Below are 57,671 nucleotides of genomic sequence, written 5' to 3' on the forward strand. Positions count from 1 at the left end.
GTTGCCCGCAGCGTCTTCAGTCTCAACCTTGGCATGTACGTTCGAATCTTGGGCCAGTTCGGTACCAGGAACGTCCACGTTCCAGGTCTTGCCATCGGCGTTAACGGTGGTGGTGTAGTCCTTACCGTTCACGGTCACAGTCACCGTGTCGCCAGCCTTCACATCCTTGCCAACCGTACCAGTGATGGTCACGTCAGACTCGGACTCGGCCTTGTTGACCACGTCGTCACCGGCAATGGTGTCGATCGTGATCGAAGCTTCGGGCAGGTCGGTGTCGACACCGTAGCCACGGTCGGCTTCAGCCGAAGCGGGGTTGCCTGCTTCGTCCTCAGTCGTAACCTTAGCGTCAACTTTAGCGTGACCCAGCAGGTCCACGCCTGGAACATTCACGTTCCACGTCTTGCCATCGGCATTAACCGTTGTAGTGAACTCTTTACCACCGATAGTGATAGTGACGGTGTCGCCGGCCTTGACGTCCTTGCCAACCGTACCGGAGATGGTCACGTCGGATTCGGACTCGGCCTTGTTAATGACGTCATCTTCAGCGATGACATTAATAGCGATCTCGGCTTCAGGAGGCGTAACGTCGACGTCGTAAGGCTTCTCGTCGGTCGCAGTCGTGGTGTTGCCGGCGTCGTCGGTCGTGGTGACTTTGGCTTCAACCTTGTCGTTGTTGACCAGCTCGGAACCAGGAACGTCCACGCTCCAGGTCTTGCCGTCCGGATTGACGGTGGTTTCGTATTCTTTACCGCCGACAGTCACAGTGACCTTGTCGCCAGGTTTGACGTCTTTACCAACCGTACCGGTGATCGTAACGTCGCCGCCCGACTCTTCCTTGTTGATCACGTCGTCGCCTGTGATCGGATCGATTTCGATCTCGGCTTCAGGAGGCGTAACGTCGACATCGTAAGGCTTCTCGTCGGTCGCCGTCGTGGTGTTGCCAGCGTCGTCAGTCGTGGTGACTTTGGCTTCAACCTTGTCGTTGTTGACCAGCTCGGAACCAGGAACGTCCACGCTCCAGGTCTTGCCGTCCGGGTTGACGGTGGTTTCGTATTCTTTACCGCCGACGGTCACAGTGACCTTGTCGCCAGGTTTGACGTCTTTACCAACCGTACCAGTAATAGTTACATCACCTTCGGACTCTTCCTTATTGATGACGCCGTCTTCAGTAATGGAATCGATGGTGATTTCAGCTTCTGGAGGCAGCGTGTCGACCGTGGTCGTGTCTTCGCCGCCGTTACCTGGGGTACCAACTTCGTTGGTGTAGCTACCGTCAGGCACTTTAACGGTGATTTCACCTTCGTAGTTCGGTGGGGGAACCAGCGTACCGGTCCAGGTCTTGGGATCTTTGTTGTCTGGTGTCAGACCTTCGATGCGACCGCCGCCGGTGACCACGATATCTTCGATATCAAAGCCAAATGGCACTTCAGTAAATGTGAAGGTAACGGTGCCGTCGTCATTGATCTTGACAGTAACGGAGGGGGGAACCAGAGGGCCGGCTTCTTCTTCGCCAGTACCGCTGTAGCCACCCAGGCGCACGTTTTCAACGGTGGGCACGCCAGGACGTGGGTATTCCAGGGCCAGAGGGCGTGTGGTTTCCACAATGCTGACCAGGCGGGTGAAGCTGCTGCCACCGCCTTCGCCACCACCGGTCAATACGGCAGCGGTTGGATCAAGTTGGGAGAATGGGTCATCACCAGCTTCAAGTGCGGCCAACACAGCCGTAATGGCTGGGTCGTTCGGGTTGGCCAGAGCAGCGGCTACTGGGTCCACATCGGTTTCTGCGATATCGCCGCTCACCAGAAAGGAGCGATTATCGGAAATGGTCATCGATGGGCTGCCAGGGATCTCAAGCTCGACGCTGGCGCCGGTCTCGGTGATGATCTCGGCATTAACAGGGACGCGCATCCCTTCTTTGACAGCTACTTTGGAGCCATCGGCGGTACGGATCCATGCCGTACCTTCAACTCGTGTCACTAAAACAGTATCCAGTGCCATGACTGTCTGATTCCTAAAAAAAGACTGCCGCCAAGCAGCAGTCAGAAATGGACTTTCTTTGATCAGAGAATAGCGAGTTGGTCCGCTAGTCGATATTGGCGTCGCCGCCAGTTCGCTGTTTTATTTATTGTTATTGACCTTACTTAACAATACGAACGGGACGGCGAGCAGGGGTTCAGGCTATGCCGTGTACTTTTAGCGCCAACATCAAACGATCTGTTACATCCAGCTTTTCAAAAACAGCCTGAAGATGGGCGCGAACCGTTCTCTCGGTGATGCCCAGGTCTTTTGCAATCAGCTGATTGGAGTGGCCCAGCGAGGCGCGTTGCGCAACCTCGACTTCACGGCTGGTCAGGGTGCTTTCCCAGCCCGCCTTGGGTTCCAGGCGACGGGTAACGTCGCTGAGCAAACGGCTCAGCAAGGACTCCCCAACCCAAACCTGCCCGCTAGCCACGTGGTCCAGCGCCTGCACCAGCAAAGGCGACGAGCTGTAGGCGTGAATGTAACCGCGAGCCCCCAGGGCCAGTACGGCCTGACCTTCGCTATCCAAAGGACGTGGGCTGGCGACAATAATCTTCATGCCCTGCACAGCCTTGGACCATTGGGGATGATTCCACAAAGCCAGGGCACTATCGACCACCACCAGATCACGCTGCTGTTGTTTCCAACGCAATAAATCGTCCATGCCCTGCCCTCTGGCGGGCAGCCAGGTGACCGAATCCAGATGACGCCAATGCTGCCACAACGCCTCATCGGCAGTCAGAAATAAAACCGAATTTACTTGTCGCATACCGCTTTTCCCTTACTGGTAACACGAGCTATATGCCATCAGCTCTTGGTCTGACTCGGGTGTTACACCTCTATCGTCAGCGCTACTCCCCCAACGGACCAATCAGCCTTAACGCTCTCTGAATGCGTTGGATCTGGCCCTGAGAATAGGTTTGAGTAAGTACTGCATAACAGTCCGCTTGCCGGTCATGATGTGCACTTCGGCCACCATACCGGGCAAGATTGGACGGTTATCGTCACCGACATACACCGTGTCCGTACGTACTTTAGCTATATAGAATGAATTGCCTTTTTCATCGGTAATGGTGTCGGCACTGGTTTGTTCCAGCACGCCGGGCAAGCCGCCATAAACAGCAAAGTCATAGGCGGTGAATTTGACCTCGGCAGTCTGGCCCGAGTGCAGAAACCCGATATCGCGCGGATTAATGCGCACTTCCAACAGCAGAGTGTCGTCAGTAGGCACGATTTCCAGAATGTCTTTACCGGGCTGCACCACACCGCCGACCGTATTGGCAGACAGGGTCTTGATGGTGCCGCGCACGGGCGAGCGCACTTCAGCCAGGCGCACACGGTCGGCCAGGGCACGTTGGCCTTGCTCCAGGGAAGCCAGCTTGGCACGTGTTTCAGCCAGTTCGGTACGGGCCTGATTGCGGAAGGTAATTTCCACCTCGCCAATCCGGTTCTGGGCCTCCTGAATCGAGGCCTGAATACGGCTGATCTGTGCCGAGGCCGCTTTTTGCTCACCGCAGTAACGAGCCACATCACGCTGCAGACGCAGCAAATCCACTTCAGACACCGCCCCGCTTTTGAGCAAAGGACGTGTCATTTGCAGTTCTTGCGAGGTCAGCCCGCAACTGGACGCAGCCTGATCACGATTGGCCTGCGTCTCACGCAATTCTTGTTGACGCTGGTTCAGCTGTTCCTGAGCCACCGAAATATTAGAGCGCAGCTCTTCGGTACGAGCCTGCCAGACGCGGCGTTCCATTTCTGCCAGATCAGGGGCTTTTTCCAGCACTTCACTGGGCATATCAAAGGGCTGGTCGGCAGCAATCGCTTCCAGTCGAGCTGCCTTGGCCATCAAGGACAAGGACTCGGCTTCGTTCTCGCCCAAGGAGGACGAGGCACGAGTAGGATCGATACGCAACAGCACTTCGCCCGCTTCCACAGACTGGCCAGGACGCACCAGAATTTCTTCAACCACACCGCCGTCCAGACTTTGCACAATCTGGACCTGGCGAGATGGCACAACCTTGCCCTCGCCACGCACCACTTCATCAATGCTGGCAAAGCTGGCCCAGACAATCAGCAGGCAGATGGCCAGCAAGGTCAACCAGATCAGCAGCGTGGAACCCCGTACATCTTGGTAACGAGCCGTCCAAGATGCGTTTTTGAGCATATTGCCACCAGGAGGTGGGGAATTGGTGTCCTGGAGTTGCGCACGCACCCAATTGGCCAGGTTCTTTATTTTCATGCTGCACTCCGGGCCTTACCAATCTGCCCACTACGCAAGGCGGCAATGACCTGATCCTTAGGACCATCCGCCACAATACGCCCCATATCCATCACGATCAGGCGATCCACCAGCTCCAGCAAGGCGGTGCGGTGGGTCACCAGCACAACTGTCTTGCCCTCACATTCTTTATGCAGGCTGCGACGCAGGGCCGATTCGCTCTGGTTATCCATATTGCTGCTGGGTTCATCCAGCAACAGAATGGACGGGTTACCGATCAAGGCACGAGCCACAGCGATAGCCTGCCGCTGACCACCCGAGAGGGATTCGCCGCGCTCGCCAATCATCATGTCGTAGCCATCAGGATGGCGTCGTGCGAAATCATCCACCCCTGCCTGACGAGCCGCTGCCAACATTTGATCGTCAGTTGCATAAGGCGTGCCCATCAGCAAATTGTGTTTCAAAGTGCCATAGAACAGCGTGGGGTCCTGCGAGACATAGCCCATGGAGCGACGCACGTCTGCCGGGTCAATCTGCTGGCTATCAATTCCGTCCAGCACAACGGTGCCGCCCGTCGGTTTGTACAGCCCCAGGATCAGCTTGGACAAAGTGGTTTTGCCGGAGCCAATACGGCCGATAATCCCTATCTTCTCGCCAGCCTTCAAGGAAAAACTGACCTTATCCAGCACGTTCTGGGTTGTGCCGGGATAGCTGAAGCTGACGTTGCGGAACTCGATAGAGCCTTCCAGATAAGGACGCGGCACAAAGTGACGCTCTTCCGGATGCTCTACCGGCATATTCATGTACGAATCCACCGAACCCAAGGAGGTACGGGCATTCTGATACTGCATCATCAAGCCAGCCACTTGCCCCAAAGGAGCCAGGCAACGGCCTGCAATCATGGAGGAAGCAATAATGCCCCCCATGGACAATTTGGTTTCCTGAACCAGATACACCCCGATAATCACCACGCTGATGGTGACCATCTGCTGCAGCATCTGCACCGTATTCACGGTCAGGGTGGAAGTCATCTTGATGCGCGCACCCTGACGAGCCAGGTATTCGGTGGACTGCTCCCAGTCGCGCTGCGCATTGCTTTGCGCATTCAGGACCTTCAAGGTTTCCATACCAGCCAGGGATTCGACCAGGCCAGCGTTACGCTGGGCAGCAGCCTGGAAGGTCTGTTTGGTCAGGCGTTCCATACGTGCCTGAGCAAACCAGGAAATACCCAGGATGATCACAATGGCCACAACGGGCGGAATCAGCATCCAGGGCGAGATCCAGGCCAGCACAGCCAAAAACAGCAGCACAAATGGCAAATCGACCAGTGTCGTCAAACTGGCCGAAGCGATAAAGTCGCGCACCGATTCAAAAGAGCGCAGATTGGCAGCAAAAGAGCCCACCGACGGCGGTCGGTTCTCCATGCGCAAGTCCAGCACCCGCTCCATAATCCGCGCAGACAACTGAATATCCACCCGTTTGCTGGCAGCATCAACTACATAGGCTCGCACACTGGAGAGCACCATGTTCATGACCAGCACCAGCCCAATCCCAATCGACAGCACCCACAGGGTTTCAATCGCTTTGTTGGGAACCACCCGGTCGTACACGTTCATGGTGTAGAGCGGAATGGCCAGCGCAAACAGATTGATCAGCAAGGCAGCGCCAATGGCGTCGCGATACAGACGCCAGTTTTGCACTACGGCTGTCCAGAACCAATGCTTGCCCTTCATGGGGGCCACACCATCTTTGGCACGCGCTTCGACACGGAAATCCGGCTGTACCACAGCCAACAGCCCGGAGTACTGCGCTTGCAGATCTTCCAGGCTGATTTCGCTGGGGCTACCACTTTCCGGGAAATGCACCCGGGCACGTTCTTCTTCCAGCCCCAGCAATACACATGCCCGGTTATTGTTCAGCAACAAAATAACCGGGAACAGATTGGTGTCGAGTTCGGTAAAGGCGCGGCGCCACACTCGGGCCGTGCAATGACCACGCGCGGCCGCTCGACTGAGCAAGGCAGGCGTCAAACGCCCACGCTGCAAAGGCAAGCCTGCAGACAAGTGCTGCGGCGTGCAAGGATTACCGTGGATACGGGTAATCTCTGCCAGGCAGGTCAGAAGAGGATCATCATGCGTCAGATGAGGCGGGATACTGTATTGCCCGCTTGCTTGTGTCGTGCTGTCAGATGAGTGGTTCATCGTCATTAATCAAATCCAGCGAATCCCGCAGGCGTTGACGGGTACGTTTGCGCTCGTTCAATTTGGCCAAGGCCTGGGGAGGCAGATCAGTCATACGAAGCACACCGTTAGCAACCAGTGCGTCAATCAAATCCTCCAGCACTCGGATAAAACTGGCATCCGAGACTGAGAGCTCTTGTTTGTAGTCATCTTCGTTCTGACTCATACGTGCCTCCCTTCACTATCCAATAACGCCAAGAAGCAGCTACTTACAGCCCGGCTGGTTTCTCGCGCAGGACTGGCGGAGCCATACCGTCGCGGTAATCAACAGAAACCGGGGTCAGGTTGCTGGTATCTGGAACAGGCGTCATACATGCCTTGAATGCCTCTTCGGGGAAGTCCAGCTTGGCGGCTTCTTCAGGCTGCTCCGAGTAAGGCTGGGACAGGCCAACTGCCGACACCAGACGGTGCGACAAGGTCAACCAACGGTATTCGGCTTGTTGCAGGTCGTAAGTGGCATTGGCCAGAGCACGACGCGCATCAAACAGTTCGTTTTCCGTATCCAGCAAGTCCAGCAAGGAGCGCTGACCGATCTGGAACTGCTGCATGTAAGCAACGCGAACCTTGGACGTAGCCAGTTCGTGTTGTTTCAGGAATGGCAACTGAGCACGCAGGCGCTCGATGTTGTTCCAGGCCACGGCCAGATCCTGCTGTACGTTGCGGCAGGTGTAATCGCGCACGTCGCGGGCAGCGTATTGCTGAGCTGTGGTTTGACGGATGCGAGCAGCATCGGCACCACCACGGAACAGGTTGTACGACAGCATCAACTGCACGTTGCTGCTTTGCGAATCGCGGTAAGCGGAACCTGGCGGATCGCTTTTGTCCTTACCGGTAGCTGCACGCAGTTCAAGCGTAGGCGACATACGGCCTTGAGCCACGTGTTTGCCCGACTCAGCAGCTTGATACAAGGCCTGCTTGGCCAAAATCACAGGGCTGGTGCGCAAGGATGGCAAGAAGTCGGTGGTATTGGCAGGAATCGACTCGCTCAGGCTAGGGGCCGCCTGCATGACTTCAGGAGCAGCCACACCCACAATGCGACGGTAGCGTTGCAGCACGTCGTTCAGGTTGCCGGCCTCGGTCATCATGTTGCTTTGAGCCAGGGACTGGCGGCCATAAGCTTGTTCCAGGTCCACACCACGGCCCACGCCGGATGCCGAACGTTCCTGAATCTGGCTCAGGATGTTCATGTGCATGCCGTAGTTTTCACGGGCCAGCTTTTCCATTTCGCGGTAACGCAGCACATCGATGTGCGCGTTGGCCGCTTCCAGAGCCAGGGAATCTACCGAAGCCAGCAGCTCGTAGTAAGTAGCCAGTTTTTCGTAACCCAACTGACGAACCTGGTTGATCGAGGAGAAACCATCAAAAATCAACTGACGCAGTTGCAGGCTGTAGCCGCTGCGGGACCAGTCGGTAGACGGGGCACCCGAAGTGCTGCCACGCCACTCTTTGCCAACCCAACCCTGGGCATTGACCTCGGGCAACAAGGCGCCACGGCTAACGTTCTGACCTTCAAGCGCAGACTGGAAATCCTGGAAGCGAGCGCCAAGTTCAGGATTGGACATAATTGCCCTCTCAATACTGTCCTTGAAGCTCAGGCTGTTTTCCTGCTGGGCAAGCGCTGGTTGCGCCAGCAGTAGCGCTGTCAGCAGCGCACTTACCGTTAGAGTTTTCTTACCACGCACGTCGGCCTCCGTAAGATCTTGTGCCGCGTTCGCAACAGACGTCATTACGTCAGCGTTGCAACGCATTGCCAGATCAAATTTAAGTACAAAAATGAAAGAAGAATGGGTTCGGTGTGTCGCTCAAACAAAGCGAAAGAAACACCACCCGAGGGCCCAATACCTATGTATTGCACATGGGCTTTACATCTAAGGCTGGCAAGTACATCGCCAGCCGCAGCAGTATGTTCATAATGGACCGGGGCAAGACAAGGCGGAGCTACAGGCTTCTGACCTGTATTCTTGGAGCATAACCTTGTGTCTGATTGTGACTTTTTACGTGACGCATAGTGAAACTCATCACGTAGATCACGGGACAAATTGTATCTTAGATTACAAGGGGCTTCGTGGACGACAATGTTAAAAATGATAAATAGCCTGTGATAAAAAAAGCAACAATACACTGAAATTAAACGATTTCGGGCGATTAGGCGCTTAACCAATAACTGTTGCGCTTATCCCACGTAGCGCGATCGTTGGTAATAATCTACAAAAAACTTTCACCTTAATAAGCATTTAGGTTACATCAAGATAAAACCAGCTTATCACCAAGCGATAAAAATCTTTTCATCGTTAAAAATATAACAATCGCTCACATTACGAATGCTGCACTTGTAACGATTTCTTATTGCAGCTAGATGTCGGTTTTCATCTCTTTGTCAGGCCTTCAAAAAGAGATGTGAAATCAAAAACTTATAACGGTTTCTTGAACCCCCCCTGTTTCGCGCCCGTTTGTTGCTTCTCTGAACAATCCGTTGCCGCAATTTCCGCCGCCCACGCTTGTCCCGTTTCTGCTCGCCCGATACCATCGAACGGTACGTATTTAGTTAGCAACACAGACAACTTGGAGGCCGCTCATGTATCAACACCTGGCCCTGTATATCAATGGTCAATTTCTGGATGGACAAGGTCGCCAGACCCAAGCCGTCATCAATCCTGCCAATGGCAGCACCTTGGGCCAACTGCCGCTGGCATCCCAGGCGGATCTGGACGCGGCTCTGAACGCCGCCCAGGACGCGTTCAAAAGCTGGCGTCACAGCTCGCCCATGGATCGCAGCGCGATCCTGCGCAAGGTCGCGGAACTGTCGCGTGGACGCGCCCAGGAAATTGGCCGCAATCTGACACTGGACCAAGGCAAGCCCTTGGCCGAGGCGGTGGGCGAAATCATGTCCTGCGCGGATCATGCGGATTGGCACGCCGAGGAGTGCCGCCGTATTTATGGCCGCGTCATCCCCGCCCGCAACCCCAAAGTGCAGCAAATGGTTCTGCGTGAGCCCATCGGAGTGTGCGCGGCCTTTACGCCCTGGAACTTTCCCTACAACCAGGCCATTCGCAAAATCTGCGCGGCTATCGGTGCTGGGTGCACGATTATTCTGAAAGGCCCCGAGGACTCCCCCAGTGCGGTCATGGCTATTGCCCAAGCCTTTCATGATGCGGGCCTGCCTCCGGGTGTACTGAATATTGTCTGGGGTGTGCCACAGGAGGTGTCGGACTACCTGATCCGCTCGCCCATCGTGCGTAAAGTCTCCTTTACCGGATCTGTACCTGTAGGCAAGCAACTGGCTGCACTGGCCGGTGCCCATATGAAACGCATCACCATGGAATTGGGCGGTCACTCGCCTGTGCTGGTCCTGCCTGATGCCGATGTAGCCCGCGCTGCTCGTCAGTTGGCTCGTTTCAAAATTCGCAATGCTGGTCAGGTGTGCATTTCGCCCACGCGTTTTTATATCCACGACGATATCTACACTGCATTTGTGGACCGCTTCACCGAAGAGCTGGCCAATGTAAAAGTGGGCGATGGTCTGGACCCGGATACGCAAATGGGGCCCTTGGCTCACGAGCGCCGCCTGCCCATGATGCAAAAGTTTGTCGACAACGCCCGTTCTCTGGGTGGCAAAGTGTTGCTAGGAGGAGAACAGATCAAGCGCGATGGATTCTTTTTCTCGCCCACAGTGCTGACGGATTTGCCCGACGATGCACTGGTCATGACCGAGGAGCCATTTGGCCCCATCGCCCCCTTGACGCGCTACAGCGATCTGGACGATGCCATCGCCCGTGCCAACAGCCTGCCCTACGGTTTGTCGGCCTATGCCTTTACGCAATCCTTGCAAGCCGCGCATCGACTGGGCACCGAACTGGAATCCGGTATGGTCAATATCAATCACTTCGGCAGTTCCCTGCCCGAGACTCCGTTTGGCGGCGTCAAGGACAGCGGCATTGGCAGCGAAGGCGGTGCCGAAACCTTTGACGGATACTTAGTCACCAAATTTGTGACCCAGATCTAAGACTGGCTCCTGGCCCCGCTTTGCGGGGCTAGGGTGAACCCCTACTGTACTAACTGCGCATTCCCGTTACATTATTCAAACACTCGTTTGAAATTAGGAAATAACGGTGAAACGCTCTGATCGGACACAGTCCGCCATTCTCGATGCAGCCGAACATCTTTTCGCGCTGTATGGCCACGAAAATACCTCCATGCGCCAGATTACGGCGCAAGCCAAGGTGAACCTGTCGGCTGTCAATTATCACTTTGGCAGTAAAGACGGACTGACACAGGCCGTGTTCCAGCGCCGCCTGAACAGCATCAATCAAGAGCGCCTGGAAAAACTGGCGTTTTATCGCCAGCAAGCCGGTGAAGGTCCTTTGAAAGCATCCCAGGTGGTGGATGCCTTTTTTGGCCCACTGATCCGCCTGGCAGGTTCAGGCAACGGCGCCCCACGCTCGTTCATTCCTTTGCCGGGGCAGGACCGCCCGGCGCCGCAGGATTTCATTCAGTCCATCTGTTGGGACGAACAAGTCGCCATCTTCCTGCCCTTCAAGCAGGCTTTGCATGAAGCTCTGCCTACCGTGCCTGAAGAAGAAATCATCTGGCGATTCCATTTCATGCTGGGTGCCACCTCGTATGCCTTAATGGGCACCCAATCACTGCGTCGGGCTTTGCAATTACCCCTTAGCGACAGCCCGGAAAGTGAGCAACAACTGCAACAGCGCTTGATGAGTTTCCTGCTGGGTGGATTACGAGCTCCTTTACCCGCCAGCACCTGAGCTGAACGGCCCTGACCACCAAGCTACACCACGGTGAACCGCGCCCCTCTCTTAGGGGCAGCAAGTCGAAGGTGCAGCATGAGGGGGTTTTACCGCCGGGCCGCTCCCAAAGCTCGGCGCCCCCGGTAAAAAGTGCCCCCTCGGGGGCAACAGGCCGAAGGCGCAGCGTGGGGGCCTTCTTCTTTTTTTTCTGAGCTAGTCCGGAGTTGCTATGTTTGTGACCTTGCTATTGATAGTGCTAGTGCTTGGCTGCGTCTACGTTCTCAAAAACCGGAATCTACGCACCAAGTGGCTAAGCCGCCCAATCTACCGCGCCTTTTCCAGCGTTCTGCCTGCCATGTCCCAAACCGAGCGCGATGCGCTGGAAGCAGGTACGGTCTGGTGGGAAAGTGAGCTGTTTCGCGGCAAACCCAACTGGAATACCCTAAGCTCTTATCCGGCCTACCGGCTCACCGATGAAGAGCGCCAGTTCATGGACAATGAAGTCAATGTGGCTTGCGCCATGATTGACGACTGGCAAGTCAGCCAGGAAGACTTCGACATGCCTGCCGAGGTCTGGAACTACCTGAAAGAAAACCGCTTCTTCAGCCTGATTATTCCCAAGGAATACGGCGGTCGCGGTTTTTCGGCGCAAGCGCACTCGGCGGTTGTCGCCAAGCTCTCCACCCGTAACTCGGCCTTGTCCGTCTCGGTCATGGTGCCCAACTCGCTGGGCCCGGCAGAACTGCTGCTGCACTACGGTACCGACGAGCAGAAACAACACTATCTGCCCCGCCTGGCTGATGGCCGTGACATTCCCGCTTTCGCACTGACCAGCCCTTGGGCCGGTTCGGACGCCGCCTCCATTCCTGACGTAGGGATTGTCTGCAAGGGCGAATGGGAAGGTCAAGAAGTGCTGGGCATGCGCGTCACCTGGGACAAACGCTACATCACCCTGGCTCCGGTTTGCACCTTGTTGGGTCTGGCCTTCCGCCTATATGACCCGGACGGTTTGCTGGGTGGCGAAAAAGACATTGGCATTACCTGCGCCCTGGTTCCAAGCGACCACCCCGGCGTGGATACTGGCCGTCGTCACTTCCCCTTGAACGCCATGTTCATGAACGGCCCCACCCGTGGCAAAGACGTGTTCATGCCGCTGGAGTTCATCATTGGTGGCCCCGCCATGGCTGGCCAGGGCTGGCGCATGTTGATGGAATGTCTGGCTGCTGGCCGCTCCATCTCTCTACCCTCCTCCTTTACTGGCATGGCCAAGCTAACCAGCCGCGCCGTGGGCGGTTACTCCGCCGTCCGTACCCAATTTCGCAGCGCCATCAGCAAGTTTGAAGGCGTGGAAGAGGCTCTGGCCCGTATCGCAGGACACACCTACGCCATGGATGCGGCGCGCACCATGACGGCAGCCGCCGTGGACCTGGGCGAGAAACCTTCCGTAGTCTCGGCCATCGTCAAATACCATGTGACCGAGCGTGGTCGTATTGTGGTGAATGACGGTATGGATGTCATTGGTGGTAAAGGTATTTGCCTTGGCCCATCAAACTTCCTGGGCCGTGCTTACCAACAGATCCCCGTCGGTATTACGGTGGAAGGCGCCAATATTCTGACGCGCAGCCTGATCATCTTCGGTCAAGGCGCTATCCGTTGCCATCCTTTCATCCTTGAAGAGATGACAGCCGCCCTGAACCCTGACCGCGAAGCCGGTTTGCGTAAATTTGACCAGGCTTTCTGGGCGCACATCCGCTACACACTGGCCAATACAGGCCGCTCCTTCTGGCTGGGCCTGGGTGGCTGGCGCTTGCTAAGTGGCCCTACTGGCACCTCCAAGGCCATGCACACCTACTACAGCCAGGCCAGCCGTTACAGTGCTGCTTTCTCCCTGCTGGCCGATGCCTCCATGCTGGTTCTGGGTGGTTCCCTGAAAATGCGCGAGCGCCTGTCCTCGCGTCTGGGGGATGTGCTGTCCGAGCTGTACATGCTAAGCGCCGTGCTCAAGCGTTACCAAGACGAAGGTCGTCATCAGGAAGATGCACCTTTGGCCCACTGGGCGGCTCAAGACGCCTTGATGCGCGCTCAACACGCTCTGGACAAAGTACTGGAGAACTTCCCGAACCGTCCTTTGGCGGCCGTGCTGCGCTTCCTGGTCTTCCCTCTGGGTCTGCGCCGTCTGGGCCCTGATGACAAATTGGACCACACCGTTGCCAAACTGTTGACCAAGCCCGGCGCCACTCGTGATCGTCTGACTTACGACACCTACTTGCCTGACGACGATATGGAACCCGTCGGTGCGATTGAAGCGGCCCTGCTGGCTTCGCTGAACACCCGCGATATTGACGCCAAAATCCGTCAGTTCGAGAAAAGCGGTCAATTGCAGGACAACCCCAAAGCCAACGTACGCGATCTGGCCGAAGCCGTCTTTCAGGCCGGTGGCATCACCGCCCAGGAATACGAGCAAATCCAGGCCCGCGACATCGTGCGTGATCGCGTTATTGCCGTGGATGATTTCCCCTTCGATTTGCGTCGGGAAAATCCTGCCGCTGAAGCCGCCAGTGGGAGCCAAGCATGAGTTTTCAACCGGTCTATATTATTGACGGCGCACGCAGCCCGTTTCTGAAAGCGCGCAATGCGCCCGGCCCCTTCTCTGCTGGAGATCTGGCCGTACAAACGGGTCGCGAGCTGTTGCTGCGCCAACCCTTTGAGGCCCCGCAGCTAAGCGAGGTCATCCTGGGTTGCGCCGCCCCCTCGCCCGATGAAACCAATATCGGCCGGGTTCTGGGTCTGCGTCTGGGCACAGGTCACAAAGTGCCGGGCTGGACCGTGATGCGTAACTGCGCCTCGGGTATGCAGGCACTGGACTCGGGCGTACAGGCCATTCAAACCGGCCGCTCGGATCTGGTGCTGGCCGGTGGCGTAGATGCGCTGTCTCACGCCCCCATCCTGTTCAGCGAAGACATGGTGCGCTGGCTGGCCACCTGGGGCAAAGCGCGTAGCCTGGGCGCACGCCTGAAAGCGCTGCGCAGTCTGCGTCTGTCCTATCTGAAACCAGTCATCGGCCTGCTTAAAGGGCTGACTGATCCCGTCGTTGGCCTGTCCATGGGGCAGACCGCTGAAATTCTGGCGCACGAGTTTGGTATCAGCCGTCAGGATATGGATGAATTTGCGGCCCGCAGTCACCGTCTGGCTTTGCGTGCTCAACAAGAAAACGCTTTTGAAGAAATCGTGCCGTTAAGCGACACGCGCGGTAATAACTACCCGCAAGACGATGGCGTACGCGAAGACTCCACGCCCGAGAAGCTGGCCAAGCTGCGTCCGGTCTTTGATCCACCTTGGGGCAATATCACGGCCGGCAATAGCTCCCAGGTGACCGATGGCGCTGCCCTGCTGATTCTGGCCAGCGAAGCCGCCGTCAAGGAACATCAGCTCAAACCCATTGGCCGCATTGTAGATGCGCAATGGGCTGGCCTGGACCCAGCCACCATGGGCCTGGGCCCTGTTTTCGCCGCGACGCCTATTTTGGAGCGCAACCGTCTGGCCCTAAATGGTCCGGACTTGTGGGAAATCAACGAGGCTTTTGCAGCCCAGGTACTAGCATGTCGTGCTGCATGGGACAACCAGGAGTGGTGCCAAAAGCATCTGGGTCGTGATGCTTTGGGTCTGCTGGATATGGACAAGCTCAATGTGGACGGCGGCGCCATTGCGATCGGCCACCCGGTGGGTGCCTCCGGTGCCCGAATTGTGCTGCATTGCTTGAATGCCCTGCGTCGTCGCAACTTGCGCCTGGGCATGGCCGCTATTTGTATTGGCGGCGGACAAGGCGGCGCCATGCTGATCGAATCGCTGCAAGGAACTGAATCATGATGCCCGTCGCTACCCTGGATTTGCAAAACTTCACGCTGTACACGGACGATCAGCAAATTGCCTGGCTGAAAATCGATTGCGTGGGCAGCTCGGTCAATCGACTCTCGGCAGCCGTCCTGCAGGAGCTGAACCAGGCGCTGGACTACCTGGGCAGCCATCCTCCTAAAGCACTGATCATTTACTCCGGCAAAGCTGCCGGTTTTGTAGCCGGTGCGGACATTGACGAGTTTTCGGAACACAACAACAACCCTGAAAAGGGCTTGGCACTGGTCACACGCGGCTGGACCGTCTTCAACAAGCTGGCCAAGCAGAGCTACCCCACGTTAGCGCTGGTGCAAGGCCACTGCCTGGGCGGTGGTCTGGAGCTGGCCCTGGCATGCCGTTATTGCCTGGCCGTAGATCAGGACGATACACGCCTGGCTCTGCCTGAAGTGATGCTGGGTATTTTCCCCGGTTGGGGCGGCATGTTGCGCCTGCCTGAATATATAGGCCCTGCCGCCGCCATGGACTTGATGCTGAGCGGCAAAAGCGTGGATGCTCGCAAGGCCGCCCGTCTGGGTATGGTCGATGCCTGCGTTCCCGTCCGTCTAGCCAAGCAAGCTGCCATCAAACAGGTGCTCAGTGGCAAGAAGCCGCGGCGCGCCAAGGGTCTGCCACGCCTGATGAATACCAAGCTGCTACGCCCCCTGGTTGCTAATCAGGTACGCAAGCAGTTGGCAAAGCGCGATCCCTATCAGCACTATCAGGCGCCCCGTGCCATCCTGGAGATCTGGGAAAAGCACAACGGCAATGCCTTGAAGGCTCCCGAGCTGATCGAACAAATCACCCGCTCCAACACCGCAGCCAATCTGCTGCGTGTCTTCCATTTGCAAGAGCGTCTGAAAAGCGTAGGCAAGCATTCGTCGACTCAGGAGATCAAGCATATTCACGTGGTCGGTGCTGGTGTCATGGGGGGCGATATTGCCGCCGTATGTGCGCTGAAAGGCATGCGTGTGACGCTGCAGGATCAGGACCGCAAGCGTATCGCCCAGGCACAAGGTCGTGCCGCCAAGCTGTTCCAGCGCCGTCTCAAAGACCGCAGGCTGGTACAAGCCGCCTTGGACCGATTGATCCCGGACCCGGACGGCCACGGCATCCCGTCGGCAGATCTGGTTCTGGAGGCCATCTTCGAGAACGCCGATGCCAAGCGCAGCCTGTACGCCACCATTGAGCCCTTGCTAAAGCCCGGTGCTGTGCTGGCGACAAACACCTCCAGCCTGCCTTTATCCGAGCTCAGCCTGAACCTGATCAATCCGGAACGACTGGTAGGCATTCACTTCTTTAACCCGGTCTCTCGCATGCCCTTGGTTGAAGTGGTGGAAAGCGAACTGCTGGCCCCGGAAGTGCGCAGCGTTGCCTACGCCTTTGTGAACCAGATTGGCAAGCTGCCCTTGCCCGTTAAAGACAGCCCCGGCTTTCTGGTCAATGCCGTCCTGGCTCCCTATATGTTGGAAGCCATGCGCTGCGTGGACGAGGGGCTGGACCCGGCCACCGTGGACAAAGCCATGGTGCAGTTCGGCATGCCGATGGGACCACTGGAATTGGCCGATACCGTAGGCCTGGATATTGCGCGTGATGCAGGTGCCCAATTAAGCCAGCAAACCGCCATGCCAGCCTGCCTGAAAACCCATCTGGATCGTCAGGAACTGGGCCGTAAAACCGGCCAGGGTTTTTACACGTGGAAAGATGGCAAAGCCCAGAAATCTCCTGCGGGAACAGTCCCAAGCGGTCTGGCAGATCGCTTGATTAAACCGCTGATCGAACAGACCGAACACCAGGTTCGCATCGGTGTTGTGGAGAACGACGATCTGGCCGATGCAGGCGTGATTTTCGGTACCGGCTTTGCCCCATTCAGAGGGGGCCCTCTGCATTACAAAGCAACACAAAAACAACGCAATTAGTTCGGATTGGCACAAATACCTATACGCCGATTGGCCTAGGTCATGCACCATAGAAAACAAACAGGTGTTTTAAAACTTGTCATAAGCCTCTGTCAGACGTCGCACCTATACCTTGGAGAAGAGACATGAAAAAGACGGTTGTAGCTTTGCGTACCATCCCCGCCTTGCTGATTCCTCTGGGAATGAGCATGGGAATGGGTCAAGCCCATGCGGCTGGTTTTAACTTGCTCGAACAGAATGCGAGCGGCCTGGGCAATGCCTACGCAGGCTCGGCCGCCATTGGTGACAATGCCAGCACGATCTACTTCAACCCGGCCGGCATGACCTTGTTGCCCGAGACCAACTTCTCGGCAGGTTTTAACGCGATTAAACCTACCTTCAAGTTCTCCGATAAAGGCAGTACCGACCCCCTGGCCCTGACGGGTGGCGCCAGCCGTCCCGCTACTGGCGGCTCAGGTGGTGATGCCGGTAAAGTCGCCGCCGTTCCCAATATTTATCTGTCCCATCAGCTCTCGCCCAAGTGGTGGGTGGGCCTGGGTATTGGTGTCCCGTTTGGTCTGACAACCGAATATGACGAAGGCTGGGTTGGCCGTTACCACTCCGAAAAATTTGCCATTGAAACCATCAACGTTAACCCGTCGGTGGCCTACAAGGTCAACGACCAGTTGTCCTTCGGTGTGGGTGTGAACTGGCTGCACATTGATGCGGACTACCGTCTGGCTACTCCGGTTGGTTATCACCCGGCTTTGGGTCCACTGGACATGGACACCCGCGTCAAGATGAAGGGCGACGCCTGGGGCTGGAATGCCGGTTTGCTGTACCAAATTACCCCCAGCACTCGTTTGGGCGTTTCCTATCGCTCGCAAATCAAGGTCACGGCTGATGGCGACACCAAGCTGCGCAACCGCAACGTGCCGGCTGGCATTCCTGCCCCCAACATCAATTGGGACGCAGAAGCCACCATCAAGCTGCCTGACACCGCCATTGTCAGCTTGGTGCACGACCTGAACTCGCGCTGGCAATTGCTGGCCGATGTGTCCTGGACAGGCTGGAGCAGCATCCCGCGTCTGACCATTGAAAACAGCGGCCCCGGTGCCAAGGATTCCGGTCTGGAACTGAAATTCAAGGATGCATGGCGCGTCGCCCTGGGTGCGAACTACCACTACAACGAGCAGTGGACCTTCAAGGGTGGTATTGCCTGGGACCAATCCCCCGTTCGCGACAAGAACTACCGCCCAACCGCCCTGCCTGACAGCGACCGCTACTGGGTGTCCCTGGGTGCTCAGTATCGCGCCAGCAAGAACGCCACCTGGGATATCGGCTACACCCACTTGTTCCTGAAAAACACCGACATGAACAACAACACGGATCCCGCTGGTCGTGGTCTGACACGCGGTACTTACAAAAACAGTGGTGACATCCTGGGCGTGCAGTTCAGCTATCGCTTCTAAGGATGCACTATGGCCCGCAGTCGCCGCATGGAGCTGCTCGCACGCCTACCCCCCACATGGCGTGCGCGCTTTTTGCAGCTGGGCTTTAACTGGCACCCCGCCTTCCGGGCAACCGGCGGGCGGGTCCACAAAGTTTCAGCGAACTTGCAACACATTGTCGTACGCCTGCCATTGCGTCGTCGCACTCGCAACATCAATGGCTCTTTATTTGGCGGCTCCCTGTTTGCCATTACAGACGGCGTGCACGCCACCATGCTTCTGGCTGGGCTGCAACGCCATGTGATTGTCTGGGACAAGAATGCAGAGATTCAGTATCGCCGCCCCGGCTACCAAACTCTGTACGCCAATTTTCAAATCAATCCAGATGAACTGGACGCAATACGAGGACAGCTAGACCAATACCACGAGGCTGAAGCCACGTTTACCGTGCAGATCCAGGACCCCGAAGGCCAGATCTACACCACGGTGGAACGCACCATCTATATCGCCGACGCCCACTTCTACAAGCAGAAAACACAATCACGCTAATTTGCCGGAGGACCGCTTCATGTTTACCCCCCGCTGTGCCGCCCTGATTTTAAGTCTGTCCCTGGGGCTACCCGCCGCCCAGGCCGCGACTGTTGCGAATGTCACCGTGCCAGACACGGTCACCGTCGAGCAGCAAAGCCTGAAACTGAATGGGGCAGGCCTGCGCAAGAAAGTTGTTTTTGATGTGTACGTTGCCGCCCTGTATACCGCTTCGCCTTCCCAGGATGCCGAGGCCATTATCCAATCCCCCGGACCGCATCAGATCCGACTGGTCCTCAAACGCGACCTGGATGCCCAAACCCTGATCGATGCCCTGAAAGACGGCATTCACAGCAACCTGACTGATCCTGAAAAACAAGAACTGGACCCTGTCATCAAGCAATTTGAAGACTTGATGCGCCAGGTGGGTGAAGCCAAGGAAGGCGACGTTGTGGTGCTAGACATGCACACCCCTCAGGTCAAGATCCTGTTCAACGACAAGACGCTGGGAGAGCTCTCTCACCCTGATCTGACCCCTGCTTTGTTGAAAATCTGGCTAGGCAAGAAGCCTGCCCAAGAATCGCTCAAAAAGGCCCTGCTGGGATTGTCTTGAACCTACACGCCTCGGAGCGCTTCATGGATAAAGTCTGGCTGCAGAACTACCCCGCCGGTATTCCTGCCACTATCGTAGATCAGGCCCAGCAGTACTCGTCCTTGCTGGATGTATTTGAACAAAGTTGTACCGAGTTCGCGCAGCGCACTGCCTATATCAGCATGGGCAAACGCATGAGCTACCGCGAACTGTCGACCAATGCCTTGGCCCTGGCCAGCTGGCTGCAAAGCCAAGGCGTGAAAAAAGGCGACCGTGTCGCCCTGATGATGCCCAATATGCTGCAGTACCCCATCAGTCTGTATGGGGTGTTGCGCAGCGGGGCCACCATTATCAATACCAACCCGCTGTATACGGCCCGTGAACTGCGCCACCAGCTGCAAGACAGTGGCGCGGAAACCATCATCATTGCGGAGAACTTTGCCCACGTGCTGCAGGAAATCCTGCACGAAACACCCATCAAGCGAGTCATTGTGACCAGCGTGGGGGATTGTCTGGGCGGCTTCAAGGGCTGGCTGGTCAATCAAGTGGTGCGCCACATTAAAAAAGGTGTGCCTGCCTGGTCCTTGCCTGGCTCCGTCTCTTTCAAAGCCGTACTGTCACAGGGACGAGGCCGCACACCGGCCCCGGTCAAGCTGACCCACGATGATATTGCCTGCCTGCAATACACCGGGGGCACGACGGGCGTTGCAAAAGGAGCCATCCTGACCCACGGCAATCTGGTTTCAAACCTGAGCCAGGCCCTGTCCTGGATTCGCCCGTATTTGAGAGAAGGCCAGATCGACTGCGTTGTTACTGCCCTGCCGCTCTACCATATCTTCGCTTTCACCGCGAACCTGCTGGTGTTTCTGCGTTTGGGTGCGGAGAACCTGTTGATCATTAACGCACGCGACATTCCCTCCATGATCAAGGACATGTCCAAGCTGCGTTTTACTGCCATTACGGGGGTGAACACACTCTTTAATGCCATGCTGAACAATGCCGAGTTCCGCAAGCTGGATTTCTCCTCGCTGCGCTTTACATTAGGTGGCGGTATGGCAGTGCAGGAAGTGGTCGCCAAGCGCTGGCTGGAAGCGACCGGCAAACCCCTGGCCCAGGCTTATGGACTGACTGAAACTTCACCAGCAGCCACAATCAATCCGCTGGATAAAAAAGAGTTCACTGGCTCAATCGGGCTGCCCGTTCCTTCTACCGACATACGCATACGCGACGAAAACCAGAACGACCTGCCGTTGGGCGAAACGGGCGAGCTATGCATTCGTGGGCCGCAAGTTACTCCCGGCTACTGGCAACGTCCCGATGAAACCGCCAAGGTCTTTGATCGCGACGGCTTTTTACGCACGGGCGACATTGGCTATATGGACGAGCAAGGTTATGTCTTCCTGCTGGATCGCAAGAAAGACATGATTCTGGTCTCGGGCTTTAACGTCTACCCCAATGAGGTGGAAGCCGTCGCCGCCCAGCACCCGGATATTGTCGAGGCCGCTGCCGTCGGTGTACCGGATGAAAAAGCAGGCGAAATCGTCAAGCTCTACGTCATCAGCCGCAATCCCGATTTGACGGAAAAAGACGTAATAGCCTTCTGCCGCAAGAACCTGACCGGCTACAAGGCCCCGCGCATTGTCGAGTTCCGCGACGACTTGCCACGTACCAACGTAGGCAAAATCCTGCGTCGGGAACTGCGTCCATAACACGTATTTCGCACGCGCTTAGACCAAGATGAAAGGGGCTTATGCCCCTTTTTCATTAACCGAAGGATTCATAAACAAATAAGAATCGGATCGTTCGTAGCCCTGATACCGCTCTTTAGAATGGGACAAACTATTTATATAAGCGAGTGTCAGAATGCACGCCCTGTCCCGCCTCTCGGAGTCCAATCGCACGGCGATTGCTCAAATTACCGACGAGCTCGATCCGCTGTCCCTGAACTGGCTGTCCGGCTATCTCGCGGGTGTCGCGCAAGTGCGCCACACCGGCCTTCCCGCTCAAGCGCCTGTTTCTCCTGAACTGTCGTTGGTGCCCGCCGCCGCTGCGCCCGCCCAACGACCTGCCACCATTGTGTTTGGCAGTCAGACAGGCAATGCCCAACGCGTCGCCGAAGCCTTTGCCCAGCGTTGTGAAGCGGCCGGCATCCCCGTGCGCCTGCTGCGCGCCGACCGCTACCCCACGCGCGAGCTGAAAGAAGAACGTCTGCTCTACGTCATTATCAGCACCCAGGGTGAAGGCGATCCGCCAGACGATTCCATCGCGTTTTTCGAGTTCCTGTCCGGTGCCCGTGCCCCCAAGCTGCCCGCACTGAAATTCGGTGTGCTGGGCCTGGGAGATTCCAGCTACCCCCTGTTCTGTGGGATCGCGGAAAAGATTGATCAACGCCTGCTGGCTCTGGGTGCGGAACGCATTCTGGACGCGGGGCTGGCTGATCTGGATATTGATACGGTTGCCGCCCCCTGGCAGGACAAAGCCTTTGGTTTTCTCGAAACGGATCACCAGGCCCACGCCGCTGCGGCCGTTCCTGCCGCCCAATCCAGCAACGTTACGGTGCTGGAAACCCAGACCCGCAGCAGCTTCACCCGCGACAATCCATTCCAGGCCACCGTGCTGCAAAGCCAAAGCATTACGGGCCGCGACAGCACCCGCAACATCTATCACTACGAGTTGTCGCTGGAAGGCAGTGGCCTGAAGTACCAACCCGGTGATGCCCTGGGTGTCTGGCCTACACAAAACGCCAAACTGGTCGAAGCGGTTATCCAGACGTTGAAGCTGGACCCGCAAGAGACCGTCACCATTCAGGACAAGTCGCACACGCTGCAAGAATGGCTTAGCCACTACCGCGAGCTGACGCAACTGACCAAACCTTTCCTGGTGGAACTGGCCAAGCGCAATAGCGATGCCGTGCTACAGACAGCCGTAAGCCCAGAGGGTTTGAGCACTTTGCAAGAGCTGCTGAAAACCCATCAAGTGCTGGACGTACTGGAACGCTTCCCGGCCACCTGGAGCGCTGCCGAGCTGGTGCAAGCCTTGCGCCCTCTGGCACCCCGCATGTACTCCATCGCCTCCAGCCAGTCCGAGGTGGACGAAGAAGTACATCTGACCGTGGCCAATGTGCATTACCAATTCAACGAGCAGGATCGTTGGGGCGTGGCCTCCGACTATCTGGCCCGCCTGAACGAAGGCGATACCGTGCCGGTCTTTATCGACCCCAATACACGCTTCCGCCTGCCTGAAGATACCAGCCGTGACGTAATCATGATTGGTCCTGGCACCGGTGTAGCTCCTTTCCGCGCCTTTGTGCAGGAGCGCAGCGTTCAGGGTGGCGAAGGTCGCAACTGGCTGTTCTTTGGCAACCCGCACTTTCACTCCGATTTCCTCTACCAGACCGAATGGCAACGCGCCTTGCAGGACGGTCAGTTGCAACACCTGGATCTGGCCTTCTCGCGCGATCAGGAAAACAAGGTTTACGTCCAGCACCGCTTGCTGGAAAAAGCAGCCGAGGTCTATGCCTGGATTCAGGGCGGCGCCCACATTTATGTGTGCGGTGATGCCAATCAAATGGCCAAGGACGTACACCAGACCCTGCAGGAAATTGCCCGCCAGGAAGGTGGATTGGACGCAGACCAGGCTCGCAGCTGGTTGGAAGAACTCTCGGCGCAGGGCCGCTACGCCCGCGACGTTTACTGAGAAGCAAGGACATGACAGAAAAGAAAATCGCCGCTATCGAGCAAGTAAAAATTGATAGCCGCTATCTGCGCGGTGGCATTACCGAGGGTCTGGCAGACCCAATCACGGGCGCCATCAGCGAAGACGACAACAAGCTGCTGAAATTTCACGGCAGCTATCAGCAAGACGACCGCGACCAGCGTGAAGAGCGTCGCAAGCAAAAGCTGGAACCGGCGTTCAGCTTCATGATTCGCGCCCGCTTGCCCGGCGGCGTGGTTACGCCCGCCCAGTGGTTGGCCTTTGACCAGATCGCCTGTGACTGGGCCCAGTTTGGCCTGCGCATCACCACCCGTCAGACCTTTCAATGGCACGGCGTGCGCAAGCCCTTTTTAAAGCCCACCCTGCAAGCCATCAACAAGGCCATGTCCACGACATTGGCTACTTGTGGTGACGTGAACCGTCAGGTGGTCAGCGCCACTAATCCCTTGCTGTCCGAGCAGCACGGTCTGGTTCAAGAGTGGGCTGACAAGATTTCCGAAACCTTCCTGCCCAAAACCCGCGCCTATGCCGAGATCTGGCTGGACGGCAAAAAAGTCGAAGACGCCATTGACGGCGAAGACTTTGAACCGATTTACGGCAAGACTTACCTGCCCCGCAAATTCAAGATCGGCATTGCCGTGCCTCCCTTGAATGATGTGGACGTATTTGCGCAGGACATCGGCCTGATCGCGATTATTGAGAACAATCAGTTGCTGGGCTTTAACGTCGCCATTGGTGGTGGCATGGGTGCCACACATGGCGACGACACCACCTATCCACGGCTGGGCAGCGTGATCGGCTTTGTACGCCCCGAGCAATTGCTGGCCGTTTGCGAAGCCGTCATCACCACACAACGTGACCATGGCAACCGCGACGAGCGCCGTCATGCCCGTCTGAAATACACCGTGGATAAGCTGGGCGCCGACTGGTTCCTGGAAGAAGTGCAAAACCGCAGTGGTCAAACGCTGGAGCCATCACGCCCCTACCATTTTGACCACAATGGCGACCGCTTCGGCTGGACCCAGGGCAGCAATGGCCGCTGGCACCTGAGCCTGCGTATCGATTCGGGCCGCATCATGGATACCGAAGTCGGCCCCTGGCTGACGGGTATGCGTGAGATCGCGAAGATCCACCAAGGGCAGTTCCGCCTGACCTGCAACCAGAACCTGATCATTGCCGATGTGCCTGAAGAAGATAAGGCCAAGATCGACAAGCTGGTCGCAGATCACAAGCTGGATGTGTACCAGACACAAAGCGGCATACGCAGCAGCACGATTGCCTGTGTCTCTTTGCCTACCTGCGGTTTGGCCATGGCCGAGAGCGAACGCTACGCCCCCATCCTGCTGCCCAAGCTGGAAGCCTTGCTGGACAAGTACCAGCTACGCGACGAGCGCATTGTGCTGCGTATCTCCGGCTGCCCCAACGGCTGCGCCCGTCCTTATCTGGGTGAAATTGCCCTGGTTGGCCGTGCTCTGGGTCGCTATGACTTGCGTCTGGGTGCGAACTTCAGCGGCGAGCGCCTGAACGTAATCTATCGTCAAAATATTGCCGAACCTGAAATTCTGAGCATTCTGGATGAGCTGTTTGGCCGCTTCGCTGCCGAGCGTCTGGAAGGCGAGCACTTTGGCGATTTTCTAGTTCGCGCTGGCGTGGTTGCCGAGCCTACAAGCCGCTTGATTCCTTTAGTTTTACAGCCAGCCTGACATGAACCTCTTTCCTTTATTCGCCAACTTGAAGCAGCGCGCGGTATTAGTGATCGGCGGTGGAGAAATCGCCGAGCGCAAAGTGCGTCTGGTCCTGGCCGCCGGTGCCCAGGTCACGCTGGTCGCCCCCTATGTGGTGGACAGTCTGGAAGAGCTGGCGAATCAAGGGCGCATCACCCTGATTCGGGAGCGCTATCAGGCCCAGCATCTACAAGGGGCCTGGCTGATTATTGCCGCCACTGACAAACGGGACGTGAACCAGGTCATTGCCCAGGACGCACAAGAAGCCCGCATTCTGGTCAATGTGGTGGACGACCCCGAATTGTCCAGTTTTCAGGTGCCTGCCATTGTGGATCGCTCACCGCTGATTATTGCCATTTCCTCTGCAGGGTCAGCCCCCATGTTGGCACGGCGAGTACGGGAGCAACTTGAAACCATGTTGGACCACAGCCTGGGTGCGATCAGCCGTCTGGCGCAGGAATACCGCAGCGCCATTCGGCGCGCCCGCCCCGAGCTGGGTGCGCGCCGCCGTTTCTACGACTGGCTGCTGGATGGCCCGGTAGGTGCCGCCCTGCGCAGTCAACAAGCCGAGCAAGCCCGCTTGAGCCTGGAGAGCGCGCTGCAACAGCCTGAGTCACCCCGCGCCACACAAGGCCGCGTGATTCTGGTGGGCGCCGGTCCAGGCGATCCAGGTTTGCTGACTCTGCATGCCCTGCGTGCACTGAATCGTGCTGATGTGATTCTGTACGATCGTCTTGTATCCGATCAGGTGATGGAGTTGGCTCGTCGCGATGCCCACCGTATTTTTGTAGGCAAGCAATTGGGCGAAGATCATCACCAGACCCAAAACCGCATTCATCAGTTGATGATTGAACACGCCCGAGCAGGTCAAACCGTGGTGCGCCTGAAAGGCGGTGATGGCTTTATTTTTGGCCGTGGCGGTGAAGAACTGGAGTATCTGGCCGAGCATGGCATCGCATTTGAAGTGGTACCCGGCATCACGGCTGCCATCGCATGTGCGGCTTATAGCGGTATTCCTCTGACCCATCGTGACCACGCGCAGTCCGTGCAATTCGTGACGGCACATCGTAAAAGCGGTCACGGTATCGAGGATTGGAACCCGCTACTGGATACCAGCCAGACAGTTGCTGTCTACATGGGTTTGCAGCAGATTCTGGGCTTTAGCCATGAGCTGGTACAACGGGGCCGCAGTGCCACTACGCCCTGCGCCTTGATTGAAAATGGTTCGCGCCCTGAGCAGCGCACCTTGCTGTCTACGCTACAAAACATTGCCCAGGATGCGCAGCAGCATCAGTTTGCCAGCCCCTGCATTCTGGTGATCGGTCAGGTAGCTACCTTGGGCAGTACCTTGTCCTGGTATGGCGAGCTAATCGACCAGCTCAGTCCACGTACAGCAATTACGCAGGATGCACACAATACCTTGGTCGCTGCATGAAGGCAGTGATCAAGGCCTAGCTAGAGTCTCGTCTCAAGATCACTTTTCTATACGTACATACCCACTAAGGCTCCAGTCAGTGCGAGATTAGCATCCTTGAATACCGCTTCAAACTGAATCCAAAAAGGCCCTCAACATCTCAATGTTGAGGGCCTTTTTTATCTTTCTGCAGCTTCTGAAAAACCACTAAGCACCAGGTAAAACTGCCAGCGCCTACAAGAACAAAACTGGCAGCGGCAGATAGCCTGAGCATGCTCTGTCACTTGTCTTTCCTGGAAATACAAAACAGTCAAAGCTCTTCGCCTGTCGGCCCAAGGGCTGATTATTTAGCGCTGTCCCAAGGCCGCAAACAAGGCTCGCAAAGCGCTATCCAGCAGATAGCCAATCAGACCAATCAAGACAATTACGGCCATCAGTTCGGAATACGCCATACGGTCGCGCGTATCCAGAATCAGGTAACCCAAACCGGCCGACACACCCAGCATTTCGCAAGGTACCAGCACAATCCACAAGACGCCGATTGCCAGTCGGCTACCCGTCAGCACCGAGCCTACAATGCCGGGCAGAATCAAGTACAACAGCGTTTCCAGCTTGGTGGCCGCCAGACTGCGACCCAGCATCAGCCAGCGCGGATTCAGATGCCGTACGCCCGAGGCTGTATTCAGCAAGACAGGCCAGACACCGGCCACACCCAACAGAAAATAAATCGGTGCATCCCCAATGCCAAAGGCCATGACGGCAATAGGCATCCAGGACAGGGGCGAGATCATGCGCAGGAACTGGAACAAGGGAGTCAATGCGGCGTGAGCTCGGGCTGACAAACCCAGCAGCAAACCGGCGGGCACGCCGACACCCAATGAGATCGCCAGCCCTACAAAAATACGCTGCAAGCTGGCACCTACGTGCATCCAGGTCTCGGACCAGCCCAGTATCTCCAGCAGGCTATGAAATGCAGCGGCCGGCCCGAATTGCTGCATCAAAGGGCTGCTGAACCAGACTGTGGCCAAGTACCACAGCATGACTCCCGCCAACAAACCGCCCAAGCCCCACAGGGTGCTGGCAATCCAGGCATTCATTTTGGGGCGTCGCAAAGACGCAGCCGATCGCGGATCAGACTGCGCCAATGACGGAGAAGAAGCAGACGCACTCAAACTCATACAACAATGCTCTCGTTGCGGGTGTATTGCTCGGACAAGCCAAACTGCGCCAGGCCCCCCTGCTTTTCCAACGCGGCACGGACAAAGCGGTCATCCACCAGATCGCTGGCTACGTGTTCAGGAGACAGCCCTTCCAGGAAACCACGCTCGCCCTGAATCAAGGTCCCTTGCAGCATTTGCACCAAGGACTCGATGTAGCTGGGGAAAGGATAAGGTTGAAAATCGATACGCTGGTCGTCCCAGTCCGGATGACGAATCACGCCAGACTTCACGTATTGCGCACGATCCGCCGGGTCCGGGGACAGCACTTTCAACAGGTTTTCTTGAGTGTGCGGGGTATAGCGGTTCCCGCCTTCACGCGACAGAATCTGGGCCGCCTCGGCACGGTGACTACGTATCCAGATCTGTGCCTTGACCAGACCATCCACCACGGCTTGCGACCATTGGGGGCGAGTCTGCAAATCCTGCTCGTGCATGAAGGCCACGCAACAGGCGTGATCGCGCCAGACGTCGCCAGTAAAGCGCAAGATGCGGCCCATGCCCTGAGTTTCGGCTAAGGCATTGAAAGGTTCGGCCACCGTAAAACCGGCAATCCGCCCCGAAGCCAAGGCCGGCGGCATATCGGCAGGGGCCATCACCACCAGATTGACCTCGTTGGGGGCCAGCGCAGCGGAGTTTTTCACGACAGGCGTCAGGCCATGTGCTTTGAGCACATGCTGCAGTACCACGTTGTGAATCGAATACCAGAAAGGAATCGCCACCGTCTGCCCGCCCAATTGCTCGGCCGAGCTGATGTTCTGCGCCACCGTGATAGCAGAGCCACTCATGTGATTCCATGCCACCACTTTTGCAGGGACTTTGCTGCCGTAGCGCGCCCACACCGTCATGGGCGAGAGCAAGTGCACCAGATTGACCTGACCGGAGATAAAAGCCTCGATCAACTGAGCCCAACTGCGCACCATCACGGGCTTTTCAACCGCAATACCCGCTTCTTCAAAATACCCATTGTGATGCGCCACCAACATGGCGGTGGCATCGGTAATCGGCAAATAGCCGATACGCAAAGGCGCATTTGACTCACTTTGTGCACGGGCAGTCCCTTGGGCCAGCAAGGGCGCAGCACCCGCAACGGTCAGCAAAGACGCCAGTTTCAGCAAGTCGCGACGGGTACGAGACGTAGGAGATTCAATCATGAGGTGCACCTTACAAAACAGCAGCGTGAACCGCCTGGGAGAGGCTTTGCTCCAGGCTGGCCACAATTTCCAGGCGTATGGCCTGAAGCCAGTTATCCAGATGAGATCGGGGGTGGGCCGGGCAGCTCCATTCACGCTGCAAGCCGGCAGGACGGCCACCTAGAAGCAGGGCGCGGTCCGCCAGCAAGAGGGCTTCATCAATATCGTGAGTGACCAGCACAATGGCGCAGCCGGTCTGATCGCGTATCGACAGAATCAGCTCCTGCATCTGGCGACGGGTTACTTCGTCCAGCGCGCCAAAAGGTTCGTCCATCAACAAGACTTGTGGACGTCGAGCCAGACAACGTGCAATGGCAACACGCTGTGCCATACCCCCCGACAAGGCACCAGGACGCTGATGACGGCTTTCATATAAGCCAACCTGACGCAGCGCCTGTTCAACCCGCAGGCGACGCTCTGCAGCGGATACGGAAGGTTGGCGCGCAAAGCCCAGACCAAAACCGGTATTGGCCTGCACATTCAGCCACGGCAAGAGAATGGCTTCTTGAAACGCCATGGCCAAAGCGGGGTGAACCCCACGCACGGGCTGCCCCAGAAAGGACACCTCTCCCTGGGTGGGCGTTTGGAGGCCTGCCAGTACCCGCAACAAAGAGGATTTACCCACTCCGCTGGGGCCCAGCAGCGCCACGATCTCGCCCGCGCGCACGCTCAAGTTCAGGTTCTGCAAGATCGTCTGGCCACCGTAGGCCAGACTGATCCCCCGAGCGGACAAGAGTCCGGCCCCTTCAGAATCGGTATGCGAGGGGGCGGGGGAACTCATACTGCATCCTGCCCAAGTTCGGCTTTCAGTTGCGCCACCGTGGGTGAAATCAAAGGCACCAGCATGGCTTCGCGATAACGGCGCAGCAGTTGCGGATGCTTGCCCTGCATATAGGTCGCCCCGCCGATCGCGGAGCTTTCCAGGGCCACAGCCTGCGACGCCAAACTACTTAGCTCGATACGGACTTTGAACAAATCAGGCGGCGTGGCCGAGCCGGGCTTACGTACGGCATCAACCAGCACATCCGACAATTCCTGCACACGATCCAGCAGGCGGCGGGCGGGCTGCTCCTGTACCCATTGGCAGCGTGGCGCATCCAGCACTTGCTTCAAGGAACGACGTGCCAAGCCCATGGTCATCCCGCATTGCAGCGCCATGAAACGGGGGCGTACCGAGCGCACAAAGTGGCCTGCATCGGGATGCAGCAAACGCTCTTGTCCCAGACGCACAGCATTGAACTTCAAAGCGGCGGTATTGCTGCCACGCAGTCCGACCAGATCCAGATCTGCGGAACGCTCCAAGCCTGGATCGCCCAGTTCTGCCACCCAAATACCGGCTTGCTCTTCAGGCATGGCGGCCACAATGGCAACCAGGCAGTTGCCGGGACGCAGATTGGTAATCCAGGGCAAGCGGCCCTCAAACTGCCAATGTCCTTGTTCAGGCTGGGCACGCACTTGCAGCTCTTCAATGCCACCCAAAAACTTGATGGCATTGGACAGACCCGTCGCACCGGCAACACTGCCATCCAGCAAACCGGGCAAATAGCGCTCGCGCATGGCGGGGTCCTGAACGTCACGTAGGTATTCAATAAAGGTACGCTGGCTCCACAGGACAAAACCTGCCGTCAGCGAATGTTCGGCCACTTCCACGATGGATTGAACGGCATCACCGAAGTCGGAAAAATCCGCTTTCAGGCCCAGGCTCAACAAACCGTCTTGCGCCAGGCGAGGCAACAAGGCCTGCGCCTGGGATGCATCGCTATCCAGCGACAGGGCATGCTCTTCCAGCCACTGGGCCAAGCCAGGCGACAAAACAGGGCGCTCTGAGGCCAGCACAGGCTGCTCAGCGCGCTTTAAGGCGTTTCCCATGCGTAGGCCTCCAGCTGGCTATTGAGCGGCGTACGAGCCAGATTATTGGCAAAGTTGCAGATCGTCGCCAAGCCAATACCGGTAATCACTTCCAGAGCCTGCTGGTCGCCGTAACCGGCAGCGCGGAAATCGGCCAGAGCCTGATCCGACACCTGACCACGGGTATCAATCACGGCGCGACTGAACAGAGCCAGAGCCTGCAGGCGCTCGTCGTTGATCTGGTCAAAGCCACGCGCACGCAAAGCGGCCAGAATTTCCGGGTCCAGCTTGGCTTTATGGGTCGCAATGGCGGTGTGACCGGCCACGCAGAAGCGGCAACCGTGAGTGGTACCGGCAACCAGTTGCACGACCTCACGCTCGACCAGCGACAGGCTGGCGGTGGCGTTCAAGGCGGACATATCCTGATAGGCTTGCAGGGCAACAGGAGCATTAGCCAAAATAGCCAGCAAATTGGACAAAAAGCCGCTACCACGCACAGCTTTCTCAAGGGCTGGTTTGACCGCCTCTGGTGCGGAGTCCACAGTATGCAAAGTTAAGCGAGTCATGATGGCGACAATTCCTTAGTTAATCCGAGAAGGTTTCATTGTCGATTGACTGGCGCCTTATCTCCATGTGCGAACATAGCGGTATTCATATTAAAAATATCCACGAAAAGAAATAAGCATATTTTCTGCATGAGCGACTCAGCCTTTCCTGACAGCCATTGCGCTGTCGACTCCAAAGACACAGGACACCCTGTGGAGGAACTGCTCTTGTCCGGGCTGGAAATCTCGGCCAGCCTGTTTCACTTGGGGCAATACTGCAATCAATGGGAAAGCAGCCTGCACGGGCACCAACGCGCAGGCTTTCATGTGGTCTTGCATGGGCCGTGCTGGCTGCATATTCAGCATCAGGAAGCCTTGGCCTTGCAGGCGGGTGACGCAGTGTTCTTCTTGCGGGATGTGCCCCATCGCTTAAGCTCCTCGCCCACGCCGCCAGACTGGAATGCGGCCATGCGGCGACAAACCATGCAGAGCCTGGAGCCACAAGTGCCACACAGTACGGGCTTGCTCTGTGGTTTTCTGGATCTGGGCCGTGGTTTGAGCGAATTGCTGCTGGCGACCGTGCCTGATGTTTTGTTGATTGATGGTTCTCAGACAGATGCAGATTCAGGACGCCCTTTGCTGGACTTGATCCAGGCCGAAATGCGACGCCAGCCGCAAGCCAACTCCAGCCTGCTGGAAAAGCTGGTGGAGCTGTTGTTGTTCTATACCTTGCGCCAGCAAATCGGACAGACACCGGCCGAAGGTGCCCTGCCCGCCGGCTTGATTCATCTGGCAAGTGACCCTGCCTTTGGTGGCCTGATCGAGCAGCTGCTGCGTGAACCCGCCAAAGCCTGGTCGGTGGACGATATGGCCGCCTATCTGAATATGTCTCGTGCCGCCTTTCACCGCCGCTTTACCTTGCTGTGCGGGTTGGCACCGGCCCAGGTACTGTTGCAGCTACGTATGCAGCTGGCCAAACGCCAGCTGGAACAAGGGCTGACCATGGAGCAGATTGCCGAGCGTATCGGTTATAGCTCTGCGGCCGCATTCAGCGCCGCGTTCAGGCGCAGTGTGGGTGTCAGCCCGGCACAATGGCGCAAGCAAGACGCGCGTCCATAAGTCAGCAAGCTGCTACAACTCTGCCCCCCAGATTGTCGTCCTAACCCGAGTACGTATGCAGGTAGCTGGCACGATATAGCCCTCGCCCCATAGTTGCCACTGCATAGAATAGAACAAGCTGTTCCCGCTTTTTTGTGAAGGCTTCCGGCTTACGCATACAAGCTGCTAAGCCCCAAGCTTGATCATTCAGTTCAGCTGCGGGTTTAAGCTGCATGACGGGCAACAAGACGAAATACGAACATTGCTCCTGTCTATGAGCTATGAGCAACAGCAAAGTGGACAAGCATAAAAAAACCCCAATCTGTAAACAGATCGGGGTTTTTGACCTACCAGAGCCAGGCCGAAGCCTGGACATCTGAGCAAGCGTTTAGATCACGCGGGCTGCTTCGATCAGACGCACAACAGTCCAGGACTTGCTGCGGCTGATAGGACGGCCTTCGGTAATCTCAACGGTATCGCCTTCGTTGTACTGGTTGGTCTCGTCGTGCGCTTTGTATTTATTGGAGCGGACGATGATCTTGCCATACAAGGGATGTTTAACGCGGCGTTCAACCAGAACGACGACAGTTTTGTCCATCTTGTTGCTGACAACTTGACCGATCAGGGTACGTTGACGTTTTGCGGTAGTTTGAGTTTCGCTCATCTTACTTTCCTGCGGTCTCAGCCATGACGGTACGGACGCGAGCGATGTCGCGACGTACTTTGCCCAATTGGCTGGTGTTGGAAAGCTGTTGAGTAGCACGCTGCATGCGCAGGTTAAATTGTGCTTTCAACAGGCTCTCGAGCTCTTTTTGGAGCTCGGCGGCATCTTTAGTACGGAGTTCGCTGGCTTTCATGACGTCTCCTTAAGCACCGATCTGACGCGTTACGAACGTCGTCGAGATAGGCAGCTTGGCAGCGGCCAGACGGAATGCTTCGCGTGCCAGCTCTTCGCTAACACCTTCCATTTCGTACAGGACCTTGCCTGGTTGAATCTCAGCGACCCAGAACTCTGGATTACCCTTACCGTTACCCATACGAACTTCGGCAGGTTTCTGCGAAATTGGCTTATCGGGGAAGATGCGGATCCAGATGCGGCCACCACGTTTGATGTGACGGTTAATTGCACGACGTGCTGCTTCGATCTGGCGAGCAGTCAGACGGCCACGGTCAGTGGCTTTCAGACCAAATTCGCCAAACGAAACTTGCGCACCGCGAGTAGCCAGACCGGTGTTACGGCCTTTGTGCTCTTTGCGATACTTTCTGCGAGAAGGTTGCAGCATGTTTTATTCTCCTTCGGACGCAGCAGGAGCAGCGTCTTTACGAGGACCGCGGCCACGACCACCTGGACGGCGGTTTTCAGGGCGGTCACCACGTGGACGACGTGGGCGGCGCTCTTCAGGGGCTACGGTGTCAACAGGCATTTCGCCGTTAGGCAGCATGTCGCCCTTGTAGACCCAGACCTTGATACCGATGATCCCGTACGTCGTGTGCGCTTCGGAAGTACCGTAATCGATGTTAGCGCGCAGGGTGTGCAGAGGCACACGGCCTTCGCGGTACCATTCGGTACGAGCGATTTCGATGCCGTTCAAGCGACCCGAGCTCATGATCTTGATGCCTTGGGCACCCAGACGCATGGCGTTTTGCATGGAACGCTTCATCGCACGACGGAACATGATGCGCTTTTCCAATTGCTGAGCAATGGAGTCGGCGATCAGTTGAGCGTCGGTTTCAGGTTTGCGAATTTCTTCGATGTTAACGTGCACTGGCACGCCCAACAGGCGCTGCAGGTCAGCCTTCAGGCTTTCGATATCCTCGCCGCGCTTGCCGATCACTACACCAGGACGAGCCGAGTAAATAGTGATGCGAGCATTCTTGGCAGGACGCTCGATGACCACACGGCCAACGGACGCACTTTTCAGCTTGCGTTTCAGGTATTCGCGCACACGGATGTCGTCAGCCAACATCGTACCGAACTCAGCACCGTCAGCGTACCAACGCGAGCTCCAGTTACGGTTAACAGCCAGGCGGAACCCAATTGGGTGGATTTTCTGTCCCATTGTGACTCCTTAAGCGCCGACTTTGACCACAATGTGGCAAGTCTGCTTCTCAATACGGTTACCGCGGCCTTTGGCTCGTGCAGAAAAACGCTTCAACGACTGAGCCTTGTCCACGTAAATGGAGGTGACTTTCAGTTCGTCGATGTCGGCGCCGTCATTGTGCTCAGCGTTGGCAATAGCCGATTCCAGAGCTTTCTTGATGATGCCAGCGGCTTTCTTGGGAGTGAAAGTCAGCGTATTCAGAGCGTGAGCGACGGACTTGCCGCGGACCATGTCCGCAACCAGACGTGCTTTTTGCGCCGAAATATGGACTCCACGAATAATTGCTGTAGTTTCCATCACTTATCTCCGGGCCTTTTTGTCCGCAGCGTGACCCTTGAAAGTACGGGTCAAGGCGAACTCGCCGAGCTTGTGGCCAACCATGTTCTCGTTGATATAAACGGGAATGTGTTGACGGCCATTGTGAACGGCAATCGTCAGCCCAATGAACTCGGGCAGGATGGTAGAGCGGCGCGACCAGGTTTTGATTGGTCGCTTGTCGTTACCCACAACGGCTGCGTCAACCTTTTTGATCAGGTGAGCATCAACGAATGGGCCTTTTTTGATCGAACGTGACATAGTGTTCGCCCCTTACTTGCGCTTACGGCGCGAAACAATCATGTTGTCTGTGCGCTTGTTACGACGGGTGCGGTAGCCCTTGGCAGGAGTACCCCATGGGCTGACTGGCTCACGGCCTTCACCCGTACGACCTTCACCACCACCGTGCGGGTGATCGACTGGGTTCATCGCCACACCGCGAACGGTAGGACGAATACCACGCCAGCGAACAGCACCGGCTTTACCGATTTGACGCAGGCTGTGATCGTGGTTGCTGACTTCGCCAATCGTGGCGCGGCAGTCGATGTGAATGCGGCGAACCTCACCGGAACGCAGACGCACTTGAGCGTACGTGCCTTCACGAGCCAGCAACACAGCGGAACCACCAGCGGAACGAGCGATTTGAGCACCCTTACCAGGCAGCATCTCGATGCAGTGAATGGTTTGACCCACAGGAATGTTGCGGATAGGCAAAGTGTTGCCGGAACGGATAGGAGCTTCCGCGCCAGACACAACCGTTGCACCCACTTCCAGACCACGAGGGGCGATGATGTAACGACGCTCGCCGTCCGCGTAGCACACCAATGCGATGTGAGCGCTGCGGTTAGGGTCGTATTCCAGACGTTCTACTTTCGCAGGAATACCGTCCTTGTTGCGACGGAAGTCGACAATACGGTAATGCTGCTTGTGACCGCCGCCACGGTGACGAACCGTGATGTGGCCGTTGTTGTTACGGCCAGCACTGCTGGATTTCTTTTCCAGCAAAGCCGCGTAAGGAGCGCCTTTGTGCAGTTCAGGGTGAACCACTTTGATCATGCCACGGCGACCTGGCGACGTTGGTTTTACTTTTACCAATGCCATATTAGTTCACCTCAGAAAAGTCGAGTTCCTGACCGGGCTTGAGCGAGACATATGCCTTGCGCACACTGCGGCGGCGACCCATGAAACGGCCAAAGCGCTTTTCCTTGCCCTTCTGATTGAGCACCTGCACCGACTCAACTTCTACTTTGAACAGCAGTTCAATAGCAGCTTTGATTTCAGGCTTGGTAGCATCAGGAGCGACGCGGAAAGCGATTTGCTGATTTTTTTCGGCAACGTACGTGGCTTTTTCAGTCACGACAGGAGCCAGAATTACTTGCAATAGACGTTCGGCGTTCATCCCAACATCTCCTCAAACTGAGCGACAGCCGCTTTGGTGACCAACACTTTTTTGTAGTGGATCAGGGACAGCGGGTCGGCGTAGCGTGGTTCAACCACAGCAACGTGAGGCAGGTTACGCGTAGCCAGGTACACGTTCTCGTCCAGCGCGTCGGTGATGATCAGCACGGATTCCAGGCCCAGGTCTTTCAGCTTATTGGCTGCCAGACGGGTCTTGGGTGCTTCCAGAGTGAAGGAATCAACAACCAACAGACGCTCGTCACGGACCAACTGAGACAGAATCGCGCTGATACCGGCGCGGTACATCTTCTTGTTGACCTTGTGTGCGTAGTTTTCTTCACCGGTGTTGGGGAATGCACGACCGCCTCCACGCCACACGGGCGAGGATGTCATACCAGCACGAGCGCGGCCGGTGCCTTTCTGGCGCCATGGCTTCTTGGTGCTGTGGTTGACTTCGGCACGAGTCAATTGCTTGCTGTTACCGCTGCGAGCATTGGCTTGGTATGCAACAACGATCTGATGAACCAGTGCTTCGTTGAATTCACGACCGAAAACGGTTTCGTTGGCCTGCAATGTGGATGCAGCTTGGCCTTGTTCGTTCAGGAGCTTCAGTTCCATGGATTAGGCTCCTTTCACAGCAGGGCGCACAACGATATTGGCATTCTTGTGGCCTGGGACAGCGCCCCGGACCAGCAACAAGCCACGCTCGGCGTCGACGCGGATCACGTCAAGATTCTGAACCGTACGGGTAACGTCACCCATATGGCCCGACATTTTTTTACCTTTGAACACACGGCCTGGATCCTGGGCTTGACCAATGGAACCGGGTACGCGGTGCGAGCGCGAGTTACCGTGGCTGTTACGCTGGCCGCCAAAATTGTGGCGTTTGATGGTACCGGCAAAGCCTTTACCGATCGTGGTGCCCGTAACGTCAACCTTCTGACCCGCTTCGAAAATGCTTTCCACAGCAACTACGGAACCGGCGGAAAGCTCGGCGATAGCAGCGGGGTCGAGGCGGAATTCTTTCAGGATGCTGCCAGCTTCAACGCCAGCTTTTGCATAGTGCCCTGCCTGGGGCTTGGTAACGCGTGTTGCACGACGGGTGCCAAAGGCAACCTGTACAGCAGCGTAACCGTCAACTGCGGGCGTCTTGACCTGGGTGATGCGGTTGTTGGACACGTCCAGCACGGTCACAGGGATGGACTCGCCTTCCTCTGTAAACACACGGGTCATGCCAACTTTACGCCCAACAAGGCCCAGCCGCCACGCGGCAGGCGTAGGTGTCGAGTTCGACATCGTTTTCTCCATTCCTGACTACGATTGGTCAGGGCTAACTGAGAGTACACGCAATAATTTGCGCGACGACCATAGCCAAAACTTTTTGGCTAAGCTAGTAAATATAGCACGCGGCTGTAAAGCCAAGCAAGATTTACTGCAAAAATCTGCCCTAAACTGCTTGATTGACAACAGTTTTTTTGAATTCGGGGTGCTTGGCTATGCAGTCTGAACCAGAAAAATTGATCTGCTGCGCATTTTCTATTGGTGCGCCTTATTGACAAAACGAGCCACGTATTCGTTCACCGGTTCATCGCGGATTTGAACGGGCGTGCCGCTTTGTTCCACCCTGCCCTCACGTAGCACCACAATGTGTTGGCCCAGCCGCAATGCCTCATCAATATCGTGAGTAATAAAGACGATGGTTTTGTTCAGGCTGCTTTGGAGGCGTAAAAGCTCGTCCTGCATCTCGTAGCGAATCAAGGGATCCAGGGCCGAGAAGGCTTCGTCCATCAAAAGAATGTCTGCATCAACGGCCAAGGCTCGGGCAAGTCCTACTCGTTGCTGCATCCCGCCTGACAATTCGTCCGGATAGTTATCGGCATAATCATGCAGACCCACGCGCTCCAGCCATTGCCGAGCCTGCTCTCTGGCCTGTGAACGCTTGTCTCCTCGGACCTCCAGACCGAAGGCGACGTTCTCCACCACCGTCAAATGGGGCAGCAAGCCAAAGGCCTGAAAGACCATGCTGATTCCATAGCGACGAAATTGTCGCAAGCTGGCCATGTCCAGCTGCAATATGTCCTGCCCATCCACCAACACCTGCCCGGCACTGGGGTCGATCAAACGGTTGATGTGACGCACCAGCGTGGATTTGCCCGAACCGGATAAACCCATGACGCAGGATATCTGCTGCGCGGGAAAGCAGGCATCGACCCCTGCCAGGCCTACGATGCAATCCGTCTGCTTTTGCACGGCCTGCTTGTCGGCCCCCTGCTTTAACAGCTCTACGGCTTCGGTCGCCCGGCTCCCAAAGACCTTATAAACGTCTCGCAGTTCTATCTTGCAGGCCTGCTCACCCGAGGGGGTAGGAATGGTATTCATGCTTGCCTCCTGACCTTGCGACGGTGACGCTGAGAACGACCAAAGGATTGAGAGATTCGGTCAATAACAATGGCCAGGATCACAATCGCCACCCCCGCCTGCAAACCACGTCCTATATCTAGTGTCTGAATACCAGCCAGCACGTCTTCACCCAAACCCTGGGCTCCAATCATGGAAGCAACTACCACCATGGACAAGGCCATCATGGTGGTTTGATTAATACCGGCCATGATGCTGGGCCGCGCCAGCGGCAAGGTGACCTTGGTCAGCATTTGCCAGCGTGTAACCCCGTACGCCTGGGCTGCTTCCATCACATGTTTGTCCACCTGTCGCAAGCCCAGGCTGGTCAGGCGAATCAAGGGAGGGACGGCATAGACAACAGTGGCCAAAACAGCGGGAACCTTACCCAGACCGAACAGCATCAGTACCGGGATCAGATACACAAAACTGGGCATGGTTTGCATCACATCCAGTACGGGCGTCAGCACTTTTCTAAGCAGACGGCTACGAGCACTAAGAATGCCAACCGGGACGCCAATCAGCACAGAAAAGACTGTGGCCACCAGCACCAAGGTGAAGGTTTGCATCAGCTTGTCCCACAGACCCATGGCGCCTATCAAGTACAGGCCCGCTACATAGAGCAGAACAGGCAAAAAGCGCCGTTGTCCCCACCAGGCCAGCAAACCGGTCAACGCCAGAATCGCCCAGGCAGGCACCTGCTGCAAGACACGCTCCACCGGCAAAATGGCATGCGTCAGAATCCAGGCGCTGATCTGACGAAAACCTGTGCCCCAATCCTGCACGGCAACCAACAACTGACGGTTAACCCAGTCTGCAGCTGACCACTCCGGGAAGAAGCGGGACTGCGCTGCGGCTACCGGCTGTATTGCCTGAGGTTCCAAAGCTGCCTGCAAGCGATCTGCCTGGGCCATTGGCATCCACTGACGCCATTGCTCTACATTCTCTTTCAGGAACTTCTGTACCTGGGTGCTGGCGTTCTGCCCACCCTCTGTCATGCCCAAAATGATCTTGTTCATCTGTTCGGGCTCTAGCTGGATCTTTTCAAACAAGGTCACCAGCTCGGGGTGGGACTCTACGAAAGGAGTAGAAGCCGCCACGCCTATATGCGCCAGGATAAAGTCCGTTGGACAGATCTTGCCCTTACCCGACACAGCGGCTTCCCAACAGCTTTCATTGAAAGGCGCGCTAGCTAACTTCTTGAAGGAATACTTGGCCATCAGACCCGCAGGCTGCCAGTAATAGAACAGGATCGGTTCACGCCTGTCATAGGCGGCGCTGATTGCCGCATCCAGAGCCGCGCCCGTACCGGGCCGAAAGTTTTGATAGTGTTCGCCCAGACCATAGAGATCGAACAGGCGACTATTGAAGGTTTCACATACCCAGCCGGAGGGGCAGTTATAAAAGCGGCCTTTATTGGGCTGTTCCGGGTCACTAAAAACAGTGGCGTAGCGCCCTAAATCCTCAACTTTCTGTAGATCGGGTGCAGTTGGCTTGATTCCCTTGTCCGGGTCGCCATCGATGACATAGTCCGGCACATACCAGCCCTGTTCTGCCCCACCCTTCAGGGTATTACCAAGTACCTGCACCTGGCCGGCTTCAATGGCTTTTTCAATGATCTCGGTACGTCCCGACCAGATCTCGCCAATTACTTGAATATCATTTTGCGCCAGCGCACTTTCCAAAGCCGCCGAGGAGCCTGGAACCCGTTCGGTCTTGCAACCGTAGGCCTTCTCCAGAATCTGCTGATACAGCTCGGTGCTAAATGCTGCGCTCTCCCAGCTCAGGTCCGCCAGCCGTATGGGTTTGTCGTCCGCACACGCTTGCGCTGATGCGCTGCTTCCCCACAGACATAGCCAGAGCGCCAGGAAATACCACAGGACCAGGAACGGCTTTCTTCTCCGATTTATCATTCTTGTCCTCCTTCAACCCTGCCCATCGTCGCATTTGTAGCCCTGGCAAAGTGTGTCCGGTCGTAAAAAGTAGACCAAAACCCGCTTTTTCCCAATAACAACACCTTGATGAACTAGCCATGAACCACCTGAGAGCAAAGCTCTTGTTCTGTTCAGGATAAACGGACAGTCGCCATTGCTCCTGCAGCGCCAGAAGGAAACGTGCAGACGAAAAAAAACGCCATGCGGTCGCATGGCGTTTCTTTCGATGTAACTCGAACAGCTAGGCAGAATTACTGCAGAGCGATTTCGACGTCAACACCGGCTGGCAAATCCAGACGCATCAGAGCGTCGACGGTCTTGTCGGTAGGATCGACAATGTCCATCAAGCGCTGGTGGGTACGCATTTCAAACTGATCGCGCGATGTCTTGTTGACGTGCGGCGAACGCAGAATGTCGTAGCGACGGATACGTGTTGGCAGTGGTACTGGACCACGAACAACAGCGCCGGTGCGCTTGGCGGTTTCTACGATCTCAGCAGCAGACTGATCGATCAACTTGTAATCGTAAGCCTTCAGACGGATGCGGATTTTCTGGTTTTTCATGGGTAATCCTAAAGAACGATATAAGTGGGGGCTTTTTGACCGGGTTTATCGATTACTCGAAGAAACGCTGACTAAAAAGCACCCCTTTTGGGGGTAGCAAAGACGCGGCGAAAAGGTTTGCACCTTCACACCGCGATCAAGGCTTATTACTTGATGATTTTTGCAACCACGCCAGCGCCAACGGTACGGCCGCCTTCGCGAATAGCGAAGCGCAGACCTTCTTCCATGGCGATAGGAGCGATCAGGGACACTTTCATCGAAATGTTGTCGCCTGGCAGAACCATTTCCTTGTCTTCTGGCAGCTCGATGGTGCCGGTCACGTCAGTCGTACGGAAGTAGAACTGAGGACGGTAGCCCTTGAAGAAAGGAGTGTGACGACCACCTTCTTCTTTGGACAGAATGTACACCTCGGCGTCGAAGTCCGTGTGTGGCTTGATCGAACCGGGCTTGGCCAGAACCTGACCACGTTCCACGTCTTCACGCTTGGTACCACGCAGCAGCAGACCGACGTTATCGCCAGCTTCGCCCTGGTCCAGCAGTTTGCGGAACATTTCAACGCCGGTACAAATGGTCTTGACCGTGTCTTTGATACCCACGATTTCGATTTCTTCGCCGACTTTGATGATGCCGCGCTCAATACGACCGGTCACAACCGTACCACGGCCGGAGATCGAGAACACGTCTTCAACAGGCATCAAGAAGGTACCGTCAACGGCACGCTCAGGCGTAGGAATGTAGCTGTCCAGCGCTTCGGCCAGAGCCAGAACGGCTTGGCTGCCCAGTGGGCCTTCGTCGCCTTCCAGAGCCAGTTTGGCCGAACCCTTGATGATCGGGGTGTCGTCGCCAGGGAAGTCGTACTTGGACAACAGTTCGCGAACTTCCATTTCAACCAGTTCGATCAGCTCTTCGTCATCAACCATGTCGGCCTTGTTCAGGAACACGATGATGTAAGGAACGCCAACCTGACGGCTCAGCAGGATGTGCTCGCGAGTCTGGGGCATTGGGCCGTCAGCGGCCGAGCAAACCAAAATAGCGCCGTCCATCTGGGCAGCACCGGTAATCATGTTCTTGACGTAGTCAGCGTGGCCGGGGCAGTCAACGTGTGCGTAGTGACGGTTAGGCGTCTCGTACTCAACGTGCGAGGTGCTGATGGTGATACCACGTGCTTTTTCTTCAGGGGCGTTGTCGATCTGCGAGTAATCGCGCGCTTCGCCGCCGTATGCCTTGGACAGAACCGTGCAGATTGCAGCGGTCAGAGTGGTTTTACCGTGGTCAACGTGACCGATAGTACCGACGTTGACGTGCGGTTTAGTCCGTTCAAACTTACCTTTTGCCATGATTTATCCCAATTATGTTTTACAGGAAAACAAAAAAATTGTTGAGCAGCCCGCCATAGGGCGGGCTGATATTGCTATTACTTACCGCGAGCGCTGATCACTTCGTCAGCCACGTTCTTTGGAGCTTCAGCATATTGCTTGAATTCCATCGTGTACGTAGCGCGACCTTGTGTTTGCGAACGCAGGCTGGTCGAGTAACCGAACATCTCGGCCAGAGGAACCTCGGCCTTGATGACCTTACCACCACCAACCATATCGTCCATACCCTGAACCATACCGCGACGGGAGGACAAGTCACCCATCACTGTACCGGCGTATTCCTCAGGGGTTTCAACTTCTACAGCCATGGTGGGCTCCAGCAGAACTGGGGCAGCCTTGCGCATACCATCCTTGAAGGCCATCGAAGCGGCCATACGGAAGGCGTTTTCGTTCGAGTCCACATCGTGGTACGAACCGAAGAACAGCGTAGCCTTGACGTCAACCACTGGGTAGCCAGCGACCACACCTGCGGACAGGGTTTCGCGGATACCTTTTTCAACGGCAGGAATGAATTCGCGAGGAACCACACCGCCCTTGATGGCGTCAACGAACTCAAAGCCACCGCCTGCTTCCAGGGGCTCCAGCTTGAGGACAACGTGACCGTACTGACCACGACCACCGGACTGTTTGACGAATTTACCTTCGATTTCGTCGCAAGTCTTGCGGATGGTTTCGCGGTAAGCCACTTGTGGTTTACCCACGTTGGCTTCCACGCCGAATTCACGGCGCATACGGTCTACCAGAACTTCCAGGTGCAGCTCGCCCATACCGGAAATAATGGTCTGGCCGGATTCTTCGTCGCTGCTGACGCGGAAAGAAGGATCTTCCTGAGCCAGACGGGACAAGGCCACGCCCATTTTTTCCTGGTCGGACTTGGTTTTTGGTTCCACAGCCTGCGAAATCACGGGCTCTGGGAACTCCATGCGTTCCAGAATGATGTGCTGACCGGCGTCACACAGGGTTTCACCTGTGGTCACGTCTTTCAGACCCACCACGGAAGCGATGTCACCAGCAACCAGTTCTTTCAGCTCGGCACGGTTGTTTGCGTGCATCTGCAAGATACGGCCGATACGCTCTTTCTTACCCTTGATAGGGTTGTAGACCGTGTCGCCCGAACGCAGAACGCCCGAGTAAACGCGTACGAAAGTCAATTGACCAACAAAGGGGTCAGTCATCAGCTTGAACGCCAGAGCGGACATAGGCTCTTCGTCGTTGGCTTTACGATGAATGACTTCACCGTCATCGTCCGTACCTTCGACAGGTGGAATATCCACAGGCGATGGCAGGTAGTCGATCACGGCGTCCAGCATGCGCTGTACACCCTTGTTCTTGAACGCAGTACCGCACAGCATTGGCTGAATTTCGCAGGCAATGGTACGTGTACGCAGACCCAGGTTGATGTCCTCTTCGGAGAGATCACCGTTTTCCAGGTACTTGTTCATCAGGTCTTCGCTGGCTTCAGCAGCCGACTCGACCATTTTTTCGCGCCATTCTTCGGCCGAAGCTTGCAGCTCGGCAGGAATGTCGGTGTATTCAAACTTCACGCCGTTGCTGGCTTGATCCCAGATGATTGCTTTCATCTTGATCAGGTCAACCACGCCTTGGAACTCTTCTTCAGCGCCGATCGGGATAACGACAGGCACGGGGTGGGCTTTCAGACGCAGCTTGAGCTGGTCGTAAACCTTGAAGAAGTTAGCGCCAGTACGGTCCATCTTGTTGATGAAAGCCAGACGAGGCACACCGTATTTGTTGGCTTGACGCCATACGGTTTCCGACTGAGGCTGAACACCACCCACCGCGCAGTACACCATGCAAGCGCCGTCCAGCACGCGCATGGAACGCTCAACTTCAATAGTGAAGTCAACGTGGCCGGGGGTATCAATGATGTTGATACGGTGTTCTGGGTAATTGCCCGCCATACCACGCCAGAAAGCAGTGGTAGCAGCCGAGGTAATGGTGATCCCGCGCTCTTGCTCTTGCTCCATCCAGTCCATGGTGGCCGAACCTTCGTGGGTTTCGCCCAGTTTGTGGTTCACACCGGTGTAGAACAGGATGCGCTCGGTAGTGGTCGTTTTCCCGGCGTCGATGTGAGCCGAGATACCGATGTTGCGATAGCGCTGAATAGGGGTTTTGCGGGCCATGGTTATATGTCCTCAGATTACCAACGGAAATGGCTGAATGCTTTGTTAGCATCGGCCATCTTGTGCGTGTCTTCACGCTTTTTCATTGCACCGCCACGGCCTTCAGCCGCATCGGACAATTCGCCGGCCAGGCGCAAGTCCATCGATTTTTCACCGCGCTTTTTAGCGGCTTCACGCACCCAGCGCATGGCCAGAGCCAAACGACGCACGGGACGCACTTCGACAGGTACCTGGTAGTTAGCGCCACCAACACGGCGGCTCTTCACTTCAACAACAGGTTTTACATTATTGATGGCAGCATTAAACACTTCGAGCGGATCTTTGCCGGTTTTCTGCGCAATTTGTTCCAGCGCGCCATAAACAATACGTTCGGCAACAGCTTTCTTGCCGGACAGCATGACCACGTTCATGAACTTGGCCAGCTCAACGCTGCCAAATTTCGGGTCAGGTAGGATTTCACGTTTGGGTACTTCGCGACGGCGAGGCATTTTTATTTCCTTGTGACTATTCAGTTGAACCGCTTTTCGCGGTCTCGGTCATTCATGACAAATGACCACTTACCTACCATGGCACTCAGGCCACGGTTGCACGGATCCAGACCAGGGAACTGATCAATGGATACATGGATTACTTGGGACGCTTGGCGCCGTACTTGGAGCGGGCTTGTTTACGATCCTTGACGCCTTGCAGGTCAAGAGCACCGCGAACAATGTGGTAACGCACACCTGGCAAGTCTTTAACACGACCACCACGGACGAGAACGACCGAGTGCTCTTGCAGGTTGTGGCCTTCACCACCGATGTAAGAAATGACTTCGAAGCCGTTGGTCAGACGCACTTTGGCGACTTTACGCAGAGCGGAGTTAGGCTTCTTGGGGGTCGTGGTGTATACACGGGTGCAAACACCGCGGCGTTGTGGGCAGTTCTCGAGCGCAGGGCTCTTGCTGCTAACGCGGCTGACTTCGCGCGGTTTACGCACGAGCTGGCTAATGGTTGGCATGACCTTTACGTATCCTATAACGTACTTTACGTACTGGTTGACGTATATGTTTTGAAAAACGCCGTCCAGTTGGCGGGTGTTGAAACCCTGGACCGGAAGCGGCATTGCGCAATACCACTCCCCATAAAACACGAAAAAGAGCGGTCTTGCACATGGCTTGGGCTTGATTTCAAGCACTAAAAAAGTGCCCGCAGCCCCTAAATTCAGGGCTGCCATCAAATTACTGCAAGGTGTACCGGCAAAGGATCCTTAAAGTAAGCTCTAAAATTTACCACAGTAAACCCTTATAGGTCAACGATTTGGACACCAATCCGGCAGTTTCCCGTTGTCACGGCACACGCATGGAAGCACTTGGTCACTCGCTATCTACATATCGTTATACTGCAGGGCTATTGCACTTCTGCGACAAGGACAATACCCATGATCATCGCTTCCCTGGAAGACGACCTCGTCCAGGCTGAACTGATTGCCCGGATCCTGACCGAGGCTGGCTATGAATGTCGCTCCTTTCATCAAGGAAAGGACCTGCTGGCCGCTCTGGCCAAGCCACATAATTTCGGTTTATTGCTACTGGACTGGGAACTGCCGGACGTCAGCGGCCTGGATGTGTTGCGTTGGGTTCGCACCACACTGGGCCATGCCCTGCCCGTCATATTCCTGACCAGCCGTACCCAGGAAGAGGATCTGGTCACGGGTTTGCAGGCCGGAGCCGACGACTATATTAATAAGCCCGTACGCAAGGGAGAGCTGGTTGCGCGCGTCAATGCCGCTGTGCGCCGTCTGGATCTGAGCACCTCGGCCACTCAGGACAGCCGCTTTTCGTTTGCAGGCTACGACATCTTTCCTGAACAAGGCCATATTGTGCTGAACGGTGAAACCGTTACCCTGGCGCCCAAAGAATTTGAGTTGGCCCTTTTACTGTTTCGCAACCCCGGCCGCCTGTTCTCGCGTGATGTTTTAAGCTCCGCGGTCTGGAACCGGGAAATTCCGGCCACCTCCCGTACGCTGGACACTCATCTGTCCAACATACGCCGTAAACTCCAGTTGCGACCCGAGAACGGGGTACGCCTGACGGCGTCTTACGCCCTGGGCTATCGCCTTGAACTTTTGACCGACCCTAGCTGATTTCTATGATTACTTTGCGTATCGCCGCGCCTCTCGTTTGCGGCCTGATTTGGGGTGGCGTCGTGTCAGCCCAACCTTCTGGCGCCCGCGGCGAAAATTTTGTCTATAAAGTGCTGGCCGGTGACACCTTGCTGGGCATCTCCCAGACCTATACCCGCCAGGACCGCAACTGGTCCGAAATTCAGCGACTGAACGCGGTGGCCGATCCCTACCGTCTACCTATCGGCAAAGAACTGCACATTCCATTTCGCATGATTCCGGAAGTGCCCGCCCCCGCCCGTATCACTCACCAGACCGGCCAAATTCTTGTGAACGGTCAAGCACTGGGTGCAGGAACGACTCATTTGCAAGAAGGCGACCTGATCCGAACAGGCAGCAATGGCTACCTGACGCTGGAGTTGCAAGACGGCAGCCAACTGAGCGTACCCGCACAGGCATCCTTGAGCGTGGCCCGCATGCGTGCCTTTGAAGGCACCGGCCTGACCGACTCGATCATCGCTCTGGACGATGGCGACGTGGAATCACGCGTTTCCCCGGAAAAAACCGGCGTAGGTCGCTTTGAAGTCCGCACCCCTGTCAGCATTACCGGTGTCCGTGGCACCGAATTGCGTGTGCGTACTCAACAAGGCGTGGCTCACAGCGAAGTGCTGGAAGGCCGCGCTGAATTGGGAACCCAGCAACGCAGCACCCCCACCGCCCTGAAGCAGAATCAAGGGGCCGCTGTAGGCACAGATGGCAATATCATGGCGCTGGAGCCATTGTTGCCCGCTCCGCAGATCTCCACGCCCGAGCGTCGTGGTGGCCAATGGAACAGCACGATTCAGGTCGTGCCCGGTGCCCAGGCCTATCTGGTCCAGACCTCTACCGACCCGCAAGGTGCCAAGCTGCTGTCGCGTAACATTACGACAGATACGGATATTCAGTTCGGTGCCTCGCGCCCTGGCACGTACTACGTTACCGTTCGTGCCATTGACCGCCATGGTCTGATGGGCCCGGACACGATCGAAAGCTTTGAAGGCGCAGCCAGCCTGACCAGCTCGGATGGCCAAGCCGTGGTCAGCAATTTTGGCGATCCAATCCTGCTGTCTCAGTTCGAGTAGCTAAACGGCGTACGGCATGAGCAGCCCGGCCCCCAGAAACAGCAAGCTACTCTCTGACCGGATTCGGAAAGAGTGGCATCTGGTTTCGGGCTTGCTGATGCTGCTGACCTTATTGTTCAGCTCCCTGCGTGACGACTTCGCGCTGGGCAAGCTGAACAACCTGATTTACGACTTCACCATGGCAGCCGCTCTTCCACAGGCTGCGCCCCCGGATATTGTCATTGTCGCCATCGACGACTACAGCATCGCCAACCTGGGCTTTTGGCCTTGGCGACGCATCAACCATGCCCAACTGCTAGGCCGTCTCGAACAGGCTCGTGCTGTCGGCATCGATCTGGTTTTTCAGGAACCCAACCCGGCTTACCCCGATGATGACCTGACTCTATCCGAGGCCATACATCATCACGGACGCGTTGTGCTGCCAATGATCTATGACACTCAGCGGCAGGCCGTGCATACCGCCATTCCCGTGCTCAGCCAGGCAGCCCAGGCGTCGGGCTACATCAATATCGAACCTGATTCAGATGGGGTAGTGCGACGTGTCGCCCTGCAGCAGACTACCCCCTTGGGCCGTGTGCTGCCGCACTTCACGATTGCCATGTTGATGACAGGCGGAGATGTGGATCTGGCCCTGCAAGCTCTGGACTCCAGTCAGAAAGACATTCCCCACATTCCCTTTCTGGGCCGCAGCGGCCACTTTCGGACCGTGCCTTACTTCAATGTCCTGAACGGTGATATTCCGCCCTCTTTCTTCAAGGATAAGTATGTGCTGGTAGGAGCCTGGGGCAGTGGACTGGGCGATACCTTTCCTACCCCTTTGTCCAAAGCCGGCATGAGCAGCATGTCGGGCGTGGAGATCCTGGCCAATACCTTGCAAGCCGTACGCAGCAATCATTGGGTGCGCACCCCACCGGCCTGGTTCATTGCGCTGGCCAGTTGCCTGCCAGTCCTGCTGGCATGTCAGGTTCTGATCTATCTGTCGCCACGCGCCACCTTGCTCAGCCTGATCGGGCTGGTCTTTGCGATCCTGCTGGTGAACTGGATCGCCATGCATGGCTTCAATCTGTGGATTCCGCCACTGGCCAGCCTGATTACTGTTCTGTTGGCCTACCCGCTATGGCACTGGCGCAGTCAGGAAGCTGCCCTGAATCAGGTGACCGAAGAACTGAACAAGCTGCAGCTGGAATACCCGGATGTCAGAACTGCTCTGAACGAGCGCCTATCGGGCTTAAGTACACGTAATCTGCCTCATCGTCTGACCCAGCTACATAAATCCATCAATCTGTTGCGCCAGGCCCAGACCAAGCGTGAAGAGACCTTGCGCTTCATTTCGCATGATATGCGGGCGCCCCAGAACTCCATCCTGGCACTAACGAGCTTGCAACGTCAGGATGACAGCAAGCTGCCGCCAGATCAGTTTCTGCACAAGATGGAAGGTTATGCCGAACAAACGCTGGAACTGGTGGACAACTTCATTAGTCTGGCACGGGCCGAGGCCATGGAAATGGTACTGAGCCCGCTGAACCTGTTTGATCTGTTGGCAGACTGTCTGGATGACGCTTGGGCCAGCGCCAGCAAGCGCTCTATCAGCCTGAACTTGAACGACTCGGAGCTGGTCTGGGTGAACGGCAATGCGCCCATGCTGCGCCGCGCCTTTACCAACCTGATTCAAAACGCCATCAAGTACGGACCGGATGGCAACCAGATTGATATAGACCTTGTGCTGGGCAACAACAGCGTTCAGGTATTCGTCAAAGATCAGGGCTGGGGAATTCCGGCAGAAAATCAGGCGACTATTTTTGAGCCTTATCATCGAGCCCACGAAAATACCGAAGGTGCACCTTCGGGTAGCGGACTAGGTTTGGCCTTTGTGAAAACCGTGATCAACAAACACGGCGGGGATATTGTCCTGGACAGCACGCGTAAGCAAGGCTGTACCTTTATCGTCTCCCTGGCCACGATTGCTATCTCCGATGAAGACTGAATTCTGGCGCGATGCCGCCCTGCCCTATGTAGAAAGCCGACGTGCCTGCAACAGCCGGATCTGCTATCAGGAGCACAGCCACCCCACCTACTCGATTGGCGCCGTTGATGGCGGTGGCAGCGTCTTTACGGGCGCACCCGGCGGCCCGGTCCAGCTTGCACCTGGGTCTGTGGTCTTTGTCCCCGCGCACCGCAGCCATGCCTGCAATCCGTTGCCAGATCAGTCCTGGAGCTATCAGATGCTGCATCTGGATGCGGGGTGGCTGGAGCAACTTTGGCAGGAAAGTACAGAGTTCAGACTTCAAGCCCAGGAGCCCATCCGCGTTAGTCACGAGCCACTGCTTTATGCAGCCTACTGTGACTTGAACTCGCTCTTGTTTTCAGCCGCTCCTCTACTGAGCAAAGAAGCAGCCCTGATCGACTTTTTGCTGCACCACGGCTCAGCCCAATCCCAGCCTTTGGCACCCGCTCCCCCACCTAGCCCCATCTTGCAGAAAACCCTGGATCGCTGGGTTGAAGGCCAATTAGCCACTATCCCCCTGCAAGAACTTGCTCGAGAAACCGGTTTTAGCCGCTACCAGCTGATTCGCGCCTTTCGTCGCCATACCGGCCTGACTCCACAGCGCTGGCAATTGAATCAACGTATCAACCTGGCCCGAAACGCCCTGCGCCAAGGCGACGAACTGGCTGATATTGCCTATCGCCTGGGCTTTGCCGACCAAAGTCATTTTCAGCGTGTCTTCAAGCACTACACCGGTGTCACTCCGGGCCAGTACCGCAGCTAAAGCGCGCGCACTTTTATTCAATACGGCACCCACGCTTCTGGTCACACTGCAGTTTTGCTTCTGGACGTACCGCCGTGTCCTTGTTCTTACTGATCGCCAGCACCCATTTCCTGGCCCTGCTCTCCCCCGGCCCCGATTTTTTCCTGATCGCCCGCAGCACCCTGGCCCATGGACGCTGGGTCGCAAGCGGAGCCTGTGCCGGTGTCGCCCTGGCCAATGGCCTGTACATCAGCCTGGCACTAACGGGCTTTGCCCGGATAAGCACTGGCAGCCCTCTCTTTGTGCTGCTACAGGGCGCTGGAGGGCTGTATTTACTGTACTTGGGCGTGAAATTCCTGCAGGTGGCCCATCACACTACTGGGCAATGGATCAAGGCCTCTGAAGCCTCTACAGGCGGCTGGTGGCATCACGCTCTGCTTGGCCTGCTCTCGGGGCTGCTGAATCCCAAGAACGCCTTGTTTTACGCCAGCCTGGCCTCTGTACTGGCCAGTAGCCGCGCTGGTACGGGCCTGCATATCTTGCTGGGTCTGTGGATGTTTTTAATTGTTTTACTCTGGGACTTGTTCATCACCGTTCTGATCGGGCACCCGCTCTGGCAGCAGCGTATACAAAAGCACTTGCCACGTATCGAACAGCTCTGTGGCCTGCTGTTGTGCCTGATCGCCGCTGCCGCCCTCTTCAACGTGGCTCAACACTTGGTCACAAACTAAACATTCCGAAAAGTGAAACCTGATCTGCACCGCCGTCAAGCTCTCTGAAGGTGATAGAGTGAGGCTGTTAGAGCCACATCAAACGATGGGAAAACAAATCATTTACGGTCTCGGACGCGGCGATATAAGCCGGTAAAATAGTCCGGGTCTTTGTTTTGTTAAGCACCTTGAGTGCGCTACAGTCTATGCTGTAAGACCGGAACAACACCCCCGTGTCCCGTTCCTTTTTTTGTCAGTTTTCAAGGAGTTACTAGAATGTTTGCCAAAATCGCTTTCACAGCCGTTCTTGGATTGGCCAGCGTGCCTGCTTTTGCTGCTTGCGACGTTACCATCGAAGGCAATGACTCCATGCAGTTCAACACCAAGAGCATCGTTGTTGACAAGACATGCAAGGAATTCACAATCAACCTGAAACATACTGGCAAGCTGCCTAAAGCAGCCATGGGCCACAACGTCGTTATCTCGAAGAAAGCCGATGAAAGCGCTGTTGCTACCGATGGCATGAAAGCCGGTCTGGACAACAACTACGTTAAAGCCGGTGACGAGCGCGTGATCGCTCACACTGACGTGATCGGCGGCGGTGAAAGCACCTCCGTAACCTTTGACGTCTCCAAGCTGAAAGAAGGCGAAGACTACGCATTCTTCTGCTCCTTCCCAGGTCACTGGAGCATCATGACTGGCGAAATCAAGCTGGGTAGCTAAGCGCATCCGCTTGTAGCCGCCAGGCGGCCATAAAAAATCCCCACGTGGCCTGGCCATGTGGGGATTTTTTTTAGCTCGAGCTATCTGGTTTTAACCGACTACCTGAAGGTAGCGGCCCACCCTGGATAAACAGGGTGGGGAACCACCAAGTCTTGCTTATTCCTGATCGCCCTCTGGGGCTGCAGGTTGCTGCTCGGGCTCGGAGGCGCCGGACACAAAGACCGGGTCTTCCGAAGGCTCAGGAGCCGACGCAAACGGGTTTTCCAGTTCACGGGCTGCTTTGCGCTCTGCCACTTCAAAGGCTTCTTTTTCCTTGCGGGCGGAATGGAAGGCCATACCGGTACCAGCAGGAATCAGACGACCCACGATCACGTTTTCTTTCAGACCACGCAGATCGTCGGTTTTGCCCATGATGGCCGCTTCAGTCAACACGCGGGTGGTTTCCTGGAAGGAAGCCGCCGAGATGAAGGAGTCGGTCGACAGCGAGGCCTTGGTAATACCCAGCAGCACGTTTTCGTACGTAGCTGGAATACCGTTTTCGGCCAGAACGCGATCGTTCTCGTTCAACAGTTCGGAGCGTTCAACCTGTTCACCCGTGATGAAGTTAGTATCACCGGCATCCACAATGTTCACGCGGCGCAGCATCTGACGAACAATCACTTCAATGTGCTTGTCGTTGATCTTCACACCCTGCAGACGGTAAACGTCCTGCACTTCGTTAACAATGTAGTTGGCCAGCTTCTCGATACCCTTCAAGCGCAGGATGTCGTGCGGATCGGCTGGGCCGTCCACAATCATCTCGCCCTTGTTCACCACTTGACCGTCGTGAGCCAGAACCTGTTTTTCCTTCGGAATCAGGAACTCGTGGCTGACGCCGTCCAGGTCGGTAATGACCAGACGCTGTTTGCCCTTGGTGTCCTTACCGAAGGAAACCGTACCCGTAACTTCGGCCAGCAGGCCGGCGTCCTTGGGCGAACGAGCTTCGAACAGTTCGGCCACACGTGGCAGACCACCGGTAATGTCTCGAGTCTTTTGCGATTCCTGGGGAATACGCGCCAGAATCTCACCCACGGACACTTGCTGACCGTCGCGAACGGTAATCAACGCGCCCACCGGGAAGGAGATATTGACCATGTGATCGGTACCAGCGATCTTGATCTCCTGACCTTGCTCGTTCAGCAGCTTGATCTGAGGACGCATGGTGATCTTGCCACCACGTGTCTTGGGAGTGATCACAACCAGAGTCGACAGACCGGTCACTTCGTCCACCTGACGAGCCACGGTCACGCCTTCTTCGATGTTCTCGAAGCGAACGGTACCGGTGTACTCGGACACGATAGGACGGGTCAGCGGATCCCAGCTTGCCAGACGCTGGCCAGCCTTGATGGCTTCACCATCGCCCACCGTAATGGTGGCACCGTAAGGCACTTTGTGGCGTTCACGTTCACGACGGTTGTCGTCAAAAATAACGATTTCACCGGAACGGGAGATCGCAACGCGTTCGCCCTTGGCGTTGGTCACATAACGCAGACCAATTTCAAAACCGACCGTACCAGCCGTCTTGGTTTCCACCGAGCTTGCCAGCGCTGCACGCGAAGCCGCACCACCAATGTGGAACGTACGCATGGTCAGCTGGGTACCCGGTTCACCGATGGACTGAGCAGCGATAACACCGATGGCTTCACCACGGTTAACCAGCATACCGCGGCCCAGATCGCGACCGTAGCAGCTTGCGCACAAGCCGTGACGGGTTTCGCAAGTCAGCGGAGTGCGGATCTTGACTTCATCAATACCCAGATTGTCGATCAGGTCGACCAGGTCCTCGTTCAGCAAGGTGCCGGCGGGGATAACCAGTTCCTGATTGTCAGGGTTGACGATGTCGGTCGAGGCCACACGGCCCAGAATCAGATCGCGCAGGGGCTCGATAACCTCACCACCATCCAGGATGGCTTTCATGGTGTAGCCGCCCTTGGTACCGCAATCGTCTTCGGTAATGACCAGATCTTGAGTCACGTCGACTAGACGACGAGTCAGGTAACCGGAGTTAGCCGTCTTCAAGGCCGTGTCGGCCAGACCCTTACGAGCACCGTGAGTCGAAATAAAGTACTGCAGTACGTTCAGACCTTCACGGAAGTTCGCGGTAATAGGCGTTTCAATAATGGAGCCATCAGGCTTGGCCATCAGACCACGCATACCAGCCAGCTGACGAATCTGTGCAGCCGAACCACGAGCACCGGAGTCCGCCATCATGTAGATGGAGTTGAAGGACTCTTGACGTACTTCTTCACCAAAACGGTTGATCACTGGCTCGGAAGCCAGCTGTTCCATCATGGCCTTACCCACGCGGTCACCGGCTTTGCCCCAGATGTCCACTACGTTGTTGTAGCGTTCCTGAGCGGTCACCAGACCCGAGGAGTACTGCTTGTCAATTTCTTTAACTTCGTTGCTAGCCTGAGCCAGGATGCTTTCCTTGACGACAGGCACAACCATGTCATTCATGGCGATGGAAATACCACCACGAGTTGCCAGACGGAAACCGGACTGCATCAACTTGTCGGCAAAAATCACGGTGGCACGCAGGCCGCAGCGACGGAAGGACTGGTTGATCAGACGCGAAATTTCTTTCTTCTTCAACGCACGGTTCAATGCGGTGAAAGGCATGCCCTTGGGCAGAATTTCTGACAGCAAGGCACGGCCAGCAGTCGTTTCGTAACGCTTGATGGTCTTGACCCACTCACCGTCTTCGCCCTTCTCGAATTCTTCGATACGGACGGTCAGACGAGTTTGCAGCTCGACTTCCTTGTTGTCGTAAGCGCGCTGAACTTCAGCCACGTCGGCCATGAACAAGCCTTCGCCCTTGCCGTTTACCAGTTCCCGGGTCGCATAGTACAGACCCAACACGATATCCTGGGAAGGAACGATGGATGGTTCGCCGTTGGCGGGGAACAGCACGTTGTTGGAGGCCAGCATCAAAGTGCGCGCTTCCAGCTGGGCTTCCAGCGACAGCGGCACGTGAACGGCCATCTGGTCACCGTCAAAGTCAGCGTTAAAGGCGGCACACACCAGAGGGTGCAGCTGAATCGCTTTACCTTCGATCAGGACCGGTTCAAAAGCCTGAATACCCAAACGGTGCAGCGTAGGCGCACGGTTCAGCATCACGGGATGCTCGCGGATCACCTCTTCGAGGATGTCCCACACCACCGGTTCCTGGCTTTCCACCAACTTCTTGGCTGCCTTGATGGTCGTAGCCAGACCCATCAATTCCAGACGGTTGAAGATGAAGGGCTTGAACAGTTCCAGCGCCATCAGTTTGGGCAGACCGCACTGGTGCAGCTTCAACTGAGGACCCACCACAATCACGGAACGACCGGAGTAGTCCACGCGCTTGCCCAGCAGGTTCTGACGGAAACGACCGCTCTTGCCCTTGATCATGTCGGCCAGGGACTTCAGTTGACGCTTGTTGGCGCCGGTCATGGCTTTACCGCGACGACCGTTATCCAGCAAGGAGTCCACGGACTCTTGCAGCATACGTTTTTCGTTGCGCAAGATGATGTCCGGTGCCTTCAGTTCCAGCAGACGCTTCAAACGGTTATTACGGTTGATAACGCGGCGGTACAGATCGTTCAGGTCGGAAGTCGCAAAGCGGCCGCCGTCCAGTGGTACCAGCGGACGCAGGTCCGGTGGCAGCACGGGCAGCACTTCCATGATCATCCAGTCTGGCTTGATGCCGGATTTCTGGAAGCCTTCCAGCACTTTCAAACGCTTGGAGATCTTCTTGATCTTGGCATCCGAGCCGGTGGCTTTCAGTTCGGCACGCAGGCGCTCGACTTCGCGATCGATGTCGATCGTACGCAGCAGTTCGCGCACCGCTTCCGCGCCCATCAGGGCGTGGAAGTCGTCACCGTACTCTTCAGTCTTGGCCAGGAAATCGTCATCGGACATGATCTGACCGCGCTTGAGCGGGGTCATGCCAGGTTCGATTACGCACCATGCTTCAAAGTACAGCACGCGCTCGATGTCACGCAGTGTCATGTCCAGCACCATGCCCAGACGGGATGGCAGGCTCTTCAGGAACCAGATGTGAGCAACCGGGCAGGCCAGTTCAATGTGACCCATACGCTCGCGACGCACCTTGGAGACGGTGACTTCAACGCCACACTTCTCGCAGATGACGCCACGGTGCTTCAGGCGCTTGTACTTGCCGCACAGACATTCGTAGTCCTTGATGGGACCAAAAATCTTGGCGCAGAACAGACCATCGCGCTCGGGTTTGAACGTGCGATAGTTGATGGTCTCTGGCTTGCGGACTTCACCGAAAGACCAGGACCGGATTTTCTCGGGCGAGGCGATGCCGATCTTGATGGCATCGAACTGCTCGTCCTGAGTGACTTGTTTAAAGAGATCGAGTAGCGCTTTCATTATTTACGCTCCAAATCCATGTCCAGGGACAAGGAACGGATTTCCTTGACCAGAACGTTAAAGGACTCCGGCATACCGGCGTCGATCACGTGGTCACCCTTGACAATATTCTCGTAGACCTTGGTACGGCCGGCGATGTCGTCGGATTTAACCGTGAGCATTTCCTGCAGGGTGTAGGCGGCGCCATACGCTTCCAGCGCCCAGACTTCCATCTCCCCGAAACGCTGACCACCGAACTGCGCCTTACCACCCAGCGGCTGCTGAGTAACCAGGGAGTACGGACCTGTCGAACGAGCGTGCATCTTGTCATCGACCAGGTGATGCAGCTTCAGGTAGTGCATGTAGCCTACGGTGACCATACGCTCAAAGGCTTCGCCGGTACGACCGTCAAACAGGCGAACCTGCGTGCGGTGTGGTGCCAGCTGCAGTTTTTCGGCGATGTCGTCAGGGTAGGCCAGACGCAACATCTGGTCGATTTCCTGCTCGGTTGCACCGTCGAACACTGGCGTAGCCAATGGCAGACCTTTCTGCAAGTTGGTGGCCATGTTCATCACTTCGTCGTCAGTCAACTCGTTGATGCGAGTCTTCTTGCCGGCAGTGTTGTAGACCTTGTCCAGGAACGCGCGCAGTTCGGAAACCTGCACGTTCTTTTCTTCTTGCATCATGTCGTTGATGCGGTGGCCAATACCCTTGGCAGCCCAACCCAGGTGAACTTCCAGAACCTGACCCACGTTCATACGCGAAGGCACGCCCAGCGGGTTCAGAACGATGTCCACAGGGGTACCGTCAGCCATGTGCGGCATGTCTTCCACGGGAACGATGCGGGAAACCACACCCTTGTTACCGTGACGGCCAGCCATCTTGTCACCAGGCTGCAGACGACGCTTAACAGCCAGGTAAACCTTGACCATCTTCAGCACGCCAGGAGGCAACTCGTCGCCTTGGGTGAGCTTCTTGCGCTTTTCTTCAAAAGCCAAGTCGAACTGGTGACGCTTTTGCTCCAAGGATTCCTTGGTGTGCTCCAGCACCAGTGCGTGTTGCTCGTCAGCCAGACGAATGTCGAACCACTGCCAGCGATCCAGATCGTTCAGGTAGTCAGCGGTCAGCTCGGTGCCCTTGGGCAGCTTGCGTGGACCACCGTTGACGGTTTTGCCGACCAGGAACTTCAAGGCACGGTCAAAGGCGTCGTCTTCAACGATTTGCAGCTGGTCGTTCAGGTCCTGACGGTAGCGACGCAGTTCATCATCAATGATGGACTGAGCACGCTTGTCACGCTCGATACCTTCACGG

The 57,671-nt window shown here is 56.3% G+C and carries 49 protein-coding genes (1 of these 49 running past the window's edge); 19 read left to right on the top strand and 30 right to left on the bottom strand.

All coding sequences use genetic code 11. The annotated features are described in order from the left end of the window. From ACU6HM_RS13800 to ACU6HM_RS13825, 6 genes are all read right to left on the bottom strand, one after another. Positions 1-1,998, bottom strand: a 1,998-nt coding sequence (locus ACU6HM_RS13800; protein WP_446763950.1) for a retention module-containing protein, incomplete at its 3' end; no start/stop codon positions are given. Positions 1,999-2,173: 175 nt separating this feature from the next. After that, positions 2,174-2,788 carry a response regulator transcription factor gene (locus tag ACU6HM_RS13805; RefSeq protein WP_035269588.1) on the bottom strand — a complete coding sequence of 205 codons (615 nt, stop codon included), beginning with the start codon at positions 2,786-2,788 and terminating at the stop codon, positions 2,174-2,176. Positions 2,789-2,896: 108 nt separating this feature from the next. Further along, on the bottom strand, positions 2,897-4,183 hold the full coding sequence (locus ACU6HM_RS13810) for an HlyD family type I secretion periplasmic adaptor subunit (protein WP_446764024.1): 1,287 nt from the start codon (positions 4,181-4,183) through the stop codon (positions 2,897-2,899). A 71-nt stretch (positions 4,184-4,254) separates the two neighbouring features. Beyond that, positions 4,255-6,438, bottom strand: coding sequence for a type I secretion system permease/ATPase (locus tag ACU6HM_RS13815; RefSeq protein WP_336974702.1), 2,184 nt, complete (start codon positions 6,436-6,438; stop codon positions 4,255-4,257). Beyond that, positions 6,422-6,643: a hypothetical protein gene (locus tag ACU6HM_RS13820; protein WP_022983326.1), complete on the bottom strand. Its 222-nt coding sequence runs from the start codon at positions 6,641-6,643 to the stop codon at positions 6,422-6,424. Before ACU6HM_RS13820 ends, ACU6HM_RS13815 begins: the two co-directional genes overlap by 17 nt. 43 nt (positions 6,644-6,686) lie before the next feature. Beyond that, entirely contained in the window at positions 6,687-8,204 is a 1,518-nt protein-coding gene (locus ACU6HM_RS13825; RefSeq protein ID WP_442893039.1) for a TolC family outer membrane protein, read from the bottom strand. Positions 8,205-9,052: 848 nt separating this feature from the next. On the opposite strand from ACU6HM_RS13825, the gene ACU6HM_RS13830 reads away from it, so the two are divergent. The 12 genes from ACU6HM_RS13830 (at position 9,053) to cysG (ending at position 26,452) form a co-directional block, all read left to right on the top strand. Then, the gene (locus ACU6HM_RS13830) at positions 9,053-10,480 is read left to right on the top strand and encodes an NAD-dependent succinate-semialdehyde dehydrogenase (protein WP_446763951.1); all 1,428 of its coding nucleotides are present in this window, start codon (positions 9,053-9,055) and stop codon (positions 10,478-10,480) included. A gap of 106 nt (positions 10,481-10,586) precedes the next feature. Then, entirely contained in the window at positions 10,587-11,240 is a 654-nt protein-coding gene (locus ACU6HM_RS13835) for a TetR/AcrR family transcriptional regulator (protein ID WP_009462459.1), read from the top strand. 211 nt (positions 11,241-11,451) lie between these two features. Then, complete coding sequence (locus tag ACU6HM_RS13840) at positions 11,452-13,797, top strand: acyl-CoA dehydrogenase (protein WP_022983328.1); 2,346 nt, start codon at positions 11,452-11,454, stop codon at positions 13,795-13,797. Then, positions 13,794-15,089, top strand: coding sequence for an acetyl-CoA C-acetyltransferase (locus ACU6HM_RS13845; protein WP_446763952.1), 1,296 nt, complete (start codon positions 13,794-13,796; stop codon positions 15,087-15,089). Before ACU6HM_RS13840 ends, ACU6HM_RS13845 begins: the two co-directional genes overlap by 4 nt. After that, on the top strand, positions 15,086-17,029 hold the full coding sequence (locus ACU6HM_RS13850; RefSeq protein WP_446763953.1) for a 3-hydroxyacyl-CoA dehydrogenase NAD-binding domain-containing protein: 1,944 nt from the start codon (positions 15,086-15,088) through the stop codon (positions 17,027-17,029). The genes ACU6HM_RS13845 and ACU6HM_RS13850 overlap by 4 nt, the downstream gene beginning before the upstream one ends. A 125-nt stretch (positions 17,030-17,154) precedes the next feature. Next, positions 17,155-18,480: an OmpP1/FadL family transporter gene (locus tag ACU6HM_RS13855; RefSeq protein ID WP_009462456.1), complete on the top strand. Its 1,326-nt coding sequence runs from the start codon at positions 17,155-17,157 to the stop codon at positions 18,478-18,480. A 9-nt stretch (positions 18,481-18,489) separates the two neighbouring features. Then, complete coding sequence (locus tag ACU6HM_RS13860; protein WP_009462453.1) at positions 18,490-19,008, top strand: DUF4442 domain-containing protein; 519 nt, start codon at positions 18,490-18,492, stop codon at positions 19,006-19,008. 19 nt (positions 19,009-19,027) lie between these two features. Continuing rightward, complete coding sequence (locus tag ACU6HM_RS13865; RefSeq protein WP_026484838.1) at positions 19,028-19,600, top strand: chalcone isomerase family protein; 573 nt, start codon at positions 19,028-19,030, stop codon at positions 19,598-19,600. Positions 19,601-19,623: 23 nt separating this feature from the next. Then, positions 19,624-21,288: an AMP-binding protein gene (locus ACU6HM_RS13870; RefSeq protein ID WP_446763954.1), complete on the top strand. Its 1,665-nt coding sequence runs from the start codon at positions 19,624-19,626 to the stop codon at positions 21,286-21,288. 154 nt (positions 21,289-21,442) lie between these two features. After that, entirely contained in the window at positions 21,443-23,275 is a 1,833-nt protein-coding gene (locus ACU6HM_RS13875; RefSeq protein ID WP_446763955.1) for an assimilatory sulfite reductase (NADPH) flavoprotein subunit, read from the top strand. 11 nt (positions 23,276-23,286) lie between these two features. Further along, the gene (gene cysI / locus ACU6HM_RS13880) at positions 23,287-24,996 is read left to right on the top strand and encodes an assimilatory sulfite reductase (NADPH) hemoprotein subunit (RefSeq protein ID WP_035269572.1); all 1,710 of its coding nucleotides are present in this window, start codon (positions 23,287-23,289) and stop codon (positions 24,994-24,996) included. Position 24,997: 1 nt separating this feature from the next. Beyond that, on the top strand, positions 24,998-26,452 hold the full coding sequence (gene cysG / locus ACU6HM_RS13885) for a siroheme synthase CysG (protein ID WP_446763956.1): 1,455 nt from the start codon (positions 24,998-25,000) through the stop codon (positions 26,450-26,452). Positions 26,453-26,778: 326 nt separating this feature from the next. On the opposite strand, the gene ACU6HM_RS13890 is transcribed toward cysG, so the two are convergent. From ACU6HM_RS13890 to ACU6HM_RS13910, 5 genes are all read right to left on the bottom strand, one after another. Continuing rightward, a complete protein-coding gene (locus ACU6HM_RS13890) occupies positions 26,779-27,528 on the bottom strand; it encodes an ABC transporter permease (RefSeq protein WP_446764025.1) in 750 nt (249 codons plus the stop codon). A 77-nt stretch (positions 27,529-27,605) separates the two neighbouring features. Continuing rightward, positions 27,606-28,802, bottom strand: a complete 1,197-nt coding sequence (locus ACU6HM_RS13895; protein WP_446763957.1) for an ABC transporter substrate-binding protein — start codon at positions 28,800-28,802, stop codon at positions 27,606-27,608. Between the two features lie 10 nt (positions 28,803-28,812). Beyond that, a complete protein-coding gene (locus tag ACU6HM_RS13900) occupies positions 28,813-29,622 on the bottom strand; it encodes an ABC transporter ATP-binding protein (RefSeq protein ID WP_446763958.1) in 810 nt (269 codons plus the stop codon). Further along, positions 29,619-30,710, bottom strand: coding sequence for an acyl-CoA dehydrogenase family protein (locus ACU6HM_RS13905; protein ID WP_088451690.1), 1,092 nt, complete (start codon positions 30,708-30,710; stop codon positions 29,619-29,621). The genes ACU6HM_RS13900 and ACU6HM_RS13905 overlap by 4 nt, the downstream gene beginning before the upstream one ends. Then, positions 30,695-31,255 carry a carboxymuconolactone decarboxylase family protein gene (locus ACU6HM_RS13910; RefSeq protein ID WP_316990717.1) on the bottom strand — a complete coding sequence of 187 codons (561 nt, stop codon included), beginning with the start codon at positions 31,253-31,255 and terminating at the stop codon, positions 30,695-30,697. The genes ACU6HM_RS13905 and ACU6HM_RS13910 overlap by 16 nt, the downstream gene beginning before the upstream one ends. Positions 31,256-31,384: 129 nt before the next feature. Here ACU6HM_RS13910 and ACU6HM_RS13915 point away from each other — a divergent pair, with 129 nt between their 5' ends. Further along, positions 31,385-32,353 (top strand): AraC family transcriptional regulator, encoded by a 969-nt coding sequence (locus tag ACU6HM_RS13915; protein WP_250756333.1) that lies wholly within the window; start codon positions 31,385-31,387, stop codon positions 32,351-32,353. Positions 32,354-32,720: 367 nt separating this feature from the next. Here ACU6HM_RS13915 and rpsQ read toward each other — a convergent pair whose 3' ends face one another. The 17 genes from rpsQ to rpsL all read right to left on the bottom strand — a co-directional run bounded on the left by rpsQ (position 32,721) and on the right by rpsL (position 45,557). Beyond that, entirely contained in the window at positions 32,721-32,996 is a 276-nt protein-coding gene (rpsQ, locus tag ACU6HM_RS13920) for a 30S ribosomal protein S17 (protein ID WP_009462428.1), read from the bottom strand. Between the two features lies 1 nt (position 32,997). Continuing rightward, positions 32,998-33,189 carry a 50S ribosomal protein L29 gene (gene rpmC, locus ACU6HM_RS13925; protein ID WP_003803032.1) on the bottom strand — a complete coding sequence of 64 codons (192 nt, stop codon included), beginning with the start codon at positions 33,187-33,189 and terminating at the stop codon, positions 32,998-33,000. 9 nt (positions 33,190-33,198) lie between these two features. Further along, the gene (gene rplP / locus ACU6HM_RS13930; protein WP_003803033.1) at positions 33,199-33,615 is read right to left on the bottom strand and encodes a 50S ribosomal protein L16; all 417 of its coding nucleotides are present in this window, start codon (positions 33,613-33,615) and stop codon (positions 33,199-33,201) included. 3 nt (positions 33,616-33,618) lie between these two features. Next, positions 33,619-34,392 (bottom strand): 30S ribosomal protein S3, encoded by a 774-nt coding sequence (rpsC, locus tag ACU6HM_RS13935; RefSeq protein ID WP_003803035.1) that lies wholly within the window; start codon positions 34,390-34,392, stop codon positions 33,619-33,621. A gap of 9 nt (positions 34,393-34,401) precedes the next feature. After that, on the bottom strand, positions 34,402-34,731 hold the full coding sequence (gene rplV / locus ACU6HM_RS13940; protein WP_009462426.1) for a 50S ribosomal protein L22: 330 nt from the start codon (positions 34,729-34,731) through the stop codon (positions 34,402-34,404). A gap of 3 nt (positions 34,732-34,734) precedes the next feature. After that, positions 34,735-35,010: a 30S ribosomal protein S19 gene (gene rpsS, locus ACU6HM_RS13945; protein WP_003803039.1), complete on the bottom strand. Its 276-nt coding sequence runs from the start codon at positions 35,008-35,010 to the stop codon at positions 34,735-34,737. Positions 35,011-35,022: 12 nt separating this feature from the next. After that, the gene (gene rplB / locus ACU6HM_RS13950) at positions 35,023-35,850 is read right to left on the bottom strand and encodes a 50S ribosomal protein L2 (protein WP_003803041.1); all 828 of its coding nucleotides are present in this window, start codon (positions 35,848-35,850) and stop codon (positions 35,023-35,025) included. Position 35,851: 1 nt separating this feature from the next. Further along, positions 35,852-36,148, bottom strand: a complete 297-nt coding sequence (gene rplW / locus ACU6HM_RS13955) for a 50S ribosomal protein L23 (protein ID WP_003803043.1) — start codon at positions 36,146-36,148, stop codon at positions 35,852-35,854. Further along, complete coding sequence (rplD, locus tag ACU6HM_RS13960) at positions 36,145-36,765, bottom strand: 50S ribosomal protein L4 (RefSeq protein ID WP_009462425.1); 621 nt, start codon at positions 36,763-36,765, stop codon at positions 36,145-36,147. The genes rplW and rplD overlap by 4 nt, the downstream gene beginning before the upstream one ends. Before the next feature lie 3 nt (positions 36,766-36,768). Continuing rightward, entirely contained in the window at positions 36,769-37,443 is a 675-nt protein-coding gene (rplC, locus tag ACU6HM_RS13965; RefSeq protein WP_003803046.1) for a 50S ribosomal protein L3, read from the bottom strand. A 240-nt stretch (positions 37,444-37,683) separates the two neighbouring features. After that, on the bottom strand, positions 37,684-38,526 hold the full coding sequence (locus ACU6HM_RS13970) for an ATP-binding cassette domain-containing protein (protein WP_446763959.1): 843 nt from the start codon (positions 38,524-38,526) through the stop codon (positions 37,684-37,686). After that, positions 38,523-40,457 (bottom strand): glycine betaine ABC transporter substrate-binding protein, encoded by a 1,935-nt coding sequence (locus ACU6HM_RS13975; protein ID WP_446763960.1) that lies wholly within the window; start codon positions 40,455-40,457, stop codon positions 38,523-38,525. The genes ACU6HM_RS13970 and ACU6HM_RS13975 overlap by 4 nt, the downstream gene beginning before the upstream one ends. Positions 40,458-40,729: 272 nt before the next feature. Beyond that, positions 40,730-41,041, bottom strand: a complete 312-nt coding sequence (gene rpsJ / locus ACU6HM_RS13980) for a 30S ribosomal protein S10 (RefSeq protein WP_003803053.1) — start codon at positions 41,039-41,041, stop codon at positions 40,730-40,732. A gap of 146 nt (positions 41,042-41,187) precedes the next feature. Continuing rightward, the gene (gene tuf / locus ACU6HM_RS13985; RefSeq protein ID WP_009462422.1) at positions 41,188-42,378 is read right to left on the bottom strand and encodes an elongation factor Tu; all 1,191 of its coding nucleotides are present in this window, start codon (positions 42,376-42,378) and stop codon (positions 41,188-41,190) included. 77 nt (positions 42,379-42,455) lie between these two features. Next, positions 42,456-44,558, bottom strand: coding sequence for an elongation factor G (gene fusA, locus ACU6HM_RS13990; RefSeq protein ID WP_035269563.1), 2,103 nt, complete (start codon positions 44,556-44,558; stop codon positions 42,456-42,458). 17 nt (positions 44,559-44,575) lie between these two features. Next, positions 44,576-45,046 (bottom strand): 30S ribosomal protein S7, encoded by a 471-nt coding sequence (gene rpsG, locus ACU6HM_RS13995; protein ID WP_003800875.1) that lies wholly within the window; start codon positions 45,044-45,046, stop codon positions 44,576-44,578. A gap of 139 nt (positions 45,047-45,185) precedes the next feature. Further along, positions 45,186-45,557: a 30S ribosomal protein S12 gene (rpsL, locus tag ACU6HM_RS14000; protein ID WP_003800872.1), complete on the bottom strand. Its 372-nt coding sequence runs from the start codon at positions 45,555-45,557 to the stop codon at positions 45,186-45,188. Positions 45,558-45,977: 420 nt separating this feature from the next. On the opposite strand from rpsL, the gene ACU6HM_RS14005 reads away from it, so the two are divergent. From ACU6HM_RS14005 to azu, 6 genes are all read left to right on the top strand, one after another. Continuing rightward, positions 45,978-46,682, top strand: a complete 705-nt coding sequence (locus tag ACU6HM_RS14005; protein ID WP_009464199.1) for a response regulator transcription factor — start codon at positions 45,978-45,980, stop codon at positions 46,680-46,682. A gap of 5 nt (positions 46,683-46,687) precedes the next feature. Next, positions 46,688-47,782 carry a FecR family protein gene (locus ACU6HM_RS14010; RefSeq protein ID WP_009464197.1) on the top strand — a complete coding sequence of 365 codons (1,095 nt, stop codon included), beginning with the start codon at positions 46,688-46,690 and terminating at the stop codon, positions 47,780-47,782. Between the two features lie 16 nt (positions 47,783-47,798). Next, positions 47,799-49,766 carry a CHASE2 and HATPase_c domain-containing protein gene (locus tag ACU6HM_RS14015; RefSeq protein ID WP_250756336.1) on the top strand — a complete coding sequence of 656 codons (1,968 nt, stop codon included), beginning with the start codon at positions 47,799-47,801 and terminating at the stop codon, positions 49,764-49,766. Further along, positions 49,756-50,550 (top strand): helix-turn-helix transcriptional regulator, encoded by a 795-nt coding sequence (locus ACU6HM_RS14020; protein ID WP_250756337.1) that lies wholly within the window; start codon positions 49,756-49,758, stop codon positions 50,548-50,550. Before ACU6HM_RS14015 ends, ACU6HM_RS14020 begins: the two co-directional genes overlap by 11 nt. A gap of 74 nt (positions 50,551-50,624) precedes the next feature. Next, complete coding sequence (locus ACU6HM_RS14025; protein ID WP_250756338.1) at positions 50,625-51,260, top strand: LysE family translocator; 636 nt, start codon at positions 50,625-50,627, stop codon at positions 51,258-51,260. Positions 51,261-51,515: 255 nt separating this feature from the next. Next, positions 51,516-51,962 carry an azurin gene (gene azu, locus ACU6HM_RS14030; RefSeq protein ID WP_009464188.1) on the top strand — a complete coding sequence of 149 codons (447 nt, stop codon included), beginning with the start codon at positions 51,516-51,518 and terminating at the stop codon, positions 51,960-51,962. A 156-nt stretch (positions 51,963-52,118) separates the two neighbouring features. On the opposite strand, the gene rpoC is transcribed toward azu, so the two are convergent. Then, the gene (gene rpoC / locus ACU6HM_RS14035; RefSeq protein ID WP_022983338.1) at positions 52,119-56,381 is read right to left on the bottom strand and encodes a DNA-directed RNA polymerase subunit beta'; all 4,263 of its coding nucleotides are present in this window, start codon (positions 56,379-56,381) and stop codon (positions 52,119-52,121) included. Continuing rightward, on the bottom strand, positions 56,381-57,671 hold the 3' end of the coding sequence (rpoB, locus tag ACU6HM_RS14040; RefSeq protein ID WP_022983337.1) for a DNA-directed RNA polymerase subunit beta. 2,822 nt of this gene lie beyond the right edge of the window; 1,291 of the gene's 4,113 nt are visible here — the last part of the coding sequence; the start codon falls outside the window, past its right edge — the gene reads right to left on this strand; its stop codon occupies positions 56,381-56,383. The genes rpoC and rpoB overlap by 1 nt, the downstream gene beginning before the upstream one ends.

It is taken from the genome of Alcaligenes sp. RM2, from assembly GCF_052931795.1.

Excerpts from the sequence above, each read along its gene's own strand:
- ACU6HM_RS13805 (WP_035269588.1), bottom strand. The coding sequence starts at position 2,788 with ATGCGACAAGTAAATTCGGTTTTATTTCTGACTGCCGATGAGGCGTTG.
- ACU6HM_RS13810 (WP_446764024.1), bottom strand. The coding sequence starts at position 4,183 with ATGCTCAAAAACGCATCTTGGACGGCTCGTTACCAAGATGTACGGGGT.
- ACU6HM_RS13815 (WP_336974702.1), bottom strand. The coding sequence starts at position 6,438 with ATGAACCACTCATCTGACAGCACGACACAAGCAAGCGGGCAATACAGT.
- ACU6HM_RS13820 (WP_022983326.1), bottom strand. The coding sequence starts at position 6,643 with ATGAGTCAGAACGAAGATGACTACAAACAAGAGCTCTCAGTCTCGGAT.
- ACU6HM_RS13825 (WP_442893039.1), bottom strand. The coding sequence starts at position 8,204 with ATGACGTCTGTTGCGAACGCGGCACAAGATCTTACGGAGGCCGACGTG.
- ACU6HM_RS13830 (WP_446763951.1), top strand. The coding sequence starts at position 9,053 with ATGTATCAACACCTGGCCCTGTATATCAATGGTCAATTTCTGGATGGA.
- ACU6HM_RS13840 (WP_022983328.1), top strand. The coding sequence starts at position 11,452 with ATGTTTGTGACCTTGCTATTGATAGTGCTAGTGCTTGGCTGCGTCTAC.
- ACU6HM_RS13845 (WP_446763952.1), top strand. The coding sequence starts at position 13,794 with ATGAGTTTTCAACCGGTCTATATTATTGACGGCGCACGCAGCCCGTTT.
- ACU6HM_RS13850 (WP_446763953.1), top strand. The coding sequence starts at position 15,086 with ATGATGCCCGTCGCTACCCTGGATTTGCAAAACTTCACGCTGTACACG.
- ACU6HM_RS13855 (WP_009462456.1), top strand. The coding sequence starts at position 17,155 with ATGAAAAAGACGGTTGTAGCTTTGCGTACCATCCCCGCCTTGCTGATT.
- ACU6HM_RS13860 (WP_009462453.1), top strand. The coding sequence starts at position 18,490 with ATGGCCCGCAGTCGCCGCATGGAGCTGCTCGCACGCCTACCCCCCACA.
- ACU6HM_RS13865 (WP_026484838.1), top strand. The coding sequence starts at position 19,028 with ATGTTTACCCCCCGCTGTGCCGCCCTGATTTTAAGTCTGTCCCTGGGG.
- ACU6HM_RS13870 (WP_446763954.1), top strand. The coding sequence starts at position 19,624 with ATGGATAAAGTCTGGCTGCAGAACTACCCCGCCGGTATTCCTGCCACT.
- ACU6HM_RS13875 (WP_446763955.1), top strand. The coding sequence starts at position 21,443 with ATGCACGCCCTGTCCCGCCTCTCGGAGTCCAATCGCACGGCGATTGCT.
- cysI (WP_035269572.1), top strand. The coding sequence starts at position 23,287 with ATGACAGAAAAGAAAATCGCCGCTATCGAGCAAGTAAAAATTGATAGC.
- cysG (WP_446763956.1), top strand. The coding sequence starts at position 24,998 with ATGAACCTCTTTCCTTTATTCGCCAACTTGAAGCAGCGCGCGGTATTA.
- ACU6HM_RS13890 (WP_446764025.1), bottom strand. The coding sequence starts at position 27,528 with ATGAATGCCTGGATTGCCAGCACCCTGTGGGGCTTGGGCGGTTTGTTG.
- ACU6HM_RS13895 (WP_446763957.1), bottom strand. The coding sequence starts at position 28,802 with ATGATTGAATCTCCTACGTCTCGTACCCGTCGCGACTTGCTGAAACTG.
- ACU6HM_RS13900 (WP_446763958.1), bottom strand. The coding sequence starts at position 29,622 with ATGAGTTCCCCCGCCCCCTCGCATACCGATTCTGAAGGGGCCGGACTC.
- ACU6HM_RS13905 (WP_088451690.1), bottom strand. The coding sequence starts at position 30,710 with ATGGGAAACGCCTTAAAGCGCGCTGAGCAGCCTGTGCTGGCCTCAGAG.
- ACU6HM_RS13910 (WP_316990717.1), bottom strand. The coding sequence starts at position 31,255 with ATGACTCGCTTAACTTTGCATACTGTGGACTCCGCACCAGAGGCGGTC.
- ACU6HM_RS13915 (WP_250756333.1), top strand. The coding sequence starts at position 31,385 with ATGAGCGACTCAGCCTTTCCTGACAGCCATTGCGCTGTCGACTCCAAA.
- rpsQ (WP_009462428.1), bottom strand. The coding sequence starts at position 32,996 with ATGAGCGAAACTCAAACTACCGCAAAACGTCAACGTACCCTGATCGGT.
- rpmC (WP_003803032.1), bottom strand. The coding sequence starts at position 33,189 with ATGAAAGCCAGCGAACTCCGTACTAAAGATGCCGCCGAGCTCCAAAAA.
- rplP (WP_003803033.1), bottom strand. The coding sequence starts at position 33,615 with ATGCTGCAACCTTCTCGCAGAAAGTATCGCAAAGAGCACAAAGGCCGT.
- rpsC (WP_003803035.1), bottom strand. The coding sequence starts at position 34,392 with ATGGGACAGAAAATCCACCCAATTGGGTTCCGCCTGGCTGTTAACCGT.
- rplV (WP_009462426.1), bottom strand. The coding sequence starts at position 34,731 with ATGGAAACTACAGCAATTATTCGTGGAGTCCATATTTCGGCGCAAAAA.
- rpsS (WP_003803039.1), bottom strand. The coding sequence starts at position 35,010 with ATGTCACGTTCGATCAAAAAAGGCCCATTCGTTGATGCTCACCTGATC.
- rplB (WP_003803041.1), bottom strand. The coding sequence starts at position 35,850 with ATGGCATTGGTAAAAGTAAAACCAACGTCGCCAGGTCGCCGTGGCATG.
- rplW (WP_003803043.1), bottom strand. The coding sequence starts at position 36,148 with ATGAACGCCGAACGTCTATTGCAAGTAATTCTGGCTCCTGTCGTGACT.
- rplD (WP_009462425.1), bottom strand. The coding sequence starts at position 36,765 with ATGGAACTGAAGCTCCTGAACGAACAAGGCCAAGCTGCATCCACATTG.
- rplC (WP_003803046.1), bottom strand. The coding sequence starts at position 37,443 with ATGTCGAACTCGACACCTACGCCTGCCGCGTGGCGGCTGGGCCTTGTT.
- ACU6HM_RS13970 (WP_446763959.1), bottom strand. The coding sequence starts at position 38,526 with ATGAATACCATTCCTACCCCCTCGGGTGAGCAGGCCTGCAAGATAGAA.
- ACU6HM_RS13975 (WP_446763960.1), bottom strand. The coding sequence starts at position 40,457 with ATGATAAATCGGAGAAGAAAGCCGTTCCTGGTCCTGTGGTATTTCCTG.
- rpsJ (WP_003803053.1), bottom strand. The coding sequence starts at position 41,041 with ATGAAAAACCAGAAAATCCGCATCCGTCTGAAGGCTTACGATTACAAG.
- tuf (WP_009462422.1), bottom strand. The coding sequence starts at position 42,378 with ATGGCAAAAGGTAAGTTTGAACGGACTAAACCGCACGTCAACGTCGGT.
- fusA (WP_035269563.1), bottom strand. The coding sequence starts at position 44,558 with ATGGCCCGCAAAACCCCTATTCAGCGCTATCGCAACATCGGTATCTCG.
- rpsG (WP_003800875.1), bottom strand. The coding sequence starts at position 45,046 with ATGCCTCGCCGTCGCGAAGTACCCAAACGTGAAATCCTACCTGACCCG.
- rpsL (WP_003800872.1), bottom strand. The coding sequence starts at position 45,557 with ATGCCAACCATTAGCCAGCTCGTGCGTAAACCGCGCGAAGTCAGCCGC.
- ACU6HM_RS14005 (WP_009464199.1), top strand. The coding sequence starts at position 45,978 with ATGATCATCGCTTCCCTGGAAGACGACCTCGTCCAGGCTGAACTGATT.
- ACU6HM_RS14010 (WP_009464197.1), top strand. The coding sequence starts at position 46,688 with ATGATTACTTTGCGTATCGCCGCGCCTCTCGTTTGCGGCCTGATTTGG.
- ACU6HM_RS14015 (WP_250756336.1), top strand. The coding sequence starts at position 47,799 with ATGAGCAGCCCGGCCCCCAGAAACAGCAAGCTACTCTCTGACCGGATT.
- ACU6HM_RS14020 (WP_250756337.1), top strand. The coding sequence starts at position 49,756 with ATGAAGACTGAATTCTGGCGCGATGCCGCCCTGCCCTATGTAGAAAGC.
- azu (WP_009464188.1), top strand. The coding sequence starts at position 51,516 with ATGTTTGCCAAAATCGCTTTCACAGCCGTTCTTGGATTGGCCAGCGTG.
- rpoC (WP_022983338.1), bottom strand. The coding sequence starts at position 56,381 with ATGAAAGCGCTACTCGATCTCTTTAAACAAGTCACTCAGGACGAGCAG.